Source organism: Bacillus sp. AFS029533, from assembly GCF_002585125.1.
In the GTDB taxonomy this organism is placed as follows: Bacteria; Bacillota; Bacilli; order Bacillales; family Bacillaceae_G; genus Gottfriedia; species Gottfriedia luciferensis_B.
In genome coordinates, this window is record NZ_NUQC01000017.1 from 1 (window position 1) to 57,671 (window position 57,671).

Consider the following 57,671-nt stretch of genomic DNA (forward strand, 5'->3'; position numbering starts at 1 on the left):
AGTAGAACGTCGCCTGGTAATCAAAAACATCAGCTATTAGGCTGATGTTTTTTTTGTGTTCAAATATGGAAATGTCAGTACTTATCAAGACTTTACGTATCGAGAGAATAAATCTGAAGTCTAAAAGACAAACTTAAGAATCACCAACAAGTTCCGATAAAAATAAAAAGGTTACTTTACTTTTGCTAAAAATAAATAAAGTAAACAATAATATTAATGCTGGGCAAACACCCTTAAATATAAATCTACATAACCTAGATTGAATGGAGGGAAAAAGATGAGAGGAAAAATACTCAATTATTATGCAGGAGGTAATACTGCAAAAGGGTTTTATAATCTCTATGACTCAGCTTTAGAGGATTTAGATAAACTATTCATTCTAAAAGGTGGTCCAGGTACTGGGAAATCAACTTTAATGAAAACAATTGGAGAATTGATTGTAAATAAAGGAATCGATATTGAATTTTTACATTGTTCTTCAGATACCAATTCAGTTGATGGCTTAATTATCCCGAAATTTCAAATAGGTATAGTGGACGGAACAGCACCACATGTAATTGAACCAAAAGCTCCAGGCGTTATTGAGGAATATGTGAATTTAGGTGTTGCTTGGGATTCTAAGAAATTATCCGTACACAAGGAAGCAATACTATCTCTAAATGCTGAAATTTCTAAGAAGTTTCAAACAGCATATAACACATTTGCGGCTTCATTAAGGGCTCATGATGAGATTGAAGAAATTTATATTTCCAATATGGACTTTTTAGAAGCTAATAAACTGACTGACGAATTGATAGCGTTATTTTATGGTAATGACAATAATACTGAAAAAGAATCCAAAGTAAAACATAGATTTTTAGGTGCAGCAACTCCAAGTGGTGCGGTTGATTATATTCAAAATTTAACAGAAGAAATCGAAAAGCGATATTTTATTAAAGGTAGAGCTGGTTCTGGGAAATCAACAATGTTAAAGAAGATAGCAGCTGCAGGAGAAGAGAGAGGCTTTGATGTAGAGATATATCATTGTGGATTTGATCCAAACAGTCTTGACATGGTAATTATTCCAGAAAAAGGAATTGCGATCTTTGACAGTACAGCACCACATGAATATTTTCCCGATCGTGAAAATGACGAAATTATTGATATGTACGAAAGATGTATTACGCCAGGAACAGATGAGAAATACGCCACTGAAATAGAAAGAACAACTAATTCATATAAAGATAAAATGAAAGAAGCAATATCGTATTTGGCGGAGGCTAAAGTCCTTAGAGACGAATTAGAAGCGATTTATATTAGTGCTATGGACTTTTCAAAAGTTGAAAAAATACAGTCTGAATTGATAGAGGAAATTGAAAGTATGATAAATAATAAACGTTTTTTATTTGGAAAAGGTGTAACCACATTGGTGCACCTTTTTTATTTTGGAAGAAGAGATTCATTATAAAACTATTAGTACTTTTTAATCATTTTTTACTGTGGTACTCGAGAAGATGGGTTAAATAAATTGAATATTCTACATATTTTCGCAAATTCCGTTTTAAATTAATCTATTTAATAAAAGAAATTCGACGCTTTTTTAGATTTTTCGTCTTATTATTTATCATTTTTACAACTAAGAATACCATTATAAAATTTTTTTGTAATTATTTGTAGAAAAAAGGCACTTCATTTCATAAGAATTTCCCCCAATTTACTTCGTTATATGTTGAATGTACATTTAAATTGTATTTTATTTTCTTACTTAATGGTAAGGGCTTAGGTTTAACCCAAATTGATCTCATTCTATATTTATTAAACTACTAACCTCTTAATCATAGTATTAAAGCAAATACATACTCGAATCAATACATTCGCAAAAAGGAGAGGAATAAATGAAATTCACTAAAATTATACCGTTTAAAGTAATGACTTCAGTGGCAATCTCATCTTTGATTTTCTCATCTTATACAGCACTTGCTGAAAATAATGATTCAACAACTCAAGCGGTTGAGGATCAAGTACCTCAATTACTAGACCAAAGTCCTAATGGTAAAGGAGACTTATATAAAGATAACCAAAAAGAAGTTTCTGAGAAAACTTATAAACCTACAGATAAAGTTCGATTTATTGTAGAAATTGAACAACCATCAACTTCCGAAACTTCTACAGTAAACAAAAAATCTCTATTTAAAGAAAAGCAAGACAAAGTAATCGAAGAAATTACAAAAAATAATAAGGATAAATCAAATTCACCTAAATTAAAACAACGCTTTTTTGAAGGGTTCAATGGATTTAGTGTGGAGACGGAATATCAAAATTTAAAAGAGATTAAATCGATTCCTGGTGTAATGAACGTAAGCGTGGCAAGAACATTCCACGAAACGATGGCTGCAAGTAAAGAGTTAGTACAAGCACAAAAAGTTTGGAATCAATATGGTTATCAAGGAGAAGGTTTACTTGTAGCAGTTGTAGACTCTGGTATCGATTATACTCATAAGGATATGACTTTGACTGAAAAGGGTAAACAAAAAGAGAAATTAACTCAAAGTGGAATTAAAGGTAAACTAGATGCTACATCTGTAAATGATGTTTGGTACACAGATAAAGTACCAACAGGCTATGATTGGGCTGATCATGATACAGATGTTATTCCTAGAGGCGATGGAAGTCCACACGGTACGCATGTAGCAGGTACGGTTGGTGCAAATGGTAACGATGCGACTGGCGGTGTTCAAGGAATCGCTCCTGGAACGCAATTATTGGCTGAGAAAGTATTCTCCGATACAGCAGGTGGTGCTTATGAGGATGACATTATCGCAGGTATAGAGCATGCAGTTACAATGGGTGCTGATGTAATCAATATGAGTTTAGGTGTTGATGCAGGTTTCGTGGGTGAGGATTTTGATCCGGTTCAAAAAGCAATTCGTTTAGCAACTGAACAAGGTACGCTTGTTGTAGTTGCAGCTGGTAACTCATCATATAGTACAAAGCATGGATTATTATATCCTTCAGCAATGCAGCCATATGCAGATAATCCGGATATTGGAACAGTAGGTGCACCCGGAGTAAGTCCATATGCTTTATCAGTTGCTTCTTATGAAAATACAAAAATGCATTTAAATACTCTAGGTGATGCTAATGGATTTAAACTACCTTTCCAAGACCAAACTATGTTTGCACCAAGTAAAAACTTTAAACTATCTAAAAACTTAACCCCAGGTCAAGAGTATGAAATGGTTTATGTAGGTGAAGGATCAAAGCTTACTGATTTTAGTACAAAAAATGTTGAAGGTAAAATTGTTGTAGCAAAAATGAATAATCAATATACATCATATTCGTTTGTTCAATTTAATGCCGCGAAATATAAAGCAAAGGCTGTTATTGTCGTTCCACCTACTAGTATGGGTGATTATCCATATATGAAATTTGCGGTTACTTCTATACCAGCTGCAACAACTGGTAAAGCTGTAGGACAAGAATTAATCGATAAGTTATCTAATAATCAAGTTGTAAAAATGAAACTTGCCGGAGATACTTGGATTGATAACCCAATTAAAGATACGATGTCTTATTTTTCATCATATGGAGCTCCAAGTACATTAGATTTTAAACCAGAAATGTCTGCTCCAGGTGGTAATATTTATTCAACTGTACCTGGAAATGATTATGAAGTAATGAGTGGTACATCAATGGCAACTCCTCATGTTGCAGGTGGTTCTGCGTTAGTATTACAGTCACTTTATGAAAAAGGATTACAACATTCAGAGAATACAGCTTTAAAAGCAAAAATTGCTTTAATGAACACATCAAAAATTGTAATGGATCCAAAAACAAATGGAGATGTTCCGTATTCGCCTCGCGTACAAGGCTCTGGTTTAATGCAAATACAAAATGCAATCAATACCCCAGTCGTTGTTACAAGTAGAAATACACCATTAGAGCAAGCTGGTGCAGTAGCTTTAAAAGAAATTGGACAAAACACAAGCTTTAAACTAAATGTAGATGCATTTGATGCTCCTAAAGGAAAAAATAATAGTGCTGATATCGAATACAATGTATACGTAGATTTGTTAAAAGATAAAACAGAAACGAAGCAATTTGACTTAGACAGTGATGGCACACTTGATTCTAAGGATTATTTAACTTTAACTAGTGAACGCATTGACGGTGCAGCGATTACAGTAAATGATAATAAAGTAACTTATAAAGATGGCTCGTTGCTTAAAATAAAGCCAGGTCAGTCAAAGATGCTGACAATTAATGTAAATCTACCAGAATCATTAGCGAAAAATAGTTTTGTTGAAGGATTCGTGCGATTAGTTCCGGTGGCAAAAGACGAAGATAAGGCTGTACCAATTTCAGTTCCTTACATGGGCTTTTATGGAAAATGGGATGAACCAAGAAATATTGATGCTCCTGCATGGGAAAAAGATGCATTTTTAGGATACACAGCTCTTTGGGATGGAACTTCAGAACGTTATCCTAAAGGATATAATTCTACAACGGGTACATTTGATCTTAGCAAAATTGCCATATCACCAAACTTCCATTTAAATGGAATTTATTCTTCATTTACAGCATTACGGAATTTAGCAAAAACAGAAATGTATATTGAAAATCAAAATGGTAAAGTGGTTAAATATTTAGGTGATTTTAGTGAATTTAACGGAACTCCATATAAATTCAGGAAAAATGTCATGTCGTTTGGAGATACAAGTTATAATGAACTTTATGCTTGGGACATGAAAGATGAGTCAGGAGAATTTGTTCCAGACGGGGATTATAAATATGTTATCCGAACAACTTTAGATTATCCAGGTGCAAAACCTCAAGAAGTGAAAATGCCAGTAAAAGTTGATTCAGTACTACCTAAAGTCACAGATATTAAAGTTACTCCTAAAGATGGTGGTAAGTATGAAATTTCCTGGAAGGGTACAGATGATGATAGTGGATATGCTGCATCAATGGTTTGGGTCAACGGTAACTACTATACACCAGGAGCAGCGCAATCAATGATAGTTAACGTTGAACCTAAGAGCATTGTTATTGGTGGAGCTGACAACGCATTTAATCACTCATACACAACTTGGGGCGATCAAAGTTCAAAATATATGAGTGAATGGATGGTTCTTTCAAACGGTAGCGTATATCCGACTAACAATATAAGTAAAAATAGAGTAGCATCAGTCGACTTCTTTGCTCAAAACAGAGTAGATTGGAAGTTCAATGTAAAAGATGCAAGTGGAAATATAGTAGATACTTTCGAATATAAAAATGAAAAAGAAATTCATACAAAGTGGATGCCAAAATCAGACTTACCAAACGGTACGTATTACATCTCTGCTGATGTCACAACAAAAGATGGATTCAAAGTAACTTCAACTCCGACTAAAGTAACAGTTCTTCAATAAAAGTCAATAATTGAAAAAGCTATCTTTCCCAATTATTATAGGGATAGATAGTTTTTTTGTTTTTCAATGATTCATTCGTTGTAAAAATCCGAATAAGAAATAAAAACATTATAGTTGCTATCAGTAATTTAATAAAAATAGACATCATAGAATGTAAAAAACCGAGCAAAACACGAACATTAAAATATTTTTTAAGAAAAACATTCATATTTTATTGAAAAAAGAGTTATAAATTGATACTATAGAGATAGGAAATTTAGCAAACCTCATATAAGTTTGGGAATATGGCCCAAAAGTTTCTACCTAGTAACCTTAAATTACTGGACTATGAGGGGAAGTTAATCACACGTGTACGTATTTAAGTATACGCCTAAGTAGATTATCTTTCCTCACCATAGAGGGATAAATCTATTTAGGCGTTTTTTGTTTAAAATTTATGATAAACATAAAAAAATAGCGAATAAACTTGGGGGATAAGCAGATGAAACCGGTGGTTGGTGTCATTATGGGGAGTACAAGTGATTGGGAAACAATGAAACATGCTTGTGATGTGTTAGAAGAGTTGAATATCAACTATGAGAAACGAGTTGTTTCGGCACATCGTACACCAGATTTAATGTTTGAGTATGCAGAATCAGCTAGAGAACGTGGTATTAAAGTAATTATTGCAGGTGCAGGCGGGGCTGCTCACTTACCAGGAATGGTAGCAGCAAAAACGACACTTCCAGTAATTGGTGTACCAGTACAATCAAAAGCTTTAAATGGATTAGATTCATTATTATCAATTGTACAAATGCCAGGTGGAGTACCTGTTGCGACTGTTGCAATTGGTAAAGCAGGTGCGACGAATGCAGGCTTACTTGCAGCTCAAGTATTAAGTATCCAAGATCAAGAAGTTTATTTAGCATTAGAAACTCGTCGTGAAAACACTACTAAACAAGTTCTAGAAAGCAGTGAGTCACTATGAATAGCAAAGTAATTCTACCAGGACAAACAATAGGAATCATCGGTGGAGGCCAACTTGGAAGAATGATGGCGCTTTCAGCGAAAGAGATGGGCTATAAAATAGCTGTTTTAGATCCTACTCCAAACTCGCCTTGTGGGCAAGTATCTGATATAGAGATTACGGCTGAGTATTCTAATATAGAAGCAATAAAACAGCTTGCGAAAGTAAGTGATGTTATAACATATGAATTTGAAAATATAGATGTAAACGCACTTGAGTATTTAGATGAACATTCTTATTTACCTCAAGGTAGTGAGTTATTAAAGCTAACAAGAAATAGATTAACTGAAAAAACAGCTATTCAAAATTTAGGCATTAAGGTTGCCCCATTTCGACTAGTAGAAAATGAAGAGCAATTTTCTGAAGCAGTTACGAAAATAGGTTTACCAGCTGTATTGAAAACGACAACAGGTGGTTATGACGGAAAAGGGCAAGTTGTTTTAAGATCTGAAGAAGACTTTGTTGAAGCGTTAGAACTTGTTAAAAAACAGCAATGTATTCTTGAGGGCTGGGTTCCTTTTGAAAAAGAATTGTCAATAATTGTCGCAAGAAATAGTAATGGAGAGGTAAGTACGTTTCCAATAGCAGAGAATGTTCATATAAATCAAATTTTGCATACTTCATCTGTACCAGCAAATACCTCAAAATTAGTAATAGAAACAGCAGAAAGCTATGCAAAAAAAGTAGCTAGCTCATTTCATCTTGTAGGTGTTTTAGCAATTGAGTTATTTGTAACAGAAGATGAGCAAGTTTATATTAATGAATTAGCTCCGCGTCCACATAATACAGGACACTATACAATGGAGGCAGTTGAAACTTCACAATTTAAGCAGCATATTCGAGCGGTTTGTAATTTACCATTAGGGAATACGGAATTACTAAAACCAGTTGTAATGGTGAATATATTAGGTGAACATGTTGAAGAAGTATTGAAAGTAATGCAAAATGATAGTACATTAAATGTCCATCTTTATGGTAAAGAAGAAAGCAAAAAAGGCCGTAAAATGGGACATATTAATATAATGGCAGCATCAACAGAACTAGCTATGCAAAAAGTACAAGAGTTAGGGATTTGGGAACAAAACCCGGTGGAGGTAAAAATATGATTGAACGTTATTCACGCCCAGAAATGGCAGCAATTTGGACAGAAGAAAACAAATTTAAGGCTTGGTTAGAAGTTGAAATCTTAGCATGTGAAGCATGGGCTGAATTAGGAGATATTCCTAAAGAAGACGTAAAGGTGTTACGTGAAAAAGCTTCTTTCGATATAAACCGAATTTATGAAATTGAAAAAGAAACACGTCATGACGTAGTTGCATTTACACGTGCAGTTTCTGAAACATTAGGCGACGAACGTAAATGGGTACATTATGGCTTAACATCAACTGATGTAGTAGACACGGCACTTTCATACTTACTACGTCAGGCAAATGATATCTTATTAAAAGATTTAGAGAATTTCATTGGAATTCTTGAAACGAAAGCTAAAGAACATAAGTACACAGTAATGATGGGACGTACTCACGGTGTACATGCAGAACCAACTACTTTTGGTTTGAAACTTGCATTATGGACTGAAGAAATGAAACGTAACTTAGATCGCTTTAAGAATGCGATTGAAACAGTTCGAGTAGGTAAAATCTCAGGCGCTGTTGGAACTTACGCAAATATTCCTCCATTTGTTGAAGAATATGTTTGTGAAAAGTTAGGAATTCAAGCAGCTCCAATTTCAACTCAAACTTTACAACGTGATCGTCATGCTCACTACATGGCAACATTATCTTTAATTGCAACTTCAATTGAAAAGTTTGCAACTGAAGTACGTGGATTACAAAAAAGTGAAACACGTGAAGTTGAAGAATTCTTTGCAAAAGGTCAAAAAGGCTCTTCTGCAATGCCACATAAACGTAATCCAATTGGATCTGAAAACATGACAGGTTTAGCTCGTGTAATTAGAGGTCACATGGTAACGGCTTATGAAAATGTATCACTTTGGCATGAAAGAGATATCTCACATTCATCTGCAGAAAGAATCATCTTACCAGATGCAACAATTCTTTTAAATTACATGTTAAATCGATTTGGAAATATAGTTAAAAACCTTACAGTATTCCCTGAGAATATGAAACGTAACATGGATCGTACTTACGGATTAATTTATTCTCAACGTGTACTTCTTGCTTTAATTGAAAAAGGAATGTCACGTGAAGAGGCTTATGATACTGTTCAACCAAAAGCAATGGAAGCTTGGGAAACTCAAGTTCAGTTTAAAGAGCTTGTAGAAGCAGAAGAAAAAATTACTTCTTTATTATCTCAAGAAGAAATTAATGATTGCTTTGACTACAGCTACCACTTAAGTCAAGTCGATACAATTTTTGAACGCTTAGGATTAAATTAATAAATATTGTTTGGCTAAGATTAGAGAAAAAAATTCTTAGCCAAACAATTCAAATAACAGATAAAGCAGAAATCTATTGGGTGTTTAAATGAGGATATGGGAGGCATTGTTAGCATGGCAGAGCAAGTAATGTTATATGAGGGAAAAGCAAAAAGAATTTTCTCAACTGAGAATCCTGAAATTGTAAGAGTTGTGTACAAAGATTCAGCAACTGCATTTAACGGTGAAAAGAAAGCAGAAATTGCCGGTAAAGGTCGCTTGAATAATGCAATTACTAGTTTACTATTTTCAAAGTTAATGGAATCAGGTATTGCATCTCATTTCGTAGAAAAAACATCAGAACTTGAACAACTTGTAAAACGAGTAACAATTGTACCAATTGAAGTAGTTGTTAGAAATATCGTTGCTGGTAGCTTATCGAAACGCATGGGTTTAGATGAAGGTGTTAAGTTAGAAAAGCCAATCATTGAGTTTTATTACAAACGTGATGACTTAGGTGATCCAATTATTAATGAAGATCACATCGCTGCACTTAAACTAGCAACAACTGAAGATCTTGAAACAATTAAAGAGATTGCTCTCCGTGTTAATGATGTACTAGTAGAACAGTTTAATGCATGTAATGTTCGATTAGTTGATTTTAAATTAGAGTTTGGCAAATTAAATGATGGAACAATTTTGTTAGCAGATGAGATTTCACCAGATACTTGCCGATTATGGGATAAAGATACAAACGCAAAATTTGATAAAGATGTATTCCGTAGAGATTTAGGTAACTTAACAGATGGATACGAAGAAATTTTAAAACGCTTAGGGGGATTATCATGTTCAAAGTAAGAGTATTCGTTACATTAAGAGAAAGTGTTTTAGATCCACAAGGAAATGCAGTTAAAAATGCACTTCATAGCATGAATTTTAGCGAAGTTCAAGATGTTCGTATCGGTAAATATATGGAATTATTAATTGATAAAAATGTTGCAGATTTAGATACTACAGTAAAAGAAATGTGTGAAAAGTTATTAGCAAACATCGTAATTGAAGATTACCGTTATGAGGTAGAGGAGGTAGTCGCACAGTGAAGTTTGCAGTAATTGTGTTCCCGGGCTCAAATTGTGATGTTGATATGTATCATGCAATCAAAGATGAGTTAGGCGAAGAAGTAGAATACGTATGGCATGATTCAACGAATTTAGATGAATTTGATGGTATCTTATTACCAGGTGGCTTCTCATATGGAGATTACTTACGCTCTGGCGCAATTGCAGGTTTTGCAAACGTGATGGATGCCGTGAAGAAAGCTGCTGCTGAAGGTAAACCAGTATTTGGCGTTTGTAATGGATTCCAAATCCTAACTGAAGCAGGTCTACTACCAGGTACTCTTAGACGTAATGAGAAATTAAAATTTATGTGTAAACAAGTTGAGCTTGTTGTTGAAAACAATGAATCAATGTTTACAACTGGTTATGAAAAAGGTCAAGTAATTACTGTGCCAATCGCACATGGTGAAGGAAATTACTATTGCGATCAAGAAACATATGAATCACTTAAAAATAATAATCAGATAATTTTCCGTTATCAAAATAATCCGAACGGTAGTTTAGATGATATCGCAGGAATTGTTAATGAAAAAGGAAATGTATTAGGTATGATGCCACACCCTGAGCGTGCAGTTGATGCATTATTAGGTAGTGCAGACGGACTTCAACTATTTCGTTCGATTGTAAGAAACTGGAGGGAAAACCATGTCGTTACTTCTTGAGCCAAATCCAATTCAAATTGAAAATGATAGAATTTATGCCACTATGGGCTTAACTGATGAAGAGTTTCAATTAGTCAAATCAATTATTGGTCGCAATCCGAACTATACAGAGCTTGGATTATTCTCAGTAATGTGGTCTGAACATTGTAGTTATAAAAACTCAAAACCTTTATTACGTAAATTCCCAATAAGCGGTGAGCATGTTTTACAAGGACCAGGTGAAGGAGCAGGTATTGTTGATATTGGCGATGAGCAAGCTGTAGTATTTAAAATCGAAAGCCATAATCATCCTTCTGCAATTGAACCATACCAAGGTGCTGCAACTGGTGTAGGTGGAATTATTCGTGATGTATTTTCAATGGGAGCACGTCCTGTTGCACTTCTAAATTCTTTACGATTTGGTGAATTAGAAACTCCAAGAGTTAAGTATTTATTTGAAGAAGTAGTTGCAGGTATTGCTGGATATGGAAACTGTATTGGTATTCCAACAGTTGGTGGAGAAGTAAACTTCGATCCATGTTACGAAGGCAATCCTTTAGTAAATGCAATGTGTGTTGGATTGATCAATCATAAAGATATTAAAAAAGGTCAAGCGCACGGTGCTGGAAATACAGTAATGTACGTTGGTGCTTCTACTGGTCGTGACGGAATTCATGGTGCAACTTTTGCTTCTGAAGAGTTATCTGATGCATCTGATGAGAAACGCCCAGCGGTACAAGTAGGCGATCCATTTATGGAAAAGTTATTACTTGAAGCATGTTTAGAAGTTGTTCAAAATGATGCTCTTGTTGGTATTCAAGATATGGGCGCAGCTGGATTAACTTCTTCATCTGCTGAGATGGCTTCAAAAGCAGGAATGGGAATTGAGATGAATCTTGATTTAGTTCCTCAACGTGAAGCGGGTATGACAGCTTACGAAATGATGCTATCTGAATCTCAAGAACGTATGTTACTAGTTGTAGAAAAAGGTAGAGAGCAAGAAATCGTAGACTTATTTGAAAAGTATGATTTACATGCTGTTTCTGTAGGACGCGTTACAGATGATAAGATGCTTCGCTTACTTCATAAAGGTGAGGTTGTAGCTGAATTACCTGTAGATGCTCTTGCTGAAGAAGCTCCAGTATATCATAAGCCATCAACTGAACCTGCATATTATGGTGAGTTCCAAGCGATGGAAAACTATATTCCTGAAATTAGTGATTCAAAAGAAACGTTAAAACAATTACTTTCTCAACCTACAATCGCAAGTAAAGAGTGGGTTTACGGTCAGTATGATTATATGGTTCGTACAAATACAGTAGTTGCTCCAGGTTCAGATGCTGCAGTAATCAGAATTCGTGATACTAAAAAAGCTCTAGCAATGACAACTGACTGTAATGCACGCTACTTATATTTAGATCCTGAAGTTGGTGGGAAAATTGCAGTAGCAGAAGCAGCTCGTAATGTAGTTTGTTCAGGAGCTCGTCCACTTGCAATTACAGATTGCTTAAACTTCGGAAATCCTGAAAAACCTGAGATTTTCTGGCAGTTAGAAAAAGCAACAGATGGTATGAGTGAAGCTTGTAATGTATTAAGTACTCCTGTAATCGGTGGTAACGTATCATTATATAACGAAACAAATGGTGAAGCAGTTTACCCAACTCCTGTAGTTGGTATGGTAGGTCTAATTGAAGACGTCGAGCATATCACGACTCAAAACTTTAAAACTGCTGGCGATTTAATTTATGTAATCGGTGGAGCAGAAGCTGAATTCGGTGGAAGTGAGCTTCAAAAATTATTAAATGGCAAAATCTTTGGTAAAGCACCAAGTATTGATTTAGCTGTTGAATCTAGTCGCCAAGAGCAAATTCTTGCTGCTATTCAAGCAGGTGTAGTTGCTTCAGCACACGATATTTCTGAAGGTGGTTTAGCTGTAGCGATTGCAGAAAGCACATTTGGTCCGTCAGAAGTTGGTGCAACGATTACGATTGAAGGAAATGAAGTAGTTTCATTATTTAGTGAAACTCAATCACGTTTCTTACTTTCAGTTAAACCTGAACATAAAGAACAATTCGAAGCATTAGTAGATGCAAAGTTAATCGGTACAGTTACAGAAGAAACATCAGTAACAGTTCGTAATGAAAACAATGAAACAGTTCTTCATGCTTCGGTTGAGGAACTGAAACAAGCTTGGAAAGAGGCGATCCCATGCTTGCTGAAATAAAAGGACTAAACGAAGAGTGTGGAATATTTGGAATTTGGGGGCATACTGATGCTGCCCAAATCTCCTACTATGGTCTTCATAGTTTGCAACATAGAGGCCAAGAAGGAGCTGGAATTGTTGTAACGAATGGAAATGAACTTGAAGGTGCAAAGGGGCTTGGCTTAATAACAGAGGTTTTCAGTAAAGGTCAATTAAATGATTTACACGGAAAAGCTGCTATTGGTCATGTTCGTTATGCAACTGCAGGCGGAGGCGGTTATGAAAATGTTCAGCCTCTATTATTCCAATCGCATACTGGAAGCATTGCTCTTGCTCATAATGGTAATTTAGTAAATGCTTCAAGATTACGTAAAGACTTAGAGATGCAAGGTAGTATTTTTCAAACTACTTCTGATACTGAAGTTCTTGCTCATTTAATTAAACGTAATGGCTCTGCTCCATTAAAAGATAGCATTAAAGCATCTTTAAATATGATCAAAGGAGCTTTCGCTTACTTAGTTCTAACAAAAGATGCAATGTATGTTGCACTAGATCCAAATGGCTTTAGACCTTTGGCGTTAGCTAAACTAGGTGACGCTTATGTTGTAGCTTCAGAGACGTGTGCATTTGATGTAGTCGGAGCAAAATATATCCGTGATATTAATCCGGGAGAATTACTGATTATTTCAGACAATGGAGTGGAAACTGATCAGTTTACTTCATCTGTTAATCACACAATTTGTAGCATGGAATATATTTATTTCTCTCGTCCTGATAGTAATATTGATAATATCAATGTTCATGCCGCACGTAAAAATATGGGGCGTGTATTAGCTAATGAAGCTCCTGTTGAAGCAGACGTAGTAATCGGTGTTCCCGATTCAAGTATTTCTGCAGCAGTTGGTTACGCAGAAGAATCTGGTATTCCATATGAACTTGGATTGATTAAAAATCGCTACGTAGCTCGTACATTTATTCAACCTTCTCAAGAACTTAGAGAGCAAGGGGTTAAGATGAAACTTTCTCCAGTTCGTTCGATCGTTGAAGGGAAACGAGTAGTAATGGTAGATGATTCAATCGTTCGTGGAACGACAAGCCGCCGAATCGTACAAATGTTACGTGATGCAGGTGCAAGTGAAGTTCATGTTCGTATTGGCGCACCACCATTGAAAAATCCTTGCTATTACGGTATTGACACTTCAACAAGAGAAGAGTTAATTGCTGCAACTAATACAATAGAAGAAATTTGCGAAGAAATTGGTGCAGATTCATTAGAATTTATTAGTTTAGAAGGATTATTAAATGCAATTGGTCGAAATCATGAGGGACCAAATAGAGGGCAATGTACTGCTTGTTTTACAGGGAAGTATCCAACAGTAATCTATGATGAAAATGAGTTAGTACATTCTCATAATTAATAGTAAAAAACAGAGGCGGTGAGCAAAGTCGCCGCCTCTTCTCAATTGAATCTTTTCATAAGGAACTGAAAGGGGAAATCATCACATGGCGAATGCATATAAACAAGCTGGAGTAGATATCGAAGCTGGCTATGAAGCAGTGAACAGAATGAAGAAACACGTTCAAAAAACAATGCGTCAAGAAGTTCTTGGTGGATTAGGAGGATTTGGAGGAATGTTTGATCTTTCCAAATTCAACTATAAAGAACCAGTTCTTGTATCAGGGACAGATGGAGTAGGAACAAAATTAAAATTAGCTTTCCAAATGGACCGTCACGATACGATTGGCATTGATGCAGTCGCGATGTGTGTGAATGATATTGTGGTTCAAGGAGCGGAGCCTTTATTTTTCCTAGATTACTTAGCAGTGGGCAAGGCTGTACCTGAACGAATTGAGCAAATTGTAAAAGGTGTATCTGATGGCTGCGTCCAAGCAGGCTGCGCTTTAGTCGGAGGAGAAACTGCAGAAATGCCTGGTATGTATCCAGAAGATGAATATGACGTTGCTGGTTTTGCAGTAGGAATTGCTGACAAGTCGAAGCTTGTAACAGGTCAAAACATTAAAGAAGGAGATATCTTATTAGGAATCTCATCAAACGGGATCCATAGTAATGGATATTCTCTAGTTCGTAAGGTTTTATTAGAAAAAGGTGGCTTAACACTTGATCAACATATTGATAAATTAGGTCATACTTTAGGCGAAGAACTACTACGTCCAACTAAAATTTATGTAAAACCAATCTTAAATGTACTAAAAAAGTTTGAAGTAAAAGGTATGGCACATATTACTGGCGGTGGGTTTATTGAAAATATCCCAAGAATGCTTCCAGAAGGAATCGGTGCAGAAATAGATTACGGTTCATGGCCAATCCAACCAATCTTTGATTTATTAGAAGAGATTGGTGAATTGAAGCGCGAAGAAATGTTCAATATTTTTAATATGGGTATTGGTATGGTTCTTGCGGTTAGTGAAGAGAACTTCCATGACACTATTAAACTATTAGAAGAAGACGGAGAAAAAGTATTTATTATCGGACGAACAAAAGCTGGTGAAGGTGTAACCTTTGGCGGAGGTTCTCTGTAATGAAGAAGATTGCCGTATTTGCTTCAGGAAATGGCAGCAACTTTCAAGCCATTCTTGATGCAACTCTAAGCGGAGAAGTGAATGCTGAAGTGAAATTACTTGTTTGTGATCGTCCAAATGCATTTTGTATCGAGCGAGCAAAGCAAGCAAATATACCATCATTTATATTTTCAGCGAAAAACTATGAATCAAAAGAGCAATATGAAGGTGAAATTATTGCCCATCTAAAAGAGTTAAATGTCGAATTTATCGTATTAGCTGGCTATATGAGATTGATTGGTCCGACAATTTTAGACTCATTTCCTGGGAAAATAGTAAATATTCATCCTTCATTTCTACCATTATTTCCTGGAAAAGACGCAATTGGACAAGCTCTCCTAGCAGGTGTCGAATCGACTGGTGTAACGGTTCATTATGTCGATGAAGGAATGGATACTGGTCCAATTATTGCGCAAGAAGAAATTCTGATTGAAAAGGGAGATTCTAAGGAGTCTCTTGAGCAGAAGGTTCATAGTGTCGAGCATGTTTTATATGTGCAAACACTAAAAAAATTGTTTAGTTAATCAGATTAGATATAGAGCATGAAATCGATTAGATAGGGGAATGTATATCATGAAAAAACGAGCTTTAGTTAGCGTTTCAGATAAACAAGGGATTATTGAATTTGTAAGTGGGTTAATTAAACATGATTTTGAAGTTATTTCAACAGGTGGAACTTATAATTTATTAAAAGATGCTGGATTAAATGTAATTGGTATTTCAGAAGTAACTAACTTTCCAGAAATTATGGATGGACGTGTAAAAACATTACATCCTTCAATTCACGGAGGTTTACTAGGTGTTCGTTCAAATGAAGAACATATGCGTCAAATGAACGAGTTAGGTATTCAGCCAATTGATTTAGTTTGTGTAAATTTATATCCGTTTAAAGAAACGATCATGAAGCCTGATGTTACATTTGAAGATGCAATTGAAAATATCGATATCGGTGGCCCTACAATGCTTCGTTCAGCAGCTAAAAATCATGAATTTGTATCTGTAGTAGTTGACCCAACAGATTATGAAGTGATTTTAACTGAGTTAGCTGAAAATAATACAGTTTCTATTGATACGAATCGTCGATTAGCTGCTAAAGTTTTCCGTCATACTGCAGCTTATGATTCATTAATTTCTAATTATTTAACAGAGCAAGTAGGAGAAGAAAATCCTGAGAGCTATACTGTTACTTACGAATTAAAACAATCTTTACGTTATGGTGAAAATCCTCACCAAAAAGCGACATTCTATCGTGCTCCAATGCCAACAGTTTCGTCTATTGCTTATGCAGAGCAATTACATGGTAAAGAGCTTTCTTATAACAATATTAATGACGCTAATGAAGCATTAAATATTGTACGAGAATTCTCAAATCCAGCTGTTGTCGCTGTAAAACACATGAATCCTTGTGGAGTAGGCGAAGGCACTACAATTGAAGAAGCTTATGATCGTGCTTATACTGCAGATCCAGTTTCAATTTTTGGAGGAATTATTGCGACAAACCGTGAAGTTGACGCTGCAACTGCTAAGAAAATGCACGAATTATTCTTAGAAATTATTATCGCTCCTTCATTCAGTGAAGAAGCTTTAGAAATCTTAACTAGTAAAAAGAACTTACGTTTATTAACAGTAGACTTAGAGACTAAACCTACGTTTGCACCTAAATTAACGACAGTTCATGGTGGCTTATTACGTCAAGATATGGATACATTTGGATTAGATGATGCAACAATTACAGTTCCTACAAAACGTCAACCGACTGAAGAAGAGTGGGAGAATTTAAAATTAGGTTGGAAAGTTGTAAAACATGTTAAATCAAATGCAATTGTTTTAGCGAAGGATCATATGACAATCGGTGTTGGTGCAGGTCAAATGAACCGTGTTGGAGCTGCAAAAATCGCGATTGAACAAGCTGGCGAAAAATCAAATGGCGCGGCGTTAGCTTCCGATGCATTTTTCCCTATGAATGATACAGTAGAAGCAGCGGCTAAAGCTGGTATTACAGCAATTATTCAACCGGGCGGATCAATCAAGGATGAAGATTCAATTAAAAAAGCTGATGAATATGGAATTGCAATGGTCTTTACAGGGGTTCGTCACTTTAAACATTAAGAAATAAGGAGATGACAAGATGAAAGTATTAGTCATTGGTCGCGGAGGCCGTGAGCATACAATTGCTTGGAAGGTAAATCAATCGGAGAATGTAACAGACGTATTTGTTGCTCCAGGAAACGATGGAATGATTGATGTTGCAACACTTGTCAATATTGATGAAAGTGACCATGAAGCACTTATTGCATTTGCAAAAAAGGAAGAAATTGATTTAACAATCGTTGGTCCTGAAGTGCCTTTAATGAACGGAATTGTAAATGATTTTCGTGCTGCTAATTTAAAGATATTTGGTCCAACTAAAGAAGCGGCAATTATTGAAGGAAGTAAAAGCTTTACAAAGGATTTAATGAAAAAATACGCTATCCCGACTGCAGCATATGAAACATTTACTAATTTTGAAGAAGCAAAAGCATATGTTGAAAAAGTTGGTGCACCAATCGTTATTAAAGCTGACGGTTTAGCAGCTGGTAAAGGTGTAGTTGTAGCGATGACAATTGAAGAAGCAATCATAAGCCTTCATGACATGCTACTTGATGAAAAGTACGGCGATGCAAGTGCATCTGTAGTAATTGAAGAATATTTGGAGGGCGAAGAATTCTCGTTAATGTCGTTTGTTAACGGAAATAAGGTTTATCCTATGGTAATCGCTCAAGACCATAAACGTGCTTATGATGGAGACAAAGGACCTAATACGGGTGGTATGGGTGCTTATTCGCCAGTACCACAAATCTCAGAGTCAGTTGTTGAACAATCTTTAAAAGAAATAGTAGTACCAGTCGCAGAAGCAATGATTTCTGAAGGAAGGGATTTTACTGGAATACTTTATGCTGGTTTAATGTTAACAAGCCAAGGACCTAAAGTAATCGAGTTTAATGCAAGATTTGGAGATCCAGAGACAGAAGTTGTATTGCCTCGTTTAGAGAGTGAGTTAGCTGAAGTGTTATTAGGCATATTGAATGAAGAAGAAATCCATTTAGAATGGTCAGAGGAAGCTGTTGTTGGAGTTGTACTTGCTGCAAATGGATATCCTGAAGTTCCTGAAAAAGGCGCTGTAATATCTGGATTAAATAATGTAAGTAATGAAACAATGGTTTTCCACGCAGGTACAAAGCTTGAAAGTAATGAATATGTTACAAATGGTGGAAGAGTATTAATTATTGCACATAAAGGAAGCTCCATTAATGAAGCTTGCGAAAATGTATATAAGCAAATTGATACGATTCAATCAACAGGTTTATTCTATCGCCACGATATAGGGCATAAAGCAATTAAAGTAAATAATTAGCAAGAAAGGGTCGTCATTTATGATTAATGACGACCCTATTTCTTGTTAAAATAAGAACTAGTGTTCTATTTTTGTCTATACAATCTACTCCATTTTTGATAAACTACTTTTATGAAGGTTGAATATAATCTTCGAATGTATCTCCCTCGTCGTGTTTATCTGCCATAATCTTACATTTCTTACCTAGAGCAGTCATTGGGCAAAAACGTAATACTCCCTCTGCAACTTTCATGGCACCGATTATGATTAAAATGATGACAGAATTACTACATCTTCTGCGTGTGAGCTTTGCTGTGCCATAAGCTAAAATTGTTAAGCCAGCAGTTATACGTATAAGTGCATTTATAATGCTAATATTTGGTCTCAAAAGAAACTCCCCTTATAATAAGTATCAGTGACTACATCACTCTTTACCATTTTTCCCTTTAATTGTTTCAATATCATAGGAAACAATTAGCATTAATTACTTAAAATGGGGACGTAGGGTTACTTTTCCTTTTTAATAAGATACAATACATTTATATTTTTGATAAAAAGTACTTAATAAAAATAGATAAATTAATGTTAAAAAACAATTCCGGAGGACAAAATGTACGATTATTCACAATGGAATCACATATTTAAATTAGATCCAAACAAAGAAATCTCTGATGATGAATTAGAAAAAATTTGTGAGTCAGGAACGGATGCAATTTTAGTTGGTGGAACGGACGATGTAACGTTAGATGCTACGATATCTTTACTAGTTAGAATAAGACGCTATGCAGTACCATGTATTTTAGAGGTATCAAATCTTGAAGCCGTAACTCCAGGTTATGATTTCTATTTTATCCCGACAGTTTTAAATAGTAATGATCCAAAGTGGATTATTGGAATGCATCAACAAGCAATGAAAGAATTTGCTCATTTAGTTCATGCTGAAGAATTGGTGATGGAAGGTTATTGTATATTAAATGAAGATTGTAAAGCTGCAAAGCTGACAAGTGCAGTGACAGATCTTTCAATAGAAGATATTGTAGCTTATGCGGAAGTTTCTGAGCAATTATTAAAATTACCAATTTTTTATTTAGAATATAGTGGCACATATGGTTCACCCCAGGTGGTAGAAGAAGTATCAACAGTATTAAACAATACGAAATTATTCTATGGTGGGGGAATATCATCAGCTCAACAAGCAATTGAGATGAAGCAATTTGCTGATACGATTGTTGTTGGGAACATTATATATGATAACTTACAAGAGGCTTTACTTACTGTGAAAGCTGTGAAAGAAGGAGCGACGAAGTAATGAAAACAGCAGAAGAATTATTGCAAGGTTTAAATCCAATGCAAAAAGAAGCCGTTAAAACGGTTGATGGTCCTTTATTAATTATGGCTGGAGCAGGTTCAGGTAAGACTCGAGTACTAACTCATCGAATTGCGTATTTATTAGGCGAAAAAGGTGTTGCTCCTTGGAATATACTTGCAATCACATTTACAAATAAAGCAGCTAGAGAGATGCGAGAGCGTATATTTAATCTAGTTGGAAAAGATGCAGAAGATATTTGGGTTTCAACATTCCACTCAATGTGTGTGCGAATTCTTCGTAGAGATATTGATCGTATTGGCTTCAATAGAAGCTTTTCTATATTAGATACAACTGACCAATTAACAGTCATAAAAAATATCCTTAAAGAGAAAAACTTAGATTCAAAGAAATTTGATCCACGTAGCATTTTAGGTTCTATTAGTAGTGCAAAAAATGAACTACAAACTGCTACAGATTATTCAAGAGATGCTTTTACTCCATATGAAAAAGTTGTTGGAGAAATATATGCATCTTATCAAGATCGACTACGTAAAAACCATTCTTTAGATTTCGATGATCTAATTATGATGACAATTAATTTGTTTGAACGCGTTCCAGAAGTATTACAATATTATCAACGAAAATTTCAATATATTCACGTGGATGAGTATCAAGATACAAACCATGCCCAATATAAAATTGTAAAATTACTTGCCGAGCAATTCAAAAATATTTGCGTGGTAGGTGATTCAGACCAATCGATTTATCGCTGGCGTGGAGCAGATATTTCTAATATTCTTTCATTTGAAAAAGATTATGATAAAGCACAAGTAATTCTGTTAGAACAAAATTACCGTTCGACTCAAACGATTCTTGATGCTGCTAACGCGGTTATTACGAACAATTCAAACCGTAAAGCGAAAAAGCTTTGGACAGAAAATGGACAAGGCACACCGATACATTATTTTAGAGCTGCCTCAGAACAGGACGAAGGATATTTTGTAGCTGGAAAGCTAGCCGAGTGGAAAAAAGAAGGAGTTCATCAATATGGTGATGTTGCTATTCTTTATCGTACGAATGCGCAATCACGTGCAATGGAGGAAGTTTTAGTTAAGTCTAATATTCCTTATAAAATGGTCGGCGGAGTAAAGTTCTATGATCGTAAAGAGATTAAAGATATACTTGCTTACTTAAGATTTATTGCCAATCCAGATGACGAGATCAGTTTTTCAAGAATCATTAATGTGCCAAAACGTGGTGTAGGCGCGGCGTCTGTAGATAAAATTATTAACTATAGCATAATGAATGACTTATCTTTATCTGATACGTTAGAGCAAATTGATTTCGTTGGATTAAGTGGAAAAATTACGAAAGCAGTTGGAGATTTCCATGCTATGGCGAAAAACTGGCAGCAAATGTTGGATTATTTATCAGTTACGGAGCTTGTTGAGGAAGTTCTTGATAAAACAGGTTATATCCAAGTGTTAAAAGATGAAAATACTATTGAATCTGCTTCTAGAATCGAAAATATTGAAGAGTTTTTAACAGTTACAAATGCTTTTGAAGAAAGCAGTGAGGATAAAAGTTTAGTATCATTTTTAACTGATTTAGCATTAGTATCTGATATCGACCAAGCGGATAAAGAAGAGTCACAAGCGGATGAAGTTATCCTTATGACGCTTCACTCTGCAAAAGGATTAGAGTTCCCAGTAGTCTTTCTAATCGGATTGGAAGAAGGTATTTTCCCGCATAGTCGTTCTTTAATGGACGAAGAAGAAATGGAAGAAGAAAGAAGATTAGCATATGTAGGTATAACACGTGCGGAAAAAGATTTATATATTACGAATGCACAAACACGTACACTTTATGGTCGTACTAGTGTAAACCAAGAATCTCGCTTTATTAATGAAATTCCTGATGAACTATTAGATCGTGCTAATAAGAAAGTAGTAACAGAGCGCCGTGCTGTTTCTAGACCAGCAGTGGCAATGAAAACAACAGGTGGAGAGTCACTCGGTTGGAGAGTTGGAGATAAAGCCTCTCATGGTAAATGGGGAATTGGTACAGTTGTAAGTGTAAAAGGAGAAGGCGAAGCAATGGAGTTAGATATTGCATTCCCAAGTCCAGTTGGTATTAAGCGTTTATTAGCAAAATTTGCTCCTATTACGAAAGCATAAAAGGGATGGAGAGCTCATGGATCAAAAAATCATTGATAGAATTGAAGAACTAAGAACAAAATTAAATCAATACAACTATGAGTATTATGTATTAGATCAGCCATCAGTGCCAGATGCTGAGTATGACTTACTATTACATGAATTGATAGGATTGGAAGAACAATATCCTGAAATTTTAACACCAGATTCTCCATCTCAACGTATAGGTGGACAGGCAATTGATTTGTTCGAAAAAGTCGTTCACAGTCATCCTATGTTAAGCCTTGGAAATGCGTTTAATGAAGGAGATTTAAGAGATTTCGACCAAAGAATTAGACAGGATTCAGCGGGAGTATCTTATGTTTGTGAACTTAAAATAGACGGTTTAGCTGTTTCCTTACAATATGAAAATGGATTGTTTGTCAAAGGTGCAACTCGTGGTGATGGTACAGTTGGAGAAGATATTACGCATAATTTAAAGACGATTAAAGCCATTCCATTAAGACTTTCTGAGCCAATTACAATAGAGGCTCGTGGTGAAGCATTCATGCCAAAAGCTAGCTTCGAAAAGGTAAATGAATCGCGTGAAAAGAACGGGGAAGAATTATTTGCAAATCCAAGAAATGCAGCGGCTGGTTCATTGCGCCAACTTGACCCGAAAATTGTTGCAAAGAGAGATTTATCGTTCTTCGTTTATGGATTCCCTACAGCCGAGGAATTTTCAATTCAAAAGCATAGCGAAGCATTGGACTATCTTCACAAACTTGGATTTAAAACAAATACTTTCCGCAAAACATGCCATACAATTGAAGAAGTAATTGAATACGTTGAGGAATGGAAAGAAAAACGACCATCATTGCCTTATGAGATTGATGGAATTGTCATAAAAGTGGATGAATACAGTATTCAGAAAAAGTTAGGTTCAACAGCAAAAGTACCAAGATGGGCTATTGCATTTAAGTTCCCAGCTGAAGAGGTAGTTACAAAATTAGTAGATATCGAATTAAGTGTTGGACGTACAGGTGTAGTAACACCAACTGCAATTTTAGAACCTGTTCGTGTTGCAGGTACAGTAGTAAAACGTGCATCGCTTCATAATGAAGATTTAATTAAAGAAAAAGACATTCGAATTGGTGACTCAGTCGTTATTCGCAAGGCTGGAGATATTATTCCTGAAGTAGTAAATGTTCTACTAGATCGTCGTACTGGTGATGAACAGCCTTTTGCAATGCCAACTCACTGCCCTTCATGTGATCATGAGTTAATAAGAGTCACAGGTGAAGTAGCACTACGTTGTGTAAATCCTTTCTGCCCATCTCAAATTCGTGAAGGATTAATTCATTTTGCGTCTCGTGATGCAATGAATATCGAAGGTTTAGGCGAAAGAGTAGTAGCGCAATTATTCGATGCTAATTTGATTAAGACATTTACAGATCTTTATCTTCTAACGAAAGAACAATTATTATCACTTGAACGATTTGGAGAAAAATCTGCAGATAAATTAATTTCTGCAATACAAGCTTCTAAAGAAAATTCACTTGAAAAATTATTATTTGGTTTAGGTATTCGTCATGTTGGAGCTAAAGCAGCAAAAACATTAGCCCAGCATTTCCAAACAATTGATCGACTGATGGAAGCAGCGGTTGAGGAAATTACCGGAATTAATGAAATTGGTTCTAAAATGGCCCAGTCAATTAATGATTATTTTTCACAAGACGAAGTAAAAGAACTTATTTCAACGTTTCAAACGGTTGGAGTAAATACTGAGTATAAAGGGATTCAAGTAGAAAATATGAATATGGATTCTCTTTTTGCTGGTAAAACAGTAGTATTAACTGGTAAGCTAGAACAGATGACTAGAAGTGAGGCTAAAAAGCAATTAGAAGCACTCGGCGCAAAAGTAGCAGGAAGTGTTAGTAAGAGTACTGATTTAGTCATTGCAGGTGAGGCTGCTGGATCGAAATTAGATGCAGCACGTAAATTAAATATCGAGATTTGGGATGAAGAAAGAATGATTAAAGAGCTTCAACCACAATAATAGTTCAATCAACAAGAGGGCGGATTAATGAGGTAGTGGTTCGTTCACTTAATAAGTAGAAGGTGTGAGTTAGATGAAAAAACGTATAGGAATGCTCCTATGTTGTCTTTCGCTCATCTTATCTGGCTGTTCATTATCAATAAAGAATGAAGATAAGGTTGTACAAGAGAGCAATAATAAAAAAGGGGAAGACGCAATCATACCCCGCTATTCAATTTCAAATGACTACTACAAGACAATACTTCCATTTAAACCAAGTAAAACAAGAGGTGCTGTCGTTGCAAATATCGATAATAGACTTGATATTAGTGAATTTGAATTAGGTTTAATGCGAATTGTACAAGAGCAATATTCAACAAAAGATTACTTGTATCAAGAAGGACAATTATTAAGTAAAAAAACAGTGGAATCTTGGCTAAAAAGGAAGTATACTCCTTCACAATTTAAACAAAAACAAGATGCACTTAAGAGCGCAAATTTAAAGCCAAGTTCAATTACAAATGATGGATTGAATCCAATTCAAACGGATACAAAAAATCTTACGGAAGATCAAAAGGCTAAACAAGCTCCGATATTTTTAAATTCTATTTTAGAACAGGATTATCTAAAAAAGGACGGAAAAGAAGTTAAAGTTGAGGGTGTAGCAATTGGTTTAGCAATGAACTCTGTTTATTATTATCAAGAGGAGCACGGCTACCCAAGAGAGCTTAAAATTCCTCAAGATGAAATGATTAAACAAGGTAAAGCGATCGCTCAAGAAATTTTGACGCGAGTGCGAAAAATGGATGAATTTAAAGATATACCAATTACATTTGCTATTTTCCGTCAGCAAAGCCAATCATCTGTAGTACCTGGAAACTATGTTGCAATGACTTCAGTTTCTGGAAATGACTTCTCAATTAGCAATTGGGATAAAATAAATGAGAAATACTATTTATTCCCTTCAGCCGCTGCAACTGCAGATTACCGAGATGATGCTATGAAAATGGTTAATTTTAAATCAGATATAGAAAATTATTTTCCGAATTATACTGGTGTTGTAGGCACTGGTTTTTATAAGGATAATGAATTAATACAACTAAAAATTGATATACCTATGCAATTTTATGGTAAGGCAGAAGTCATAGCTTTTACTCAGTATGTAGCAGGACTTATGATGGACCATTTCCCTTCATACTTAAAGGTTGAGACGAATATATTCTCATCAAATGGACAGGAAGCACTCATCGTAAAAGAGGTAGATGCTAAGGAACCAAGTGTGCATATTTATAACTAAAAGGAAGAGGACTACTCTTCCTTTTTTTTAATATAAGGGAAGAATCTGTAAGCGTTTCATATTTGAAGAATATATAGGAATATTGTATTATGTATATGTGAGTTTTTTATAGAGTAGTTATTCTACTAGCAATTGACTGAAAAAACTGAATGAAAAACGGTTACAGTTGTTGCTATTTTCAAACTAAAGGGGGATTTATTCAATGGTTATACCTTACAAACATGAGCCATTTACTAACTTTGGCTTAGAGGAAAATCAAGAACAATACAATCAAGGATTAGCAAAAGTTTCATCTTATTTAGGTGAAAAATATCCACTAATCATTGGTGGAGAGCGTATCTTTACAGAAGAACAGATCGTATCTGTAAATCCTTCAAATCATAAAGAAGTTATTGGTTCTGTATCTAAAGCAAGTCGTGACTTAGCTGAAAAAGCTATGCAAATTGCTGATACAACTTTTAATACATGGAAAAAAGTTAAACCTGAAGTTCGTGCTGACATCTTATTCCGTGCGGCTGCAATTATTCGTCGTCGTAAACACGAATTCTCAGCTTTATTAACTAAAGAAGCTGGTAAACCTTGGAATGAAGCTGATGCTGATACAGCTGAAGCAATTGATTTCTTAGAGTTCTATGCTCGTCAAATGTTACAATTAAAAGACGGAATTCCTGTTGAAAGCCGTCCTGGTGAATATAACCGTTTCAACTACATTCCATTAGGAGTTGGCGTTGTAATTTCTCCTTGGAACTTCCCATTTGCAATAATGGCTGGAACAACTGTAGCTGCTGTAGTAACAGGTAACACTGTTCTATTAAAACCAGCAAGTACAACTCCAGTAGTTGCTTACAAATTCTTAGAAGTATTAGAAGAAGCTGGATTACCTGCAGGAGTAGTAAACTTCGTACCAGGTAGTGGTGCTGAAGTAGGAGATTACTTAGTTGATCACCCACGCACTCGTTTCATCAGCTTTACTGGTTCTAAAGAAGTAGGTATTCGTATCTATGAGCGTGCTGCAAAAGTAAACCCAGGTCAAATCTGGTTAAAACGTGTTATCGCTGAAATGGGCGGTAAAGACACAATGGTAGTTGATAAAGAAGCTGATTTAGAATTAGCTGCTAAATCAATCGTTTCATCTGCATTCGGATTCTCTGGTCAAAAATGTTCAGCATGTTCTCGTGCAGTAATTCACCAAGATGTGTATGATCAAGTTCTTGCTCGTGCAATCGAATTAACAAACGAATTAACTGTTGGAAACCCAGAAGACCGTTCAACTTACATGGGTCCAGTTAATGACCAAGCTGCTTTCAATAAAGTAATGAGCTACGTACAAATCGGACGTGAAGAAGGCCGTGTAGTAACAGGTGGAGAAGGAGACGACTCTACTGGTTGGTTCATCAAACCAACAATCGTTGCTGACGTTGCTGAAGATGCTCGTTTAATGAAAGAAGAAATCTTTGGACCAGTTGTAGCATTCTGCAAAGCTAAAGATTTTGATCACGCTTTAGAAATTGCTAACAATACTGAATACGGATTAACAGGTGCTGTTATCTCTAACAACCGTGCAAACATCGAAAAAGCACGTGAAGACTTCCACGCTGGTAACTTATACTTCAACCGTGGATGTACTGGTGCAATCGTTGGTTACCAACCATTTGGTGGATTCAACATGTCAGGTACTGACTCAAAAGCAGGCGGACCAGACTACCTAGTTCTTCACATGCAAGGTAAAACAACTTCAGAAATGCTTTAATAGATTAAAAAATGGCTTGTCTTATGGACAACCTATAAAAGAGTAAACCCACGAAGAAATTTCTTTGTGGGTTTCTTTTTATATTTTAAATGTTAGGAAAAAATGTATAATCGAACGTAATCAGAAACGGTTCACATTATTGGAGAAGACATAACATAAATATTTCCAAGCAAAGCCCTTCCCCATATTATTATGCTATAATTTTATATAAATGATAGTGAACAGAGAGAAGGGATATCATGCAAATTTTACAGAGAATTATTCAATTAGTAGATTCAATTCCATTAGGAACTCGTGATGATTGGGACTCTTATTTTTTAGGACAGGCATTTATAACTTCTCTTCGTTCAACTTGCGGAAGTAGAAGGGTTGGAGCAGTTATTGTAAGTGATAATAGAATAATTGCTTCTGGATATAATGGATATCCGAAAGGAGCTAAGCATTGTATCGATGGGGGATGTCCACGCTTTGCTGCTCGTCAAGAAGGGTTATTAGATAGTGGTAAATACTCAGATCAGTATCCTTGTGATGCTTTCCATGCTGAAGAAAATGCAATTTATCAACTAGTACAATCAGGAATTCAAAAAACGAAAGGTGATAATTGGACAATCTATTGTACAACTGCACCGTGTCGAGCTTGTGCAAAAATGATAAATGGAGCGGGGATTACTAGAGTTGTATATAATGTAGGGTATCCGGATGATTATTCAATTGAGTATTTTAAAAAATATGGAATTGAACTAACAAGAATCCCTGCTGAATAAACTTTAGTCCAAATTTAAACAAACGTTTGATTAATTGTATATGTAAGAATTTGATGTACAGACTGTTTGGAAGCGAATGTCTTTTGAGGTTCGTTTAGCCTAATGAGGAGCGGAGTTATCCTATACGATAATGAGCTTCAGTTAGGTGAGTAACGAAGAAAGAGACCGTTTGGCGGACAGTCTGTAATTATTTTGCTTGTATTTAAGTGGAATGTTGCCCGACACATGGGAAATTTGGTATTATCAGTATATTGTATGTTGTGCGAATAATATGGAGGTGCATATAAATGTCAAAAATTACAATGGAGCAAGTTAAGCACGTTGCTCATTTAGCGCGTTTAGCGGTGACTGAGGAAGAAGCAGAGAAGTTTTCAAAACAACTTGGAGCAATTTTAGATTTTGCTGAGCAGTTAGGTGAACTTGATACAACAAATGTGAAACCAACTACACATGTCCTAAAAATGCGTAATGTATTACGTAAAGATGAGCCAGGTAAAGGTTTACCAATTGAAGAGGTACTGAAAAATGCACCAGACCACAAAGATGGACAAGTTAAAGTACCGTCAATATTGGATTAAGGGGGGAAATTAGAATGTCATTATTTGAATATACAGTTTCAGAATTACATAGCAAATTAAAATCAAAAGAGATTAAGGTAGAAGAATTAGTAAATGAATCTTATGAGCGAATCTCTGCAGTTGATGGTGAAGTAAAATCATTTTTAACTTTAAATGAAGAGCAAGCGCGTCTACAAGCTAAAGCACTTGATGAAAAGCCTTGGGATGAGTCTCGTGGAATCCTTGCTGGTATGCCTATTGGTGTAAAAGATAATATCGTTACAAAGGGTCTTCGTACTACTTGTGCGAGTAAAATTCTTGAGAACTTCAATCCAATTTATGATGCGACAGTTGTAACGAAATTAGCTCAAGCTGAAAGCATTACGATCGGAAAATTAAATATGGATGAATTTGCAATGGGTTCATCTAATGAAAATTCTGCGTTCGGTGGTACTCGTAACCCTTGGAATACTGAATACGTACCAGGCGGAAGTAGCGGTGGGTCTGCAGCTTCAGTAGCTGCTGGAGAAGTATTATTCTCTTTAGGTTCTGATACAGGTGGATCAATCCGTCAACCAGCTTCATTTTGTGGAGTTGTTGGTTTAAAACCTACATATGGTCGTGTATCTCGTTCTGGTTTAGTAGCATTTGCTTCTTCACTAGACCAAATTGGACCAATTACTAGAAATGTAGAAGATAATGCATTGTTATTACAAGCAATTTCAGGATTAGATGCAAGTGACTCAACTTCAGCTAATGTAGAAGTTCCTTCATTTGCTAAGGCGTTAACAGGTGATGTAAAAGGTCTTCGTATCGCTGTACCTAAAGAATATTTAGGAGAAGGCGTTGGTGAAGAAGCTCGTGCATCTGTTATGGCTGCTTTAAATTTATTAGAAAGCCTAGGTGCTACTTGGGAAGAGGTTTCATTACCACATTCTAAATACGCATTAGCTACATATTATTTAATTTCTTCATCTGAAGCATCTGCTAACTTAGCTCGTTTCGATGGTATTCGCTACGGTCACCGTGCAGCTGATGTAGAAAACTTAATTGATCTTTATAAGAAAACTAGAGCTGAAGGCTTTGGAGACGAAGTAAAACGTCGTATCATGTTAGGTACTTATGCATTAAGTTCTGGTTACTATGATGCTTACTATAAAAAAGCTCAACAAGTTCGTACATTAATAAAAGAAGATTTCGAGAAAGTATTTGAAAACTATGATGTTATTATTGGCCCAACTACACCAACTCCTGCATTTAAAGTAGGCGAAAAAGTAAGTGATCCAATGACAATGTACGCAAATGATATTTTAACGATTCCTATTAACTTAGCGGGTGTACCTGCGATTTCTGTTCCTTGTGGTTTCCATAATGGTCTTCCATTAGGATTACAAATTATCGGTAAACATTTTGATGAGTCTACAATTTACAGAGTTGCCCATGCATACGAGCAAGCAACTGACTTTACAAAACAAAGACCACAACTATAAGGAGGCGCGGGAAAGATGAATTTTGAAACGATAATCGGTTTAGAAGTACACGTAGAATTAAAAACAAAATCAAAAATCTTCTCACCAAGCCCTAATGCGTTTGGTGCAGAACCAAATACAAACACTGGTGTAATTGATTTAGGTTACCCAGGTGTGTTACCAGTATTAAATGAAGAAGCTGTAAACTTTGGTATGAGGGCAGCAATGGCGTTAAATTGTGAAATTGCAACTGAAACAAAGTTTGACCGTAAAAACTACTTCTATCCTGATAATCCAAAAGCTTACCAAATCTCTCAATTTGATAAGCCGATTGGTGAAAATGGATGGATTGAAATTGAAGTTGGTGGCAAAAAGAAACGTATCGGTATTACGCGCGTTCATTTAGAAGAGGATGCTGGAAAGTTAAATCATACAGATGAAGGTTATTCATTAGTAGACTTTAACCGTCAAGGAACTCCATTAATTGAAATCGTTTCTGAGCCGGATATGAGAACTCCTGAAGAGGCTTATGCATATTTAGAAAAACTTAAGTCAATTATTCAATTCAGCGGTGTATCAGATGTAAAAATGGAAGAAGGATCACTTCGTTGTGATGCTAATATATCTTTACGTCCATTTGGACAAGAAGAATTCGGTACAAAAGCAGAATTAAAGAACTTAAACTCATTTGCTTTCGTTCAAAAAGGACTAGAGCACGAACAAGTTCGCCAAGAAAAAGTATTATTATCTGGCGGAGTAATCCAACAGGAAACGCGTCGTTACGATGAAGCTACAAAGACTACAATCTTAATGCGTGTAAAAGAAGGATCGGATGATTACCGTTACTTCCCAGAGCCAGACTTAGTTGAACTATACATTGATGATGAGTGGAAAGAACGTGTTCGCCAAAGTATTCCGGAGCTTCCAGATGCTCGTCAAAAACGCTATGTAGACCAATTAGGTTTACCAGCATACGATGCAATGGTATTAACTTTAACAAAAGAAATGTCTGATTTCTTCGATGAAACAGTAAACAATGGTGCAGATGCAAAATTAGCATCTAACTGGTTAATGGGTGAAGTTTCAGCGTACTTAAATAAATCACAAAAAGAACTACATGAAGTTGCTTTAACGCCTGAAAACTTATCTAGTATGCTTAAGTTAATTACAGACGGTACAATCTCTTCTAAGATTGCGAAAAAAGTATTCACTGAGTTAATCGAAAACGGTGGAGACGCAAATGAAATTGTAAAAGCGAAAGGTTTAGTACAATTATCTGATGAAGGCGCTCTTCGTAAAATCGTTATCGAAACTCTTGATGCTAACCCACAATCAATTGAAGACTTTAAAAATGGTAAGGACCGAGCTATTGGCTTCCTTGTTGGTCAAATGATGAAAGCGACTAAAGGCCAAGCGAATCCACCACTATTAAATAAGATCTTAATGGAAGAAATTCAAAAAAGATAAGATTTTCAATACAAAAAACTACGGACTATAAGCTCCGTAGTTTTTTTGTACATTTAAAGTCAAAATGACTCAATAATATGGTTGGCTTGTTGGTGCATACAAAAGGATATCCACTTTACTGTTGGATCGTTATATAATCCTGTTACATGAATTAATAAAGAAAAACAGCCAGCACCTAGTATATTTCCAATGTAAGTTATAAGCCACAAATTTAGCACCTCAAGCCAATTCATTCTTCCTCTTATGGCAGTATAGGCAAAATAAAATATGTTTCCTATAAATAGATCAGCTCCACCGTATGCAATAAGAAGAATGGCGACAGTAATTGTTATAGCAGCCATTGGGTAGGCAAAAGGTGTATACGTAGCATGAAAGAAATTACTTGATTTAAATGCTACGATAACCCCGAAGCCTATAAACATACTAGCCATTATTGCTCTTAATAAAAAACGCAAAACACTATCTCGATAAATTTTTAACTTTTTTAGAGCAAAATACTCTACATTCACGAACGGTTTGTTATCCATCTCATTATCAATCCTTAATTCTACTTTAATGTTTTTATCATCAATATGTACTATAATGATTAAGTTGTTCAAAACGGTAGAAAAATATAGCAAAGAAACGAATGTAATATAAATTTAATATAATATAATATTGCTTTTCAATATGGGTTTGAACATGCTTTAGAAAGGTAAAAATAGATAAGTAAATGGAAAAAGTTTACTACAAAATCTTTTTAGGTTAGGATATAAGTTAGAGAACTTAAATAAATAAGTAGGATGGTTAATGATGAAACGTGCAAGAATTATCTACAACCCTACTTCTGGTCGTGAAATTTTTAAGAAAAAGCTTCCCGATGTGTTGCAATTGTTCGAGCAAGCGGGTTATGAAACCTCTTGTCATGCAACAACTGGTGCAGGTGATGCGACAATGGCAGCAAGAGAAGCATGTGAACGAAAATTTGATTTAGTTGTAGCTTGCGGTGGAGATGGAACACTTAATGAAGTCATTAGTGGTATGGCAGAACAAGAATATCGACCAAAGTTAGGATTAATCCCAGTTGGGACAACAAATGATTTTGCTAGAGCAATTGGTGTGAATGTTTCAATTATGGAAGCGGCTGAAGTCATAACAAATGGGCAAACTGTGCCTCTTGATATTGGAAGAGTTGATGATAAATATTTTGTAAATATTTTAGCTGCCGGTAAAATTACAGAATTAACATATGAAGTACCTAGTAAACTAAAAACAATGTTAGGACAGCTAGCATATTATTTAAAAGGTATTGAAATGTTACCAAGAGTTAAGCCTACACGATTAAAAATTGAGTATGATGGAAAAGTATTTGATGAAGAAGCATTTTTGTTCTTATTATCGAATACAAATTCTGTTGGTGGATTTGAAAAAATTGCACCTGAAGCAAGTATTAATGATGGACAATTTGACTTATTAGTCTTAAAGAAATCAAATATAGCTGAAATCATCAGAGTATGTGCTCAGCTATTAAGTGGCCAGCATGTACAAAATGAACATGTTCTTTATACTAGAGCAAGCCATTTGAAAATTATGTCTGATGATAAACTACTATTAAATATTGATGGTGAGTACGGTGGAGAAACACCATGTACTGTCGATATGCTTTACAACCACCTAGAAATCTATGTACCATAATAAGTGAAATAGTAGTAAATACTAGAAAAAGTAACCACGGTAGTTAACGTGGTTATTTATTTTGTATAATGAAATGGTTTAATAAAAGGTTGAAAGGTAGGTAAGGGACTTGTCGAAAAGAGTGTTACCTGTAGAAAAGAATCAATTAATAGATGTTGAATTTATCGATTTAACTCATGAGGGACATGGAGTTGCAAAGGTGGATGGATATCCGATTTTTGTACCAAATGCACTCCCTGGTGAAAAAGCACAAATTAAGGTGCTAAAAACAAGTAAAGGCTTTGGGTTCGGTAAAATCATTGAATTCCAAAAAGAAAGTGATGTTCGAGTAGAACCGATTTGTTCGATTTACAATCAATGTGGTGGTTGTCAAACTCAACATATGAGCTATGAAGGCCAACTTGAGGCGAAACATAAACAAGTAGTAGAGGTTGTAAAAAGAATTGGAAAACTTGATGACGTAGTAATCCACCCAGTGTTAGGCATGGAAAACCCATGGAGTTATCGTAACAAAGCACAAGTTCCTGTAGGGGATCTAGAAGGTGGATTAGTTGTTGGTTTCTATCAAAAGAGAAGCCATGAAATTATTCCAATGAATGAATGCTACATTCAAGGAAAAGAAAATGATGAAATGATCCAAACTGTGAAGGATCTTTGTGAAGAATTAAAAATCGAGCCATACGATGAAGTTGGCCACAAAGGACAATTGCGTCATATTATGGCACGCTATGGTTACTATACAAATGAATCAATGCTAGTTCTTGTTACTAATAAAGTGAACTTTGCTCAAAAAGACGAATTAATAGCTAGAATTGTTGAAAAATATCCAACAATTACAAGTATTATTCAAAATGTAAATAATGAAAAAACAAATGTGATTCTTGGAAATCAAACAATTGTATTATACGGAAGTGAAACAATCAAAGATAAAATTGGTGATATCACTTTTGAAATATCAGCTCGATCATTTTATCAAGTAAACCCTACACAAACTAAGGTTTTATATGATAAAACACTCGAGTATACAAACTTAAACGGTAGTGAAACAGTTATTGATGCATACTGTGGAATCGGTTCAATATCTTTATTTTTAGCTCAAAAGGCTAAAAAGGTTTATGGTGTTGAAATTGTACCAGAGGCAATTGAAGATGCGAAACGAAATGCTATGATTAATGAGATGACAAATGTTGAATTTGAAGTAGGGAAAGCTGAAGAAGTTATACCTAATTGGTACAAGCAAGGTATTACAGCTGAAGTATTAGTTGTAGATCCTCCAAGAAAAGGTTGTGACGAGGCTTTATTAAATACAATCATTGATATGAAGCCAGGCAAAGTAGTTTATGTATCATGTAATCCTGCTACATTAGCAAGAGATTTACGAGTACTTGAAGACGGTGGTTATAAAACAGTAGAAATACAGCCAGTGGATATGTTCCCACATACTAGTCACGTGGAAGCTGTCGCAAAATTAGTACTAAATTAAGGGAACAGACACTAAGTTTTTGAACCTGATGTCCTTCTAAAGTTCTTCAGTTTTGTAGCAAAACCTTTATTAACTTGGATCACTGGATTGCTATTTGATGGCGTGGAGATAATAAGGGAATGAAGATACAAGTGTAAGCAAGGGCTTCTTGCTTTTTAATTTTGGGATAGGAGAATGGACTGGAATCCCATAATGAGAGGATTTGAAATTTAATATGAAAGATAATTTTTGGCGCGATTTACCGCGACCGTTTTTTATACTGGCACCAATGGAAGAAGTAACGGATGTTGTATTTCGTCACGTTGTAAGTGAAGCAGCCAGACCAGATGTGTTTTTCACAGAGTTTACAAATAGTGAGAGTTATTGTCACCCAGAAGGAAACAAAAGTGTGCGTGGGCGTTTGGCTTTTACAGAGGATGAACAGCCGATGGTAGCTCATATATGGGGTGATAAACCTGAATTTTTCCGACAAATGAGTATTGGTATGGCAGAACTTGGGTTTAAAGGTGTGGATATCAATATGGGCTGTCCTGTACCTAATGTGGCAGGGCACGGAAAGGGAAGCGGCCTGATTCGCCGTCCAGAAGTTGCAGCAGAATTAATACAAGCAGCAAAAGCAGGAGGATTACCTGTAAGTGTGAAGACAAGGCTTGGTTTCTCTGAGGTAGACGAATGGCGCGACTGGCTAACTCACATTTTGAAACAAGACATTGCCAATCTGTCAATCCATCTTCGTACAAGAGATGAAATGAGCAAAGTGGATGCACATTGGGAATTAATACCGGAGATAAAGAAACTTCGTGACGAAGTGGCACCAGATACACTCTTAACGATCAATGGGGATATTACTGACCGTCAAATTGGTTTAAAGCTCGCTGATCAATACGGTATTGATGGGATTATGATTGGCCGCGGTATTTTCCATAATCCGTTTGCTTTTGAAAAGGAGCCGACAGAACATAGCAGTAAGGAACTACTTGATCTCTTAAGATTGCATATGGATCTTCATGATAAATATTCACATTTAGAGCTCCGTTCGTTCAAGGCTCTTCATCGCTTTTTTAAGATATATGTCCGTGGGTTTAGAGGGGCAAGTGAATTAAGAAATCAATTAATGAGTACATCATCAACAGATGAAGTACGTGCAATGCTTGATAACTTTGAGTCAAAGTATCTTGATGGAATATTGGAACTGTAAAATTGTCAGCCCTAGTGTTGTCAATTACAGTCTGCACATATAAATACAGATAAAAAGTACTCTTTAGAGTAGACACTTAAAGGTCTAACTATAGGGTACTTTTTTTGTTTTCATTTATATAATCTCCAATTCTAAACCTTGACGAGTTGTTCACATTGAATAAGTGGTTTTTTTCCTTTACATGAAGAAAATATCCACCTAGTAAATGAGAAATGTTTATTTTACAATTAATGCAACTATACATCCATAACAAATTTGAAAAATTAAGATGAAATAAGAAACGAAGAAGAATGAATTTAAAGCTACATGTAAAAGTAGATTGGTACGATAACTTATTAGCTTAACGAAAGGGTGGATCAACACATAATGAATAGATTGATAATCGGAATGGACGGCGGAGGAACGAAAACGAGAGTGGTGGTCAAAGAACGCTTAAACGGAGAAACATTATTTGATAAAAATTTTGGAATGTCCAATTATAACAACATCGGCGTAGAAGGGCTTAGACCAGTATTTAGTGAAATATATGAATCGCTTGTTTCTTATTTTGGAGAGCGCATACAAAATGCGATTCTTGTATTAGGCTCTGCGGGGGTAGATCGACCGAAAGATATTGATATCTATTTGAATGCATTAAAAGAAAGTGGTTTTACTTGTCAGTTAGAAGTAGTGAATGATGCAGAAATTGCTCTTGTTGGTGGGAACGGAGATCGAAAAGATGCTTTGATGATTGCTGGAACAGGCTCCATTGTTATGGGAGTAGACTCAAAAGGAAATACAATACGCTCAGGCGGATGGGGCGGATTAATAAGTGATGAGGGTGGAGGTTTCCAGATTGGTTTACTTGCAATCGCGGCTGTTATGAATGAGTACGACAAAGTAATTGCTCCTACTTCATTTACCGAAAAATTGCTCGCTCATTTTAAGTTGGATTCTCCGGAAGATTTTATGGATTTATTATACTTGGAAGATACAATTCCCGTAGATAAGGTAGCTTCATGTACCCCAATCGTTTTAGAGGCATGGGTAAAAGGTGACGATGCTGCTCGTACAATTGTTGAAGGAGAACTAGATAAGTTGGTTCGTTTAGTCATTGGAATCAGCCGACAAATGGGTTCAATTAATTTTCGCCTATCTGTGGCAGGAAGTTTGCTGACGAAATCAGCTGAGTATTTCGATACACTAAAGGATAAGTTAAGTGTGGCTTTACCCCAAGTTGAACTTTCTGCACCTCTTTATGATCCAGTTTTCGGTGCCATCATTATTGGTGAGAAATACAAGTAATTCAAAATAAAAATAAAGGAATGGCGATCGAATATGCGTGAAATAGGAATTAGTGTATATCCCAACTTTTATCCTTTAGATCAAATCAAAGATTATTTAGAAAAGGCACAATCATTAGGCTTTAAAAAGGTATTTGTTTCACTGATTTTAAATAATCATGGTTTTGAAGGTGCAATAAATGTAAATGCGGACACTTGGAATGAATTATTTAGTTATTGTAATAAACTAAATATGACTGTGTCAGCTGATATGAATGATGAAGTTTTCAGTGAATTAGGTTGTACATTAACTGACCTTACAGCTTTACAGAATATGGGCATCACAAGGCTCCGCATCGATGGAGGGTTCACGAGTGAAGAAGTTGCGCTTCTTTCAAAAAATAAACAGGGAATTCAAATAGAAGTAAATGCTTCAATGTCTTCTTCTAATAATCAAAATGGAAACGCTTTACGCGAATGTCGTGAGTTTTTAGAAACAATCGAACGAGAAGGAAATATCGGACAACTAACAGCTTGTCATAATTTTTTTCCTCTACCAGATACAGCATTGTCTTTAGAAGACATACGCTCCATTAACAATATGTTTGCTTTATTCGGTGTGCCAGTCGGAGGGTTTGTTGCTTCGCAGCTTTCTCCTAAAGATTTACACCATTTAGGTCATGGAGTTTGTACAATTGAAAAACACCGCTTCTTGCCTAGTCATATTGCCATGCTAGAGTTATTTGCAAATTGTTTTAATGATGTGTTAATTGGAGACTCATTTGCAGATCTTTCAGAGCTCAATGAAATGGCTAGATGTTACAAACAAGATTATATAGAAATTCCAGTTGTTTTTAATCAGTTTGTTCCCGAACAGACAAAGGTGAAAATTAGCGAGCAGGTTCTTATTTCAAGAGTAGATCAACCAGCAAATCTCATTCGTGCAACTGATACAAGGGGAATGGAAGTACCTCATTGCTACTGTGCTCCAAGAAAGAAATATACAGTTTCTATTTTAAATAATCGAAGTGCACAATATGAGGGAGAGGTACAAATTTCATTAAAAGATTTAGGACAATCTGTTGAACATAATGTCATTGGATTTATTCATCCTTTTGCATACGATTTAATGCCTTATTTATTAGCAGGCAAAAATAAATTTCGATTAGTTGAATATAAGTAAAAAATTTTTATAGTCGAGGTATTAGAATGGTAAAAAGTGCAGTAATTCTTGCGGCAGGCAAAGGGAGTAAACTAAATCCTTTCAACGCAGTTCGCTCCAAAACAGCAATAAAAATCGCTGGTAAACCATTAATACGTTTTAATATTGAATCCATTGTAGCAATGGGGATAGAAGAGATTGTTGTTGTCGTTAATGAGGAACATCAAAGAGAGATTGAGAATCTTCTATTCGACATGGATAATGTTAAATTTGTAGTTGATCAATCAAATTTAGGAAGTGCAGAAAGCTTAGTTATGGGAGTTGAGAAACTTTCAAGTACTAAGGAGTTTCTTGTTCTTTACGGTGATACAATCGTCGAACAAAAGGATCTTGAGCAATTGGCTAATTCGAACAAACCTACTGTTTTGTTGAAAAAATTAGAAGAATCATCAAGGAATTGGATTGGTGCGAGTATAAAGGATGGATTTGTTCAGTCAATCGGTGCTCATTACCGTGGTGACAGTATTACCCATCAATTCGCGGGATTTCTTTTTGATGAGTCATTACTAGATGATGCGAGAAGAACGCCCGACTATTTTCCGAATGTCAAAGTAGGAGTGGGTGTTCCGAAAGAACGATACGTCGAAGCTGCTCTTCTAAAATCACTTGAGAAAACAAAATTACAAGCGATTGAGTGTAATGGCTATTTCTTTGATATCGATAAGCCTTGGCATATGTTAGAAGCGAATGAATATATGGTGCATCATTTTTGTAATGCAATAAAAGAAAACGAACTAGCAGAAGGCGCGACGATTTCTAAAAATGCAACCATTCATGGTCACGTAAAGCTTGGTAAGAATTCCTCAATTGGTGATCGGGTTGTTATTCACGGTAACCTAATTGTAGGTGATAATACAATCATCGATAACGGTGCAATTTTCAATGGCAATGCTGTTATTGGCGATCATACTGCCATTCGTAATTATTGTATGATTTATGATGGAGTTGCAATTGGATCACATTGTATTTTCGACCACTGTTCAGAGTTCCTTGGCGGAATGGTAATGGATAAAGTATATCTTTACCACTATGGCGAGTTTTATGGCGCAATAGGCAGTCATACGGATATTGGTGCAGCAACGGTTTGTGGGACATTACGCTTTGATGACGGTGAAACTGAGCACTCAGTAAATGGACGGAAAGAAATACCCTTACATTTTTCAAATGCAGCTTATCTTGGTGATTATTGTAGAACTGGTGTGAATACGATTATTATGCCAGGATGTAAAATAGGGGCTTATAGTGTATTAGGAGCAGGTGCAATCATCGATAAAGATATTGAACAAAATAGTCTTGTTTTCGTAAAACAAGATTTAGTTATAAAAAAATGGAGTGAAAAGAAGTACGGTTGGTAAATTTATTAAATCAAAGAAGGTATTTATTTATGGAGAATTATTTTAAGTATGTGATGGCAAATCTCGAAAAACTCTATACGACACAAAATCAAAACATTGACCATGCAGCAACTTGTATTTTTGATGCCATTCAAAATGGTGGCCGCTTTCTTGTTACTGGTTCGGGTCATTCACATATGTTTGCAGAAGAATTTTATGTAAGAGCAGGTGGATTTGCGGATGTCTCTCCAATTTTGCCGAATGAGTTTTTTTTACATGACCATCCATTAAAAAGTACTGTAATCGAACGAATAGAAGCTTATGCAAAGGTAATTTTTGATTTATACAAAATAAGCTCAAAGGATATTCTTGTGATTGCTTCCAATTCGGGGAGAAATGGAATGACGGTTGAACTTGCAAAAATGACACAGGAATGCGGTGCAAAGGTAATTGCTTTTACAAATCCAAATCATCCAGAAGGCTCAAAATCAAGACATAGTAGTGGAAAATATCTTTGCGAATTTAGTGATGTAGTTATAGATAATTGTACCGGTCTTGGGGATGCTGCCTTTTATGTAGAAGAAGCAAATACAGGTATGGGTGCAACTTCCACAATAGCTGGAGCTTTTGTTGCTCAATCCATTTCTATATTATTAGCAAAAAAATATCATCAAGCTGGATTAAAACCACCTGTGTTTAAAAGTTCGAATGTAGATGGTGGAGATGAATGGAATAAAGAGTTGTTTGCTAAGTATTATGGTGTTTAATAATTAATCGAATAGCTAAAAGATTGATCTTACTTATTAGCTCGCTTTTGCGTTCTCAGTTTATGGGAGCGCTTTTTCACGTTTGAATGGTCATAAAGTGTTAACCTCGTCTTACAGAATTTCTAATACAACGTTAAGAAATGCTTAAAACAATAAAAAGCCAAATTCCTTGATCTTAGTGCTTTTATGCTAAGATAAGGATTTTTTTTGTATACAAAAGAATTAGAAACGATTGGTGCTAGTAAAATGTTCCTGTATTTTGTAGTAGGGCTTAGGTCGTATCATAGCATTGTAAGTATATATGACATATGAACTACGCTGGTTTGTTTTAAATTGCGAACTATTTTGGAAAAATTCAAACTGTTAAATAGATTTACTGGAAAGTAAACTTAAAATACTAGATTAGGCATCTAGGGTGGTGAGGTAATGTATGCGAAGAGATTTAATTTTGCAATATTTGTATCAAAAAGGAAAATCACTAACTTCACAGGAACTTGAATCAGAATTCGCTATTTCAAATCGTACATTACGAAATGAATTGAAAGAATTAAACGCGATTGGAGAAAAGTCTGGATTTGTGATTCAGAAAAAACGTGGTGAGGGCTATTTACTTCATATAGAAAACCAAGAGTTGGTCCAAACATATATGAAAGAAATAGACGGGGCATTAGCACCAGATTTACCTCGTGTTCGAGTGAATAATATTATTATGCTTTTGCTTCAAACGACTGAGTTTCAAACGATCGATCTGTTTGCTGATAGTCTAATGATTAGCAGATCGACAGTTTTTACCGACATGATTGAAGTTGAAAAGCAAGTAAGGATTTTTGATTTAAAAGTAGAAACAAAATCACGTTATGGAATTCGTTTACTTGGGGATGAAACGAATTTTAGAAGAGCGTTTTCCTACTTTCTAAGTCAAAAAGAAACAGGGTTATTAAAGAAGTCAAATTATCAAACTTTTGAGAAAGCGTTTCCGTTTGAGGAAATTCGAGCTGTTTTGAGTGAAGAAGTACAGAATAATCAATTGAAATTAAGTTATTTTGCACTTGAGAATATTTTAGTGCATATCCAAGTACTCTCGTTTCGAGTAACTCAACACAACTTTATCTTGCCTAATCAAGAAAAAAAGTTAGATGTTTCTCTAATTAAACCGTCATTTATGAATATAGCAAAGAGAATTTGTGAAATTCTTTCTGAACTATATCATGTCGTATTACCAGGGAGTGAAATAATCTATTTAGCTGCCCATATAAGTGGTAAATCGAGTGTAGACGATATTGAGGAACATGAAAAAAATGACTTAAAACAAAAACTAAAGAATTGTTTAGAAAGATTAGATCAAACATTCTTAACTCAGTTTTCAGGTGATCAGCAACTTTTAAATACGATGATCATGCACATGTATCCACTGTTAAGAAGATTATATTTTAATTTAAAGCTTACGAATCCTTTAATAGATGATGTTTATAGTAGGTATTCGGATGTGTTTATGATTGCATTAAATTTTTCTGAAATGATAAAGGAAATATGGGGATTTGAACTTTCTAGTGACGAAATGGGTTATATTACAATGCATTTAGCAGCTCATGTGGAAAGGGAGAAGCAAAAACAATTAAGTTCTTACAAAAAAATTCTACTATCTTACGGATTAGGAGCAGGGTCGGCTGATTTAATGAAAATGAAACTTGAGACACTTTTCCAAGGGGCAAAAATTGACGTCGTTTTGTATAGTGAGCTTCAATCGTTAAAGTTAGAAGATTATGACTTATTAGTTTCATCGACTTCGATTCCATTTGATAATATTTCGATTCCGTATATTCAAGTAGCACCAATACTAACTGAAACGGATGTTCAAAGAATTCGTCGAACGCTTACTAGATACCCGGCTAATAAAGTTAAAGAAGATGTACCGACACTTTTATCTTTATTTCATCCAGATTTGTTTTATATAGAAGAAAGCAAAGAGTCGTTTGACTACAAAGCATTTATTAAAGAAAAGGCAAAAAGCGTTGTTGAACTAGGATTTGCAGCACCTAACTATCCAGCTTTAGTTGTCGACCGTGAAGAAAAAATATCGACGATACTGCAAAATGGAATTGCTGCGCCACATGCATTAAAAATGGTTGCGATACAGGATTCGATCAGTGTGGTGATTTTTAAAAATCCGCCAACAATCGATGGGAAAGTTGTACAAATCTTATTTTTGATTAATCTTCGTGCCGGAGACTTGTTTTTACACAAAGAGTTAAGTCGATTATTTTTACATTTAATGGACCACCCCGAGACGAAGCAGAAAGTATTAAAATCAAATAATTTTAACGATTTTCAGTATGAAATTTCAAAAATCTTGTTTCAATATGGTTCGTAGCAGTTTAGCGATCATTCTAACAATCAAAGTAAGTAGGATGATCGCTAATAGAAACGAATCAACTTCATGCTATCATTTGTCCTTTTTAGATAATCTTGAAAACGGTTACTTAATTAAAAAAGGTGTTCTTCGATTAGAAAATTAATTAAATAAATTATTTTGGAGGAAGATAAATGAAAAGAAATAAATGGTTTTTAGGTAGAGCACTTCCAGCTTCTGTACTAGCGGCATCAATGTTTGCAACTCCATTTAGTGGCGTTGTTGCAAAAGCTGCACCAACTATTACTACTCAATCAGTAGCGCCAATCTCAACTGGCACTAAGATTTTTATGAATACTACACAAATCACTCATGCAAAACCAAGTGGATTAGATACAACCAAGCCAGTAAAATGGACAACTTCTGATCCTTACGTTGCATATGTTGATACGATTGGTAACGCAAAAGGTGATTATAGTGGAAAGATTTTAGGTGTATCTGGTGGATCTGCAATTATCACAGGTACTGGAGTAGATTTAAGTGGTAATGCAGCAACTGTGAATATTACGGTTTCTGTAATTGAGACGCAGGCATCTACTAATCTTGAAAAGGTAGTTTACTATTACAATGCGGGAGATTCGAAAATTCCTGCTGCTCTTTCATCATCTAATTTGCAAACAACAAATATTCCAACTGCTCCATCAGGAACTAAGTTTCCGTCTAAAAACTATGTTGGCTATGTTAATGGAGAAAATGGCGTAAAATGGTTAGTTTCAAAGGATACTTTAATTAAATCAAATGGCAACGTTAATTTTGGTGAAGAAAAAGATCATCCTGTCACTACTGGTATCGTATCCGATGCAATTACACTATATGATCCAAACTTAGCTCCAGCTGATCAAATTCAATATTTACAAGGTGGAAGATATATTCCTCAAACTGGTGAAAATTCAGGTTCAGGAGTCGATAAAAACGGAAACCCGACTCAATTTAACGCCAAAGAAGTAATTACAAACATTATGTCTGATGGAAATAATGGTCTTTGGATTCTAGGCGAGAAAGGAAATGCTACTCATATTGTAAGAAAGCAAATGTCCCTAATGGGCAAATCATTAGTTCAAGAAGAAATTTCTAGAAACTACGCAGATCGATTTGGATTCCAATCTGGTTCTATGAGTTTTGCTAATAAGGATAATATGATTAAAGCTCTTATGACTGCAGATAAAGATGCTATAAGCTCAATTTCTGATACAGATAATGATGGTTTATGGACAACAATGTACGCTTCAGGTGAAATTTGGAGATACAACTACATGAAAGAAAATTTTGGTGAAAAAGATGCTAGAACAATAGATGCAAAAGCTTCTGCAATTCGTGCTGTTGAAGCCATCGTAACGCTTGGTTATGTATCTGGAACGCAGTTAAAGGTACCTTCAAAAGACAATGTTAACGATGTTGTTTATGTTGTTAACTCACTTGGTGGAAACGTAAAGACAATTGACGAAGGAAAAAAATGGCTTGCAGATAACGAAGGTAAACCAGTATTCGTTGACAATGATGGGAAGTATACGTTAGACACAACAGGAAAACCTGCTTCTGCTGGCTTCTTTGCTAGATCATATAAAGTAGAGGGCAGCAACAATGGTTCTACGACTGCAGAAAGCAAATCATGGGACCAAGCTTGGCTTCAAAAAAGTGCAGGAACTACGACTGATGTTAACGGAAATACAGTTAAATATTCTGTTCCAGGTAAAATCAGTGGAGGGACTGCTGGAATCAAAGCGTATGACACTGTTGCTGTACCAAAACGTTTAACGAATATTGTAAATGAGCAAAATCCTAATTTAGATGATGCAACAAAAGCTTTAGACTCAAACAAAGTCTATTATAAAGCAACAACGTCTACAGACGAATTGGTAGGTCATTACTTCACATTAGACCTAGCTTATAACACGTTTAAAGATAGTGATCCTGAATTAGCGGCTCTTGTGAAAAATGATTTAATTAATCATACAAATGCAATGGTTTTAAACAACTATTATCAAGTAAGTGTTACTGGGGAGAACCCAATTGAATCTCGTTTCAATGGAACAGCTCCTGGAAATGGATTAAATGCTCCTTCAGCACCAACTAAATGGGCTAATTTAAATCCAGAATTCCTTGACGGTGTATCAAATGCATGGGGTAGAAATGACTATGAAGATGGTCCATTAAATGCAACATTAGCATTACAAATGCTTGTAGCTGCAAGAGATATGGGCGGTTATACGCCAGAAGAAAAAGCTGCACTTGAAGCACAAGGTGTTGCAGTAATTTCTCCACTTGATTTTGCAAACGAATACAAAGTAATGAATGGTGTCAAAGCGTCTACAACAGCTTCAGAGCACAATGATTATGAAACAAGATATCCAAAGTCTTATAACTCAACTTCATTACTTGATATGTCATTACAGTACCACTCTAGATACTTTGGTATTTCTGCTCATAACGGAGACGATATTGGCGTAAGTGGTGTATCTTACGAGTCATACATGAACTATTCTGATGAAGAAGAAGCTGCACTATCATACTACACATTATCTCATCATGCTGAGAAAGAGAACGCTAAAGGGATCTTAGATGGTATGAACCAATGGTGGTTCAATGAAAAGAGAGAGAAAAATCCATTTATGTCAACTTTCTACGCAGCTTCTCTAGGTGCATTGAAAGAAAAAGGATTTAGTATAGGAAGTTCAACGGTTGACCTTGCAGGTTCAACATGGCAAATGACACGTATTCCAAATAACTTCATGAACTGGGATGTTCTTTCTGCAAACAGAAATGACGTAACGCACGTGACACCTGATTTAATGGTTGATCAATTAATTCCACGTGATGAAGTGATGATGTCTAAATACAATACAAATATTTTCGGAACAATGGATCGTAGAACAATTGATTCTGGTAACAGCTTATCAATGGAATCATCAACTGTAACATCTATGCCTTATTGGTTAACTCAAAACCCTGAGGATGCTGTATATGTAGAAGGTTTAGGTTCAAAAGTTACTGCGCCAGTAAATAACGGAACAGAAAGTATTAATTATCCAACGAATGTAGCAGCTATGAATCCAAATGCTAAATATAACGAAGACACACATACATTTACGATTAATGTTGGTGACTCTGTTAAATTGGATGCTAAAACAACAGGATATACTAACAATGTATCTTGGTTAACGAATTCTTGGGATTTAGCTGGATATAACAATGGATTACCAACGCAAATCAATGCTGATTCAAATGTATCTCAAGTTCTTGATTTAAGAACTTTAGCAGCTTACGGTGAAGTTGGTAATGTAAGTGCAGCAGGAATTAGTGTAGATGGTGTGCACTATGGTTCATACGCAACTGCTTTAAGACCAGGAACTAGTACAGTTACGGGCTATGTGATCGACGGATTCTTTAGAACACCGAAAAAAATCACTTACACAATCAAAGTTGTTGATCCAATGAAGTCAGCTGAAAAAATTGCTCCGACTGAGCTTGACAAGAACGCATTTGCATATCCAACTTGGTTAAAAGATGCAATGGCTGAAAAAGGGCTTAATACAGATGGAAACAAATATGTAGAAGTTAGTTACGAATCATCTTCACCAGACGATGTTGCTGTTGATGCGGATGGAAAAGTAACATACAACACTGATAAACCAGCAAACATTACTGCAACGGTTGTATACTCTGGAATGACATTGAACGGAGATCCACAATTTGCAAATGATAGCCACGTGATGACTTTTGTACGCACAGTTTCTAAAGATGCAAAACAAACAGTATCATTTGATTCACAAGGTGGGTCTGCAGTAGATCCAATCACTGCAACTTACAATGAAGCAATTACTTCTCCAACACCAACAAAAACAGGATATACATTCCTTGGTTGGTATAAAGATGCTTCATGTACTCAAGCTTGGAACTTTGCGACTGATAAAGTAACAGCATCTACTACACTTTACGCTAAATGGGGTATTGGCAAATACACAGTTACATTTAACAGTAAAGGTGGATCTAATGTAGCTACTATAACAGGAAACTATGATTCTATCATTGCGAAACCAGCTAATCCAACGAAAAAAGGATTTGTCTTTGCTGGATGGTACAAAGATGCTGGACTTAAAACTGCATGGAACTTTGCAACTGATAAGGTAAAAGAAAATACAACACTATACGCAAAATGGGATGTTGCTAAAGCAACAGGACTAAAAGCAACAAAAGCAAGTACAACTTCAATTAAAGTAAATTGGACTGGAGTAAGTGGTGTATCTGGTTATGAAATCGTTCGTGCTACTAAAAGCGATTTCTCTGACCAAATAACAAAAACAACTACAACTGGAACATTTAATGCAACAGGATTAGTTAAAGGTAAAACGTACTACTTTAAAGTTCGTGCTTTCACTCTTGATGGAAAAGTTAAAGTTTACGGTAGTTACACAACTGTTATACAATTCAAACTTTAAATCTTAAATATTAAAAAGAAATAAATTCTAAAAGGGATCTTGGTATATAGGGAATTACTGATTTACCAAGATCCTAATTCCTTAGAGAGGGGATAACGTAATGAACAGCAGCTTTTTTGAAAAAAAATTCTTACCGATCGCTTCGAAAATAGGTAATCAAAGACACTTACTTGCTTTGCGTGATGGTATTATGTTTGCAATGCCACTAATGATCATTGGTTCATTTTTCATTATCGTAGCTTGGTTAGAAGCAGATTGGTATCAAAACTTTATGTCAAAAGTATTTGGTGAAAATTGGAATGCATTTGGAGATATCGTTTATAACGGTTCAATGGGGATTATCGCATTAGTTGCAGTATTTGGCGTAGCTTATTCCTTAGCAAGTAGTTATAAGGTCGATAAAAAGAATATTGATGGAGTTCCAGCTGGGGTATTAGCATTAGCAAGTTATTTAATTGTTAATATTATGAGCACTTTCAAAGATGGTAAGGAAACTGTATCAGCATGGTCACCTGATCTTTTTGGTGCACAATACTTGTTTGTTGGATTAATCATTGCAATTATTACTGCTGAAATTTATCGTTACTTCTTACAAAAGAAGATCATCATCACTTTACCAGATACTGTGCCGCCTACAGTTTCACGTTCATTTACGGCTCTTATTCCTGGCTTTGTGATTATCCTTTTCTTCTTACTAGTTCGATACGGATTTAGTCATACTGGTTGGGGAGATTTTGCAACGTTTGTTCATAAAGTTGTGACACAGCCATTTACAATTTTAGGATCAACTTATGTTGGTACACTTGTCGCATGTTTAATGGAACACCTTTTGTGGAGTTTTGGTATCCACGGTTCATCAATCATCACGTCTGTTATGGAACCAATTTGGATTACAAATGCAGATGCAAACTTAGAAGCACTTAAAGCAGGTAAAACATTACCACATATCATTACGTATACATTCTATGAGAATGGAATTTGGATGGGTGGTTCTGGTGCTACTTTACCAGTTGCAATCTATATGACATTTTTAGCGAAGTCAAAACTTCTTAAGAAGGTAGGACGTCTAGCAATTGGGCCATCTATCTTTAACGTTAATGAGCCAATTATGTTTGGTGTTCCGATTGTTTTAAATCCATTTTTAATGATCCCTTATATTCTAGCTCCAGTAGCAGTATTAACAGTAACGTACTTTGGTACGGCAATGGGAATTTTCCCACATACAACTGGAACAATCATCCCTTGGACAACCCCATATTTCATAAGTGGTTATCTAATGACGGGTGGTAAGATTATGGGTGTAGTTATGCAATTGGTAGCTTTTGCAGTGGCTTCGATCATTTGGTTCCCATTCATTCGAATTTGGGATAAGAAAAATTTAGAAATGGAGAAAGCTAGTAAATAATTCTCCCAAGCAAATAGATAGATAATTGATTAGAAGAAGGGACTAAATCTTATGGAAAATCGACAAAAAATTATAACTTCGTTTCGATTGAAAAGAATCGGTGCCTTTGCCATTGATGCAATAATTGTTTCAATCATCTTGTCAATTGTGTATCGAATCACGGGACTTCCAAACTTTCCAGGAGTTCTAGCAAATATGATTGAACTTCAAAAATCAACTGCTAGTCAAGATGCAGCAGTAAAGGTAATGGCTCTTTTTAATGAAGCATTTCTCCAATCGCTTATAATCTATTTTTGTTATGACGTCTTAACAACCTTATTGTTAAGAGGATCGACAATTGGAAAGAAGATCTTTCGATTGAAGTTAACACGCATCAATAATAAAAAGGGAATACTTCCTTATGTATTACTAGTGATTGTTAGAAGTTTCTTTAAATTTTTGACGATGTTTATTTTTCAAGGTCTTCCGTTCTTTTTATCAGTTATTAGCATGTTTGCTAATAAAAAGTCATTAGCTGTGCACGATCGAATCGGTCGATTTGTCGTTATTAATAAGAATGAAATATAAAAAAACTTACTAAAGAAAGAGGAAATCATCATGAATATCTTACTTTGCTGTGCTGCAGGCATGTCAACAAGTCTAATCGTTTCTAAAATGGAAAAAGTTGCTGAATCAAAAGGGATTTCAGCACACATTTGGGCAGTTTCAGAATCAGTTGTTCGTTCAGAAATCGATGAAGCTGATGTGTTATTGTTAGGTCCACAAGTACGTTTCCTTTTAGAAGAAATGGAAGAAATCTGTGAAGAGAAAAACATTCCAGTTGAAGTAATTAATATGATGAATTACGGCATGTGCGATGGTGAAGCGATTTTAGAGCAAGCGATCAGTTTAATTGAAAACAAGTAGTAATTGTTGAGAAACGACTTTTCTGATCTTTGCTCAAGAAAAATACGATGAATACCTTAAAGGTAAAATTAGTAACCGTGGGGTTATGACGATAAAAAATTTTATTAATAAAGAGAGGAGGGCAGTTTCATGGTAAAAAATGAAACGGAAATTTTCACACTGATTCTTCATGGGGGAAATGGTCGAAGTGCTGCTATGGAAGCGATTCAAGCAGCAAAAAAACAAGACTTCGATTTAGCTCGCAAGAAATTGAAAGAAGCAGGTGATGCATTAAATGAGGCACACCATATCCAAACAACGCTTATTCAATCAGAGATTGGTGGCACTCCAACTGAGATTTCACTTTTAATGATTCATGCTCAAGATCACTTAATGAATGCAATGACTGTAAAAGACCTGGCAAAAGAGTTCGTTGACATGTATGAAAGGGGCCAAAAATAATGTCAAAGAAATTCAAAATCGTGACAATAGGTGGGGGCTCAAGTTATACACCAGAATTGGTTGAGGGAATTATTAAGCGCTATGAACAAATTCCAGTAACTGAGCTGTGGCTTGTTGATGTCGAAGCTGGACGCGAAAAATTAGAAACAGTTGGTGCACTAGCAAAACGTATGGTCAAAAAAGCAGGAGTACCAATGAGGATTCATCTTTCGTATAATCGTCGTGAGGCCCTTAAAGATGCTGATTTTGTTACAACACAGCTTCGTGTTGGACAACTAGCTGCACGAGCACTTGATGAAAGAATTCCACTTAAACATGGCGTAATCGGACAAGAAACAAACGGTGCAGGTGGATTGTTTAAAGCCTTACGTACAATTCCTGTTATTTTGGATATTTGTAAAGAAGTTGAGGAGCTATGTCCAAATGCTTGGATCCTAAACTTTACAAACCCTGCTGGTATGGTTACAGAAGCAGCATTAAGATATTCAAATATTAAGAGATTCATTGGTCTTTGCAATATACCGATCGGAATGGAAATGGGTGTTGCAAAACTATTAAATGTTGATCATTCGCGTGTTCGTATTGATTTTGCAGGTCTAAATCATATGGTATATGGTATAGAGGTTTATTTAGACGGAGTTAGTGTAAAAGAGCAAGTACTTGAAATGATTATGGATCCTGCTAATGCTAGTTTTGTAAAAAATATTGATGCTGAAGAATGGGCACCTGAATTCCTAAAAGCAGTCAATGTCATTCCTTGTTCTTATCACCATTACTATTACAAAACATCTGAAATGCTTGAACGAGCATTAAAAGATTTTGAATCGAATGAAACGCGTGCAGAAGTCGTGCAAAAAATTGAAGCATCTCTTTTTGAAAAATATAAAGATGAAGCGCTAGATATAAAACCACCTGAGCTAGAAAAACGTGGTGGAGCTTACTATTCTGATGCGGCTTGTCGTTTAATTTCATCTATCTATAATGATACGAGAGATATCCAACCATTAAACACAATGAACAAGGGAGCTATTTCAGGCTTACCGTATGACGGAGCAGTAGAAGTTAGCTGTGTCATTACAAAAGATGGTCCAATTCCACTGACAATCGGGGAATTACCAGTTCCAGTTCGAGGATTAATTCAAACGATTAAATCTTTCGAACAAACGGCAATTGAGGCAGCAGTTGAAGGAAGTCGCGAAAAAGCAATTCTTGCATTGACTATTAATCCACTTGTAGCAAATGATAAAGTAGCTGTAGCGATCGTTGACGAAATGCTAGAAGCGCATAAAGAATATTTACCAAGGTTTTTTAAATAAAACAAATGTTTACGGCAGTAAATCCATTGGGATGTGCTGCCTTTTTATTTTTTTAGCTTTTTTAATATATTTTGCTGCTTTAATAGAACCATTACCTAAACTGATTATTTGTCGAACAAACACTTCAATAGACTTAGTAAAGCCTTCATTATGTTCAAAAAATTCTATGAGTATATATCTAGAAAATTGAATATGTCTAGTACTTTAAAACTATAAAAAATACTCCAAAATGATAAATTTTTACATGAATTTACATATTTTTATTAAAAATACAAAAAAACTTTAAAAATTTTTAAAATATTAGGAATTTTATAAAGGAATTTTGACTCAAAAAAAGAATTATTTAATTTATCTATTATTCCTTAGAAACTTTATTAAAAAAATATTAAAAAGTATAGGTATTAATAGGATCAATAACGGTGAAAGGAGATATTAGGGGGTTATCTGGAAAAGATTTTCAGAGGTAATTTGACATGTTTTTGATTGAGAAGTTTTTTCAATGAATCTGTCGATATTCCTCGAATTACTAATTAAAAAACAGGGGAAGTTTTTTAAGAAAGTTTGTACTAATCTATTTCATATAAAATTTCTGGAGAGGAACTGAGAAATGACTAACAAAAAAAATCGTAAAATTACTACATACGCTTTGGCGTCTGCTCTTGCTCTTTCTAATTTAGCATTTGTATCACCAACTTCAGCTGAATCTTACCGACCAGGTGACTTAGCATCAAAGTTGGAACAAATTAAACAATCACAGGAAACAAAAGAACTACAAAATAAAAACAACTTATCTGATGCGAAAGCAAACTTAAAAGCTTCAGATAAAGTGCGTGTCATCGTAGAATTGGATGGACAATCACCAATTGAATACGCAACAAAACAAGGTAAATTGTTTAAAGACTTATCTGAAAGTCAAAAGTCTAGTCTTTATGCAAAAGTAGATAGTCAACAAAGTTCGGTAAAATCAAAGTTACAATCAAAAGGAATCAACATTAATTATAAAAAACAATTTACAACTGCATTTAACGGTTTCAGTGGTGAAGTTCAATTTGGTGATGTAGCAAAAATTGAAGCTACTTCTGGTGTCAAAAATGTCTATTTAGCAAATGAGTACAACCGCCCTACAGCTGAACCATCTACTCCAGATATGACGAAGAGTCATCAATTTATCCAGTCTAAAGAAACTTGGAAAGACACTGGATTTGATGGAAAAGGTATGGTTATCTCCATTATCGATACAGGGATTGACCCTACACACCGTGATTTTAAATTAACGGATCCTTCAAAAGAGGACTTAACAAAAGATTCAGTAGCTCAAATTGTAAAAGATAAAGCTTTACCAGGTAAATTCTACACTGATAAAGTTCCTTATGGTTATAACTATTATGACCAAAACAGTATCGTAACGGACCTTGGACCTGGTGCTTCAATGCACGGTATGCACGTAGCAGGTATTACGGCTGCTAACGGAGACGAAGCAAACGGTGGTATTAAAGGAGTTGCACCAGAAGCGCAAGTTCTTGCGATGAAAGTATTCAGTAATGACCCAAGTTATCCATCTACATGGTCTGATATTTATCTTGCAGCGATCGACGATTCTATTAAACTAGGTGCAGATGTACTAAACATGAGCCTTGGTTCTGTAGCATCTTCTTATGAGCCAAATAGCGCAGAAGATCTTGCAATTACTCGTGCAGTTGACAATGGTATTGTGTGTGCTGTTTCTTCTGGTAACTCGAACCATATTGGTTATGGATGGGGAGACCCTCTATCACAAAACCCTGATATTGGTGTAACTGGAGCTCCAGGTCTTAATAAAGACACAATCTCAGTAGCTGCTTCTGGAAATGAAGCTTATCTATATGAACATGCGATCACTGTTGATGGTAATAACGATCTTAGTGTAGTTGGTAAGGGAATAGATGTTTGGAAAGATCTATCAGATAAATTTGGTGGAAATATTCCAGTTGTAAACCTAGGTAAAAAAGCTGATGGAACATACAAACTAGGTGCACCGGATGATTATAACGGTGTAGATGTTAAAGGGAAAATCGTATTAGTAGCACGTGGTTCTTTAACTTTTGCTGATAAAACGAAATACGCTGCTCAAGCAGGTGCTGCTGGTATTATCGTATGGAATGCAACTAATGGTGTTCAATACGCTGACCAAGGTGGATGGGATGTTCCTATTATGCTTGTTAACTCAAAAGCAGATGGTGAAGCGTTAGCAAATGCAATTAATGGTTCGGGAACATTGCATGTATCTCAAACTGCCAAAAATGAAAGTCCTGAAATGGGCCGTATGACAAGCTTTACTTCATGGGGAGTAACACCTAGCCTTGAGTTAAAGCCAGAAATTACAGCTCCAGGTGGAAACATTTATTCAACTGTTAATAACAACCAATATGAAGTAATGAGTGGTACTTCAATGGCAGCTCCACACGTAGCTGGTGGATCTGCATTAGTACAAGAGTACTTAAAAAGTGATAAACGTTTCAGTTCTTTAAGCTTAAGTCAACGTACTCACTTAGCAAAAGTATTATTAATGAATACTGCAAAGGTTATTAATGACTTAGATGGACACCCATTCTCACCACGTCGTCAAGGTGCAGGTATGATGCAAATTGAAAACGCTGTTACTACACCAGTTTACTTCTATAGTAAGGCAACAGGTGAAGCGAAATACGAATTGAAGGATTTCCAATCTAAGCAAGTATCAATGACTTTTACAGCTAAAAACATTTCTGATAAAGATGCTGAATATAAAGTTGACACAAATGCATTAACAGATGAATTCTATCAAACTACTGCTGTTGATCGTAATGCGCTTCAAACAGGAGCATTAGATGGTGCAAAAATAGATGCGCCTGAAACAATTAAAGTTCCAGCGGGTCAATCAGTTGATTTCACAGTGAAAATTGATTTAACTGATGCAAAAATTCCTGGATTCGATAAGAGTGGAAAAGAGATTTCTGTACCACTACATGACAATATTTTTGTTGAAGGTTCTGTAAATCTGATCAGTACTGATGGTCATCCAAATTTAACGACTCCATACGTAGGCTTCTACGGTAAGTGGGACAGTCTGCCAATCCTTGATGGATTCAAAGATCTTGGTGAAACTCGTTACTTTGATTTAGCAAGGGCTTATAAAGGTGCACATGACATGGCAACTGATGGCGATAGTACATTCTGGGAAGCGGCTCCTGGTAAGGATGGAGAGAAATATTACGCGTTTTCACCAAACGGCGATAACAGTGGTGATGATATCAATGCTCTTCCATCTTTCTTAAGAAATGCATCAGAAGTACAATATAATATCCTTGACCAAGGTGGTAAATTCCTTCGCCGTTTAAGTGCTCAATCTGATGTTACTAAAAATAATTATAACAACGGTAAAGGCGAAATCATGAAGGATAGTGAGTCAACTATTTGGGATGGTAAAGTAAATGGTCAAGTTATGCCAGACGGAAAATACTATTACGAGATTAAATCTGTAATTGGCTATGATAATGCAAAGTGGCAGTCAAAGAAGATTCCAGTTTATATTGATACTAAAGCTCCAAGTATTAAAGCAACTTATGACCCTGATAAGAAAATTGTATCTTGGGAAGGTTCAGATGACGCAACAGGAGTCAAAGTATATGGTATTTTCGTAAATGGTAAACTAGATGGTACAACTGATGGTACAAAGTCTTCTTATGATCTTTCTAAAGCTCCTGCTAAAGCATTAGTTGAAGTAGTTGCTATGGACTATGCAGGTAACGGGGCAGAAGATGTTGCAACGATTGGAGACGTGGATCTTCCATTAGTGTACATCACTGATGGTACATCAGATGGTGCTGGAGGATACGTTCCTAACTCACCAGAGCCATGGGGCGCTTACAGTGATAACACAGTTCCAGTTAAAGGTTTCGTAACAGATGATATCGGTATTAAAACAGTTAAGGTTAATGGAAAAGAAGTTCCAACTACTTTTGATGCTAAGACTGGACATTACAACTACTCAACAACTGTAACATTTGACCAAGATGGACCATTCACTGTTCAAGTAGAAGCAACAGATTATGCTAACAAAAACTTCTCAGTTGCGCGTCATATTTATGTGGATACTCACGCGGCAGAAATTAATGTACTAAATGCTCCTACTCGAGTGGATAAAAAGGTAGAAGAAGTTACTTTTAAAGTAAACTTAAAAGATAACTATAGCTACTTAAACTTCTTCGTTGGTGAAAACCACGAATTTGAAGTACCATTAATCAGTCCAGTAGATGTTGTAAAACCACTAAACAAAGACTATGAAGTAACTGTCCCATTAAAAGAAGGACAAAATAAAATTACGTTAAGAGCGACTGACCTTGCTGGTAATGAAACAGTGAAGGAAGTAGTAATTAATCGTGCAGATGCTCCGGTTAAATCTGGATGGGTAGTAGAAAATGGCAAAAAATACTACTATATCAAAGGTGTTAAAGTAACTGGTATGCAAACAATCAGTGGTAAAAAATATTACTTCGATAATAGTGGAGTAATGAAAACTAGTTGGGTAACGTATAACGGCAAGAAGTATTACTTCGATAAGTATGGAGTAATGAAAACTAGCTGGTTAGTATTAGGAACTAAACACTATTACTTTGATAAATACGGAGTAATGAAAACTAGTTGGTTAGTATTAGGTTCTAAACACTACTACTTCGATCCAAACGGAGTAATGTTTAGCAATGGCTGGAAAAAGATAAGTGGTAAATATTATTACTTCAACAAATCTGGCGTAATGGCTGTAAATACTACAATCGGTAAATATAAAGTAGGTAAAGACGGAGCAAGAAAGTAAGCTTTTGATTTAATAGCTTACTAGAATTCGAGAAATTTTGGGCATGTATTCGATTTAAGATCGGATACATGCTTTTTGTTTTGACAGGATTTATTGGAAATTAGGAAAGAAAGGGATACTTGTCTTAACGAAAAAAACCACAAGGAAAATAATTTCCCTTGTGGCAATGGCTTTTTTAATAGTCTCTATAATTTTTTAGCGGCTTAGCTTATTTTAGTTTTATTATTGTTGTTGTCCGCATTCCCAAGTACACTTCGTTTCTTACCATATAAACCATACACAACAAGTCCTATAGCCATCCAGACAATAAAACGAATAAATGTAATTCCTGGAAGGCTTGCAATTAGATAAGCCGAGAATCCAATCCCGATTAATGGAATAATTGGAACTAATGGCGTTTTGAATCCTCTTTTTAAGTCAGGACGTTTTACACGTAATACAATAATAGAAGAACAAATTAAAATAAATGCTGTTAACGTTCCGATATTAACTAATTCTGCGACTTCGTTAATTGGCGTAACACCTGCTACAAATGCCGTAATTAACCCAATTAATAAAGTAGGACGATAAGGTGTTTTATATTTAGGATGTAATTTTGTAAACCATTTTGGTAATAGACCATCTCTACTCATTGAGAACCAAATACGTGATCCAGCAAGCATAAATGAGAATAATACTGATAGAATACCTGCTATAGCAGCGGCAGAAATGATGATTGTAATCCATTTCATGCCGATATTACTAAAGGCTTTTGCTACAGGAGCTGCGTTATTAAGTGTTTCGTACGGAGCCATACCTGTAATAATAAGTGACATAGCAACATACAAACATAAAGCGACAGCTAATGAGATGATAACTGCAAGTGGTAAATCACGTTGCGGTCTTTTTGCTTCTTCTGCTGCTGTAGTTAATGTGTCATATCCAAATACTGCAAAGAATACTAGAGCCGCTCCACTCATTACGCCATGAAAACCAAAAGGCATGAAAGGATGCCAGTTAGCTGAATTAATATGAAAACTTCCAACTGCAATAACTAAAAGAATAATACCTAATTTGATTATAACCATTAATGAATTAAATTTAGAACCCATTTCTGTTCCTAATGTAAGTAAGCCTGCAATTCCAAGACTAACTAAAACGGCAATTAAGTCAACTTTGTGACCTGCTCCAGTACCAGGCGCGCCTTGTGCCCATACAGGAATATGAACACCCATTTGTAGTAAAAACTCTTGCATATAGCCAGACCATCCAATGGCTACTACTGCAACAACTAGGGCGTACTCGAGTAACAAATCCCACCCGATTAACCAAGCTGTACCTTCTCCTAAAACAGCATAACTGTAAGTATAGGCACTTCCGGCTACCGGTATTAAACCAGCAAACTCTGCATAACACAGTGCTGCTGCTGCGCTAGCTAAACCAGCAATAATAAACGATAAAAGAACTGCCGGACCAGCGTGTTCAGCTGCTGCTACACCAGTTAATACGAAAATACCTACACCTATAATC

Annotated in this window: 41 protein-coding genes and 1 riboswitch (1 of these 42 running past the window's edge); of the genes, 38 read left to right on the top strand and 3 right to left on the bottom strand. The window is 35.6% G+C overall.

Features of this window, described 5'->3' with window-relative positions:
• The first annotated feature begins 277 nt into the window (after positions 1-277).
• The 14 genes from COE53_RS09020 to purD all read left to right on the top strand — a co-directional run bounded on the left by COE53_RS09020 (position 278) and on the right by purD (position 18,712).
• Positions 278-1,447 carry a PRK06851 family protein gene (locus tag COE53_RS09020; RefSeq protein WP_286162553.1) on the top strand — a complete coding sequence of 390 codons (1,170 nt, stop codon included), beginning with the start codon at positions 278-280 and terminating at the stop codon, positions 1,445-1,447.
• Between the two features lie 427 nt (positions 1,448-1,874).
• Positions 1,875-5,393 carry a S8 family serine peptidase gene (locus tag COE53_RS09025; protein ID WP_098947859.1) on the top strand — a complete coding sequence of 1,173 codons (3,519 nt, stop codon included), beginning with the start codon at positions 1,875-1,877 and terminating at the stop codon, positions 5,391-5,393.
• A 246-nt stretch (positions 5,394-5,639) separates the two neighbouring features.
• Positions 5,640-5,741, top strand: a riboswitch (purine riboswitch).
• 133 nt (positions 5,742-5,874) lie between these two features.
• Positions 5,875-6,360 carry a 5-(carboxyamino)imidazole ribonucleotide mutase gene (gene purE, locus COE53_RS09030; protein WP_069032641.1) on the top strand — a complete coding sequence of 162 codons (486 nt, stop codon included), beginning with the start codon at positions 5,875-5,877 and terminating at the stop codon, positions 6,358-6,360.
• Positions 6,357-7,505, top strand: a complete 1,149-nt coding sequence (gene purK, locus COE53_RS09035; protein ID WP_098947861.1) for a 5-(carboxyamino)imidazole ribonucleotide synthase — start codon at positions 6,357-6,359, stop codon at positions 7,503-7,505. The genes purE and purK overlap by 4 nt, the downstream gene beginning before the upstream one ends.
• Positions 7,502-8,797, top strand: a complete 1,296-nt coding sequence (purB, locus tag COE53_RS09040) for an adenylosuccinate lyase (protein WP_098947863.1) — start codon at positions 7,502-7,504, stop codon at positions 8,795-8,797. Before purK ends, purB begins: the two co-directional genes overlap by 4 nt.
• A 114-nt stretch (positions 8,798-8,911) precedes the next feature.
• Positions 8,912-9,634: a phosphoribosylaminoimidazolesuccinocarboxamide synthase gene (purC, locus tag COE53_RS09045; protein WP_069032644.1), complete on the top strand. Its 723-nt coding sequence runs from the start codon at positions 8,912-8,914 to the stop codon at positions 9,632-9,634.
• On the top strand, positions 9,622-9,876 hold the full coding sequence (purS, locus tag COE53_RS09050; RefSeq protein ID WP_069032645.1) for a phosphoribosylformylglycinamidine synthase subunit PurS: 255 nt from the start codon (positions 9,622-9,624) through the stop codon (positions 9,874-9,876). Before purC ends, purS begins: the two co-directional genes overlap by 13 nt.
• Positions 9,873-10,556 (top strand): phosphoribosylformylglycinamidine synthase subunit PurQ, encoded by a 684-nt coding sequence (purQ, locus tag COE53_RS09055; RefSeq protein ID WP_069032646.1) that lies wholly within the window; start codon positions 9,873-9,875, stop codon positions 10,554-10,556. The genes purS and purQ overlap by 4 nt, the downstream gene beginning before the upstream one ends.
• Entirely contained in the window at positions 10,540-12,759 is a 2,220-nt protein-coding gene (gene purL / locus COE53_RS09060) for a phosphoribosylformylglycinamidine synthase subunit PurL (RefSeq protein WP_069032647.1), read from the top strand. The genes purQ and purL overlap by 17 nt, the downstream gene beginning before the upstream one ends.
• Complete coding sequence (purF, locus tag COE53_RS09065) at positions 12,744-14,156, top strand: amidophosphoribosyltransferase (RefSeq protein ID WP_069032648.1); 1,413 nt, start codon at positions 12,744-12,746, stop codon at positions 14,154-14,156. Before purL ends, purF begins: the two co-directional genes overlap by 16 nt.
• An 85-nt stretch (positions 14,157-14,241) precedes the next feature.
• Positions 14,242-15,279, top strand: a complete 1,038-nt coding sequence (purM, locus tag COE53_RS09070; protein WP_091024723.1) for a phosphoribosylformylglycinamidine cyclo-ligase — start codon at positions 14,242-14,244, stop codon at positions 15,277-15,279.
• On the top strand, positions 15,279-15,842 hold the full coding sequence (purN, locus tag COE53_RS09075) for a phosphoribosylglycinamide formyltransferase (protein ID WP_056474733.1): 564 nt from the start codon (positions 15,279-15,281) through the stop codon (positions 15,840-15,842). The genes purM and purN overlap by 1 nt, the downstream gene beginning before the upstream one ends.
• Before the next feature lie 49 nt (positions 15,843-15,891).
• Positions 15,892-17,427: a bifunctional phosphoribosylaminoimidazolecarboxamide formyltransferase/IMP cyclohydrolase gene (gene purH / locus COE53_RS09080; RefSeq protein WP_091024721.1), complete on the top strand. Its 1,536-nt coding sequence runs from the start codon at positions 15,892-15,894 to the stop codon at positions 17,425-17,427.
• 19 nt (positions 17,428-17,446) lie between these two features.
• On the top strand, positions 17,447-18,712 hold the full coding sequence (purD, locus tag COE53_RS09085) for a phosphoribosylamine--glycine ligase (RefSeq protein WP_091024718.1): 1,266 nt from the start codon (positions 17,447-17,449) through the stop codon (positions 18,710-18,712).
• Positions 18,713-18,821: 109 nt separating this feature from the next.
• Here the strand turns inward: purD and COE53_RS09090 are convergent, their stop codons facing one another.
• Complete coding sequence (locus COE53_RS09090) at positions 18,822-19,079, bottom strand: YgaP family membrane protein (RefSeq protein ID WP_069032652.1); 258 nt, start codon at positions 19,077-19,079, stop codon at positions 18,822-18,824.
• A 222-nt stretch (positions 19,080-19,301) separates the two neighbouring features.
• Here COE53_RS09090 and pcrB point away from each other — a divergent pair, with 222 nt between their 5' ends.
• The 9 genes from pcrB to gatB all read left to right on the top strand — a co-directional run bounded on the left by pcrB (position 19,302) and on the right by gatB (position 31,477).
• Positions 19,302-20,000, top strand: coding sequence for a heptaprenylglyceryl phosphate synthase (gene pcrB, locus COE53_RS09095; protein WP_069032653.1), 699 nt, complete (start codon positions 19,302-19,304; stop codon positions 19,998-20,000).
• A complete protein-coding gene (gene pcrA, locus COE53_RS09100) occupies positions 20,000-22,177 on the top strand; it encodes a DNA helicase PcrA (protein ID WP_091024716.1) in 2,178 nt (725 codons plus the stop codon). Before pcrB ends, pcrA begins: the two co-directional genes overlap by 1 nt.
• A 16-nt stretch (positions 22,178-22,193) precedes the next feature.
• Positions 22,194-24,194, top strand: coding sequence for an NAD-dependent DNA ligase LigA (gene ligA / locus COE53_RS09105; RefSeq protein ID WP_069032655.1), 2,001 nt, complete (start codon positions 22,194-22,196; stop codon positions 24,192-24,194).
• A 73-nt stretch (positions 24,195-24,267) separates the two neighbouring features.
• Entirely contained in the window at positions 24,268-25,470 is a 1,203-nt protein-coding gene (locus COE53_RS09110) for a CamS family sex pheromone protein (RefSeq protein ID WP_069032656.1), read from the top strand.
• Positions 25,471-25,672: 202 nt separating this feature from the next.
• Entirely contained in the window at positions 25,673-27,220 is a 1,548-nt protein-coding gene (gene pruA / locus COE53_RS09115) for an L-glutamate gamma-semialdehyde dehydrogenase (protein ID WP_069032657.1), read from the top strand.
• Between the two features lie 239 nt (positions 27,221-27,459).
• On the top strand, positions 27,460-27,984 hold the full coding sequence (locus COE53_RS09120) for a deoxycytidylate deaminase (protein WP_069032658.1): 525 nt from the start codon (positions 27,460-27,462) through the stop codon (positions 27,982-27,984).
• A 287-nt stretch (positions 27,985-28,271) separates the two neighbouring features.
• Entirely contained in the window at positions 28,272-28,562 is a 291-nt protein-coding gene (gene gatC, locus COE53_RS09125; protein WP_069032659.1) for an Asp-tRNA(Asn)/Glu-tRNA(Gln) amidotransferase subunit GatC, read from the top strand.
• A 14-nt stretch (positions 28,563-28,576) separates the two neighbouring features.
• Positions 28,577-30,031 carry an Asp-tRNA(Asn)/Glu-tRNA(Gln) amidotransferase subunit GatA gene (gatA, locus tag COE53_RS09130; RefSeq protein WP_069032660.1) on the top strand — a complete coding sequence of 485 codons (1,455 nt, stop codon included), beginning with the start codon at positions 28,577-28,579 and terminating at the stop codon, positions 30,029-30,031.
• A 15-nt stretch (positions 30,032-30,046) separates the two neighbouring features.
• On the top strand, positions 30,047-31,477 hold the full coding sequence (gatB, locus tag COE53_RS09135; RefSeq protein WP_069032661.1) for an Asp-tRNA(Asn)/Glu-tRNA(Gln) amidotransferase subunit GatB: 1,431 nt from the start codon (positions 30,047-30,049) through the stop codon (positions 31,475-31,477).
• 59 nt (positions 31,478-31,536) lie between these two features.
• On the opposite strand, the gene COE53_RS09140 is transcribed toward gatB, so the two are convergent.
• The gene (locus COE53_RS09140; RefSeq protein ID WP_025569123.1) at positions 31,537-32,004 is read right to left on the bottom strand and encodes a formate/nitrite transporter family protein; all 468 of its coding nucleotides are present in this window, start codon (positions 32,002-32,004) and stop codon (positions 31,537-31,539) included.
• A gap of 262 nt (positions 32,005-32,266) precedes the next feature.
• On the opposite strand from COE53_RS09140, the gene COE53_RS09145 reads away from it, so the two are divergent.
• The 15 genes from COE53_RS09145 to COE53_RS09215 all read left to right on the top strand — a co-directional run bounded on the left by COE53_RS09145 (position 32,267) and on the right by COE53_RS09215 (position 56,162).
• A complete protein-coding gene (locus tag COE53_RS09145; protein WP_025569121.1) occupies positions 32,267-33,151 on the top strand; it encodes a diacylglycerol kinase in 885 nt (294 codons plus the stop codon).
• A gap of 109 nt (positions 33,152-33,260) precedes the next feature.
• On the top strand, positions 33,261-34,634 hold the full coding sequence (gene rlmD, locus COE53_RS09150; RefSeq protein ID WP_069032662.1) for a 23S rRNA (uracil(1939)-C(5))-methyltransferase RlmD: 1,374 nt from the start codon (positions 33,261-33,263) through the stop codon (positions 34,632-34,634).
• A 214-nt stretch (positions 34,635-34,848) separates the two neighbouring features.
• A complete protein-coding gene (locus COE53_RS09155; RefSeq protein ID WP_025569119.1) occupies positions 34,849-35,832 on the top strand; it encodes a tRNA dihydrouridine synthase in 984 nt (327 codons plus the stop codon).
• A gap of 366 nt (positions 35,833-36,198) precedes the next feature.
• Positions 36,199-37,116, top strand: coding sequence for an N-acetylglucosamine kinase (locus tag COE53_RS09160; RefSeq protein WP_069032663.1), 918 nt, complete (start codon positions 36,199-36,201; stop codon positions 37,114-37,116).
• 33 nt (positions 37,117-37,149) lie between these two features.
• Entirely contained in the window at positions 37,150-38,277 is a 1,128-nt protein-coding gene (locus COE53_RS09165) for a MupG family TIM beta-alpha barrel fold protein (RefSeq protein ID WP_025568876.1), read from the top strand.
• A 26-nt stretch (positions 38,278-38,303) separates the two neighbouring features.
• The gene (locus COE53_RS09170; RefSeq protein ID WP_218962882.1) at positions 38,304-39,671 is read left to right on the top strand and encodes a nucleotidyltransferase family protein; all 1,368 of its coding nucleotides are present in this window, start codon (positions 38,304-38,306) and stop codon (positions 39,669-39,671) included.
• Positions 39,672-39,700: 29 nt separating this feature from the next.
• Positions 39,701-40,417 carry an SIS domain-containing protein gene (locus COE53_RS09175; RefSeq protein ID WP_098947867.1) on the top strand — a complete coding sequence of 239 codons (717 nt, stop codon included), beginning with the start codon at positions 39,701-39,703 and terminating at the stop codon, positions 40,415-40,417.
• A 430-nt stretch (positions 40,418-40,847) separates the two neighbouring features.
• Positions 40,848-42,788, top strand: coding sequence for a BglG family transcription antiterminator (locus COE53_RS09180; RefSeq protein ID WP_069032664.1), 1,941 nt, complete (start codon positions 40,848-40,850; stop codon positions 42,786-42,788).
• A 173-nt stretch (positions 42,789-42,961) separates the two neighbouring features.
• Positions 42,962-47,263: an InlB B-repeat-containing protein gene (locus tag COE53_RS09185; protein ID WP_098947869.1), complete on the top strand. Its 4,302-nt coding sequence runs from the start codon at positions 42,962-42,964 to the stop codon at positions 47,261-47,263.
• Between the two features lie 100 nt (positions 47,264-47,363).
• Positions 47,364-48,668, top strand: coding sequence for a PTS cellobiose transporter subunit IIC (celB, locus tag COE53_RS09190; protein ID WP_025568869.1), 1,305 nt, complete (start codon positions 47,364-47,366; stop codon positions 48,666-48,668).
• Between the two features lie 51 nt (positions 48,669-48,719).
• Entirely contained in the window at positions 48,720-49,235 is a 516-nt protein-coding gene (locus COE53_RS09195) for an RDD family protein (protein ID WP_025568868.1), read from the top strand.
• Positions 49,236-49,265: 30 nt separating this feature from the next.
• The gene (locus COE53_RS09200) at positions 49,266-49,574 is read left to right on the top strand and encodes a PTS sugar transporter subunit IIB (protein WP_025568867.1); all 309 of its coding nucleotides are present in this window, start codon (positions 49,266-49,268) and stop codon (positions 49,572-49,574) included.
• A gap of 129 nt (positions 49,575-49,703) precedes the next feature.
• Positions 49,704-50,015 carry a PTS lactose/cellobiose transporter subunit IIA gene (locus COE53_RS09205; protein WP_025568866.1) on the top strand — a complete coding sequence of 104 codons (312 nt, stop codon included), beginning with the start codon at positions 49,704-49,706 and terminating at the stop codon, positions 50,013-50,015.
• On the top strand, positions 50,015-51,331 hold the full coding sequence (locus COE53_RS09210) for a 6-phospho-beta-glucosidase (protein WP_098947872.1): 1,317 nt from the start codon (positions 50,015-50,017) through the stop codon (positions 51,329-51,331). The genes COE53_RS09205 and COE53_RS09210 overlap by 1 nt, the downstream gene beginning before the upstream one ends.
• 607 nt (positions 51,332-51,938) lie before the next feature.
• On the top strand, positions 51,939-56,162 hold the full coding sequence (locus COE53_RS09215; RefSeq protein ID WP_098947874.1) for a S8 family serine peptidase: 4,224 nt from the start codon (positions 51,939-51,941) through the stop codon (positions 56,160-56,162).
• 203 nt (positions 56,163-56,365) lie between these two features.
• Here COE53_RS09215 and COE53_RS09220 read toward each other — a convergent pair whose 3' ends face one another.
• Positions 56,366-57,671, bottom strand: the 3' portion of a protein-coding gene (locus COE53_RS09220; RefSeq protein WP_098947876.1) for an amino acid permease. 116 nt of this gene lie beyond the right edge of the window; only the last 1,306 of its 1,422 coding nucleotides appear in the window; the start codon falls outside the window, past its right edge — the gene reads right to left on this strand; the stop codon is at positions 56,366-56,368.

Bases quoted from the DNA above. Each gene is read 5' to 3' on its own strand.
- COE53_RS09020 (WP_286162553.1), top strand. From the start codon at position 278: ATGAGAGGAAAAATACTCAATTATTATGCAGGAGGTAATACTGCAAAA.
- COE53_RS09025 (WP_098947859.1), top strand. From the start codon at position 1,875: ATGAAATTCACTAAAATTATACCGTTTAAAGTAATGACTTCAGTGGCA.
- purE (WP_069032641.1), top strand. From the start codon at position 5,875: ATGAAACCGGTGGTTGGTGTCATTATGGGGAGTACAAGTGATTGGGAA.
- purK (WP_098947861.1), top strand. From the start codon at position 6,357: ATGAATAGCAAAGTAATTCTACCAGGACAAACAATAGGAATCATCGGT.
- purB (WP_098947863.1), top strand. From the start codon at position 7,502: ATGATTGAACGTTATTCACGCCCAGAAATGGCAGCAATTTGGACAGAA.
- purC (WP_069032644.1), top strand. From the start codon at position 8,912: ATGGCAGAGCAAGTAATGTTATATGAGGGAAAAGCAAAAAGAATTTTC.
- purS (WP_069032645.1), top strand. From the start codon at position 9,622: ATGTTCAAAGTAAGAGTATTCGTTACATTAAGAGAAAGTGTTTTAGAT.
- purL (WP_069032647.1), top strand. From the start codon at position 10,540: ATGTCGTTACTTCTTGAGCCAAATCCAATTCAAATTGAAAATGATAGA.
- purF (WP_069032648.1), top strand. From the start codon at position 12,744: ATGCTTGCTGAAATAAAAGGACTAAACGAAGAGTGTGGAATATTTGGA.
- purM (WP_091024723.1), top strand. From the start codon at position 14,242: ATGGCGAATGCATATAAACAAGCTGGAGTAGATATCGAAGCTGGCTAT.
- purN (WP_056474733.1), top strand. From the start codon at position 15,279: ATGAAGAAGATTGCCGTATTTGCTTCAGGAAATGGCAGCAACTTTCAA.
- purH (WP_091024721.1), top strand. From the start codon at position 15,892: ATGAAAAAACGAGCTTTAGTTAGCGTTTCAGATAAACAAGGGATTATT.
- purD (WP_091024718.1), top strand. From the start codon at position 17,447: ATGAAAGTATTAGTCATTGGTCGCGGAGGCCGTGAGCATACAATTGCT.
- pcrB (WP_069032653.1), top strand. From the start codon at position 19,302: ATGTACGATTATTCACAATGGAATCACATATTTAAATTAGATCCAAAC.
- pcrA (WP_091024716.1), top strand. From the start codon at position 20,000: ATGAAAACAGCAGAAGAATTATTGCAAGGTTTAAATCCAATGCAAAAA.
- ligA (WP_069032655.1), top strand. From the start codon at position 22,194: ATGGATCAAAAAATCATTGATAGAATTGAAGAACTAAGAACAAAATTA.
- COE53_RS09110 (WP_069032656.1), top strand. From the start codon at position 24,268: ATGAAAAAACGTATAGGAATGCTCCTATGTTGTCTTTCGCTCATCTTA.
- pruA (WP_069032657.1), top strand. From the start codon at position 25,673: ATGGTTATACCTTACAAACATGAGCCATTTACTAACTTTGGCTTAGAG.
- COE53_RS09120 (WP_069032658.1), top strand. From the start codon at position 27,460: ATGCAAATTTTACAGAGAATTATTCAATTAGTAGATTCAATTCCATTA.
- gatC (WP_069032659.1), top strand. From the start codon at position 28,272: ATGTCAAAAATTACAATGGAGCAAGTTAAGCACGTTGCTCATTTAGCG.
- gatA (WP_069032660.1), top strand. From the start codon at position 28,577: ATGTCATTATTTGAATATACAGTTTCAGAATTACATAGCAAATTAAAA.
- gatB (WP_069032661.1), top strand. From the start codon at position 30,047: ATGAATTTTGAAACGATAATCGGTTTAGAAGTACACGTAGAATTAAAA.
- COE53_RS09140 (WP_025569123.1), bottom strand. From the start codon at position 32,004: ATGGATAACAAACCGTTCGTGAATGTAGAGTATTTTGCTCTAAAAAAG.
- COE53_RS09145 (WP_025569121.1), top strand. From the start codon at position 32,267: ATGATGAAACGTGCAAGAATTATCTACAACCCTACTTCTGGTCGTGAA.
- COE53_RS09155 (WP_025569119.1), top strand. From the start codon at position 34,849: ATGAAAGATAATTTTTGGCGCGATTTACCGCGACCGTTTTTTATACTG.
- COE53_RS09160 (WP_069032663.1), top strand. From the start codon at position 36,199: ATGAATAGATTGATAATCGGAATGGACGGCGGAGGAACGAAAACGAGA.
- COE53_RS09165 (WP_025568876.1), top strand. From the start codon at position 37,150: ATGCGTGAAATAGGAATTAGTGTATATCCCAACTTTTATCCTTTAGAT.
- COE53_RS09170 (WP_218962882.1), top strand. From the start codon at position 38,304: ATGGTAAAAAGTGCAGTAATTCTTGCGGCAGGCAAAGGGAGTAAACTA.
- COE53_RS09175 (WP_098947867.1), top strand. From the start codon at position 39,701: ATGGAGAATTATTTTAAGTATGTGATGGCAAATCTCGAAAAACTCTAT.
- COE53_RS09180 (WP_069032664.1), top strand. From the start codon at position 40,848: ATGCGAAGAGATTTAATTTTGCAATATTTGTATCAAAAAGGAAAATCA.
- COE53_RS09185 (WP_098947869.1), top strand. From the start codon at position 42,962: ATGAAAAGAAATAAATGGTTTTTAGGTAGAGCACTTCCAGCTTCTGTA.
- celB (WP_025568869.1), top strand. From the start codon at position 47,364: ATGAACAGCAGCTTTTTTGAAAAAAAATTCTTACCGATCGCTTCGAAA.
- COE53_RS09195 (WP_025568868.1), top strand. From the start codon at position 48,720: ATGGAAAATCGACAAAAAATTATAACTTCGTTTCGATTGAAAAGAATC.
- COE53_RS09200 (WP_025568867.1), top strand. From the start codon at position 49,266: ATGAATATCTTACTTTGCTGTGCTGCAGGCATGTCAACAAGTCTAATC.
- COE53_RS09205 (WP_025568866.1), top strand. From the start codon at position 49,704: ATGGTAAAAAATGAAACGGAAATTTTCACACTGATTCTTCATGGGGGA.
- COE53_RS09210 (WP_098947872.1), top strand. From the start codon at position 50,015: ATGTCAAAGAAATTCAAAATCGTGACAATAGGTGGGGGCTCAAGTTAT.
- COE53_RS09215 (WP_098947874.1), top strand. From the start codon at position 51,939: ATGACTAACAAAAAAAATCGTAAAATTACTACATACGCTTTGGCGTCT.